This is a genomic window from Streptomyces sp. NPDC047880 (assembly GCF_040706515.1).
In the GTDB taxonomy this organism is placed as follows: Bacteria; Actinomycetota; Actinomycetes; order Streptomycetales; family Streptomycetaceae; genus Streptomyces.
The window spans coordinates 760236-816675 of the sequence record NZ_JBEZOK010000001.1 but is presented as its reverse complement, the minus strand read 5'-3'; the positions used below and the strand labels follow the sequence as shown (position 1 = coordinate 816675).

Below are 56440 nucleotides of genomic sequence, written 5' to 3'. Positions count from 1 at the left end.
GGACAGCTCCGGGTTGCGGGACAGCGGCAGCACCGCGACCTTCACCGGGGCGAGGCGGTGGTCGAGCCGCAGCACGGTCCGCTTCTCCATCTTGCCCTTGGCGTTGGGCGCCTCGTCCTCGATGTAGGCGTCCAGGAGGAACGCCAGCATCGCGCGGCCCACACCGGCCGCGGGCTCGATGACGTAGGGGGTCCAGCGCTCGCCGGCCTCCTGGTCGAAGTACGTGAGGTCCTGGCCGGAGGCCTTGGAGTGGGCGCCGAGGTCGTAGTCGGTGCGGTTGGCGACGCCCTCGAGCTCGCCCCACTCACTGCCGCCGAACTGGAAGCGGTACTCGATGTCGGCGGTGCGCTTGGAGTAGTGGGAGAGCTTCTCCTGCGGGTGCTCGTACCACCGCATGTTCTCCTCGCGCAGGCCGAGACCGGTGTACCAGTTCCAGCGCTGCTCCATCCAGTACTCCTGCCACTTCTCGTCCTCGCCCGGCTTGACGAAGAACTCCATCTCCATCTGCTCGAACTCGCGGGTGCGGAAGATGAAGTTGCCGGGCGTGATCTCGTTGCGGAAGGACTTGCCCATCTGGGCGATGCCGAACGGCGGCTTGCGGCGCGAGGTGGTCTGCACCTGCGAGAAGTTGGTGAAGATGCCCTGCGCGGTCTCGGGACGCAGGTAGGCGACGGAGCCGGAGTCCTGCGTCGGGCCGAGGTGGGTGGACAGCAGGCCCGAGAACTGCTTGGGCTCGGTGAACTGGCCCTTGTTGCCGCAGTTGGGGCAGTTGACGTCGAGGAGGCCGTTCTCCGGGGCGCGGCCCTTCTTCTCCTCGTAGGCCTCCTCCAGGTGGTCCGCGCGGAACCGCTTGTGGCAGGAGGTGCACTCGGTCAGCGGGTCCGTGAAGGTGGCGACGTGACCGGAGGCGACCCAGACCTCGGGGGCCAGGATCACGGACGAGTCGATGCCCACGACGTCCTCGCGCGACGTCACCATGTAGCGCCACCACTGGCGCTTGAGGTTCTCCTTGAGCTCGACACCCAGGGGGCCGTAGTCCCAAGCGGCGCGCTGACCGCCGTAGATCTCACTACAGGGGAATACGAAGCCACGGCGCTTGCTCAGGCTGACGATGGTGTCGATCTTGTCGGCGGCCACGGTGCTCTCTTCATTACGACGACGGGCGACGAAGCGAGTTGCTTCCAGCGAATGATTCAGGTTACCGGCGGGGGCGCCCCCTCAATCAAATCGCTCCCCCCGCGGCGGCCTCAAGGCCCCGCTCGGACCGTTTGTTGACAACGGTTTCCATATTTGTTGAAAATGAGTGTCATGAACGTACGACGACGCCTCATACCCGCCGCCGTGGCCTCCGCTCTCGGCCTCGGCGCCCTGACCGCCTGCTCCAGCGACAGCGCGGCGACGGGCAACACGGACAAGTTCGACGTCGTCGCGTCGTTCTACCCCATGGCGTTCCTCGCCCAGCAGATCGGCGGCGACCACGCGAACGTCACCAGCCTGACCGAGCCCGGCCAGGAACCGCACGACCTGGAGATCAGCACCCAGCAGCGCGCGCAGCTGGAGGAGGCCGACGCGGCGCTCTATCTCAAGGGTCTCCAGCCCGCCGTCGACGAGGCCGTCGGCCAGACCGGCATCAAGACCAAGATCGACGCGGCCACGCTGACCCACCTCGAGGACCACGGCACCGGCGGCCACAGCCACGAGGGTGAGGAAGCCCACTCCGAGGAGCACTCCGGCGAGGAGGAGCACGGCAGCGACCCGCACGTCTGGCTCGACCCGGTGAAGTACGCCGAGATCGCCCGGGGTGTCGGCAAGGCCTTCGAGAAGGCCGACCCGGACCACGCGGCCGACTACGAGAAGAACACCGAGGCCCTGGTCACCAAGCTGAAGGCCCTGGACAGCGACTTCGAGAGCGGCCTGAAGAACACGAAGACGAAGGTGTTCTTCACCAACCACGCCGCCTTCGGCTACCTCGCCGAGCGCTACGGCCTCACCCAGGAGGCCATCTCCGGCGTCGACCCCGACAGCGAGCCCAGCGGCGCCCGCGTCCGCGAGCTCCAGCAGGAGGCCAAGGCCGACGGCGTCACCACCGTCTTCTACGAGACACTGGTGTCCGACAAGACCGCGAAGACCCTGGCCCGGGACGCGAACCTGAAGACCGACGTCCTCGACCCGCTCGAGGGCATCACCGGCAAGTCCCGCGGCGACGACTACTTCCAGGTCATGGAATCCAACCTCAAGGCCCTGCAGACGGCCCTGGGAGCCAAGTGATCGACCCATCGGAGGACGGCATGAGCGAGTCCGTCGTATCCCTGCGCGGCGTCCGCGCGGACCTGGGCTCGCGCCCCGTGCTGCGTGGCATCGACCTCACCGTGCACCGCGGCGAGGTCGTCGCCCTGCTCGGCGCGAACGGCTCGGGCAAGTCCACGGCCGTGCGCAGCATCATCGGCCAGGTGCAGACCGGCGCCGGTGCCATCGAGCTGTTCGGCACGGAGCGCAGGCGGTTCCGCGACTGGCACCGCGTGGGTTACGTCCCGCAGCGCACCACGGCCGCCGGCGGGGTGCCCGCCACGGTCACCGAGGTGGTCTCCTCCGGCCGTCTGTCGCGGGCCCGCTTCGGCGTGCTGCGCAAGGCCGACCGCGCGGCCGTACGGCGCGCCCTGGACCTCGTCGGCATGGCCGACCGGGCCAAGGACCCGGTCGACGCCCTCTCCGGCGGCCAGCACCAGCGCGTCCTGATCGCCCGTGCGCTCGCCTCCGAACCCGAGCTGCTGATCATGGACGAGCCGATGGCCGGGGTCGACCTGGCCAGCCAGGAGGTCCTCGCGCACACCCTCACCGAGCAGGTCTCCCAGGGCGCCACCGTGCTGCTCGTGCTGCACGAACTGGGCCCGCTGGAGCCCCTGATCGACCGGGCGGTCGTGCTGCGCGACGGCTGCGTCGTCCACGACGGCCCGCCCCCCAAGGCCGTCGGACAGCACGCCCTGCCCGGCCACGACCACGTACACCCGCACGCACCCGCGGGCGCCGAACCGATCCGCACGGGACTGCTGAGCTGATGGACTTCCTCGACTACGCCTTCATGCAGCGCGCCCTGCTCGCCGCCGTCCTGGTCGGCATCACCGCGCCCGCGGTCGGCATCTACCTGGTCCAGCGCCGCCAGGCCCTGATGGGCGACGGCATCGGCCACGTCGCGATGACCGGCGTCGGCCTCGGCTTCCTGCTGACCTGGTCCCCGGTGTGGATGGCGACCCTGGTCTCCGTCCTCGGCGCGGTCCTCATGGAGCTGATCCGCTGGTACGGCAAGACCCGCGGCGACATCGCCCTCGCGATGCTGTTCTACGGCGGCATGGCCGGCGGTGTGATGTTCATCAACCTCGCGCCGACGGGCTCCAACGCCAATCTGACGTCGTACCTGTTCGGCTCCCTGTCGACGGTGTCCCAATCGGACGTCACGGCGATCTGCGCCCTGGCCGCCTTCGTCGTCCTGGTCACCCTCGGCCTGCGACGGCAGCTGTTCGCAGTCAGCCAGGACGAGGAGTTCGCCCGGGTGACGGGCCTGCCGGTGCGCGTGCTGAACCTGCTGACGGCCGTCACCGCGGCCGTCACCGTGACGGTGGCGATGCGGGTGGTCGGACTGCTGCTGGTCAGTGCGCTGATGGTGGTGCCCGTCGCGGCCGCCCAGCAGATCGCCCGCAGCTTCGCCGCGACCTTCGTGATCGCCGTGGCCATCGGCGTGAGCGTGACGATCGGCGGCACCGTCACCTCGTACTACCAGGACGTACCGCCCGGGGCGACCATCGTGCTGCTGACCATCGGCGCGTTCATCGCCCTGACGGTCCTCGCGGCCCCGCTGGCCCGCCGCCGCGCCCGGGCCCGGGCGGCCGCGGACGGTGCGGCCGATCCCGCCGAGTGCGCGATCCCGGGCAGCCGGAAGGCGTCCGACGAAGTCGGCGTCTGACCGCCCCCACCCGGGGCTGGCACAATGGCCCGGGCAAGGCAGACGTGAGGAGGCAACGGTGACGACCGCTGGACCGTCCGTGAAGGGCCGCGCCACCAAGCAGCGGGCCGCTGTGGCGGCGGCCCTGCAAGAGGTCGACGAGTTCCGCAGCGCGCAGGAACTGCACGACATGCTGAAGCACAAGGGCGACTCGGTCGGGCTCACCACGGTCTACCGCACCCTGCAGTCCCTCGCCGACGCCGGTGAGGTCGACGTCCTGCGCACGGCCGACGGCGAGTCGGTGTACCGGCGTTGCTCCACCGACGACCATCATCACCACCTGGTGTGCCGCGGCTGCGGCAAGGCCGTCGAGGTCGAGGGGCCGGCGGTGGAGAAGTGGGCCGAGTCCATCGCGGCGGAGCACGGGTATGTGAACGTGGCTCATACGGTGGAGATCTTCGGGACCTGCGCCGACTGTGCCGGGGCCTCCGGCGGTTGAGCGGTTGATCGCCGTGGGGGTGCGGGTTCGTTGCCGGGTGCGGGTGCGTGGGGGTTGTTCGCGCAGTTCCCCGCGCCCCTGAGGTCGGAAGCCTCCTGGCCCCCTACGCGCCCCGGGCGCCGAGTCGGCGGCGGACCAGCAGGGACAGGGCGGTGGAGGCCAGGATCACGGTGCCGCCGACGCGCAGGACGAGGTCGTAGGCGTCTTCCGGGCCGGCCTCGGGCGTGAGTGAGGTGATGGCAGCCGCCACCGCCGCGAGGCCGATCGCTCCGAGTGTGACGAGGGCCGTGAGGACGACGCCCGAGGCCTCTCCGGCGCGGGCGGGTGAGACGACCTGCTGGGTGGCCACGCTGGCGAAGGTCCAGCCCAGACCCAGCCCGAGCGCGCACCAGGTGAAGACGGGCAGGTAGACCCACCAGGACCAGGCCCAGCTCAGCCCGATCATGCCGGTGCCGGCGACGGTCCCGGCCAGGGCCATGACGCTGGTGGCGCGCATCCGGCCGGACAGCCAGGCGCCGATCGGGCCCGAGCAGGCGACCATGACGGCCGGGGCGAGGAACACCGTGCCGGACAGGACCGCCGACAGGCCCCGAACCTGCTGCAACTGCAGGGTGGCGAGGAACACGGTGACGGCGTAGCCCATGTTGGCGACCGACCCCATCACGGTGACGAGATCGAAGCGGACGTTGCGGAAGAGCCGGAAGTCGACCAGCGGATGCCGGCAGGTCCGCTCCCGCAGCGCGAAGAGGGCGCCGGCCACCGCGGCGACCCCGAGCAGGGCGAGCGTGCGGGCGTGGTCCCAGCCCCAGGCGCTCCCCCGCTCCACGGCCAGGGTCAGGGCGGCCAGGCCGGTGACGACGGCCAGGCAGCCCGGCAGGTCGACCTGGCGCGGAGCGCTCTCGTCCCGCGAGTCGGGGACGTAGCGCAGGGCGATCAGCAGGGAGAGGGCGCTGAGCGGGGCCAGCAGCCAGAAGATCCACCGCCAGCCGGGCCCGTCGGTGAAGCCGCCGCCGACGAACGGCCCGAGGGCGGTGCCGACGTTGGCGATGCCGAACATCGCGCCGAGCGCCCGGGCCCGGGTCTCCTCCGGGAAGGCGTTGGTGATGACGGAGACCGACACGGGGAAGATCAGCGCCGCGCCCGCGCCCTGCACGATCCGGGCCACGACGAGCACGCCGATGCTCGGCGCGAGGGCGCAGCCGACGGAGGCGGCGGCGAACAGCCCGGTCCCGGCCAGCAGGACCGGGCGCCGGCCGAGGAGGTCGCCCAGCCGCCCGCCGACGATGAACAGGCAGCCGACGGCGAGCATGTACGCGGACAGCGTCCACTGCGCGGCGGAGACGGTCGTGTCCAGCTCGTCGGCGATCCCGGGGATGGCCAGGTTGAGCGCGAAGAAGTCCAGCTGGATGCAGAACAGGGCCAGCGAGGCCGCGATGAAGGCCCCGGCCTGGCGCGCGGTCCGGCGAGGGGCGCGGAGGGCGGTGGAACCCATGCGACCAGGACACCGCCCCGGCGGCCCGGCTGCCACCGGAGGGGCTTCCGGGGCTTCCGGGGCTCGCGGGGCTGTCAGGGCCGCAGGGGCCGTCACGGGCTGACGGGGCCGTCAGGGGCTCCCGGGGCCGCCAAGGCTGACGGGCCTCCCGGAACTCTCGGGGCCGACGAGGCTTCCGGGGCCACCGGGGCTTCCGGGCCACCGGGGCTTCCGGGCCTCCCGGGGCCACCGGGCCTCCCGGGCCTCCCGGGACCGTCAGGGCCGCAGGGGCCGCAGGGGCCGTCAGGGGCCGTCAGGGGCTGACGGGCCTCCGGAACTCTCGGGGCCACCGGGCCTCCCGGGCCTCCCGGGACCGTCAGGGCCGCAGGGGCCGCAGGGGCCGCCGGGGCCGTCAGGGGCCGTCAGGGGCCGCCGGGGCCGTCAGGGGCTGACGGGCCTCCGGAACTCTCGGGGCCGCCGGGGCTCCCGGGCCTCCCAGGGATCCCGGGCCTCCCAGGGATCCCGGGTCTCCCAGGGCTTCCGGGGCCGCCGGGGCCACCAGGGGTTCCAGGGGCTGACGGGCCTTGAGGGCCTACGCCTGCTTGCCCTCCATGGCCAGCAGTTCCTCATTGGGGACGGCCCCGCCGAAGCGGCGGTCCCGCGAGGCGAACTCCAGGCAGGCCCGCCACAGGTCGCGCCGGTCGAAGTCCGGCCACAGCACGTCCTGGAAGACCATCTCGGCGTAGGCGCTCTGCCAGATCAGGTAGTTGGAGGTGCGCTGCTCGCCACTGGGCCGCAGGAACAGGTCCACGTCCGGCATGTCCGGGTAGTACATGTATTTCGCGAAGGTCTTCTCGTTGACCTTGGACGGGTCGAGCTTGCCGCTCTTCACGTCCTCCGCCAGCGCCTGGGCCGCGTCGGCGATCTCGGCCCGCCCGCCGTAGTTCATGCAGAAGTAGAGCGTGAGCTTGTCGTTGCCCTTGGTCTGCTCCTGGGCGACCTGGAGCTCCTTGGCCACGGACCGCCACAGCTTCGGCATCCGCCCCACCCAGCGCACCCGGATGCCCAGCTCGTCGAGCTGGTCCCGGGTCTTGCGGATGAAATCCCGGTTGAAGTTCATCAGGAAGCGCACCTCGTCGGGCGAGCGCTTCCAGTTCTCGGTGGAGAAGGCGTACAGGGAGATGGCGCCCACGCCCATCTCGATGGCCCCCTGGAGCACGTCCAGCACGCGCTCGGCGCCGACCTTGTGCCCCTCGGTGCGCGGCAGGCCCCGGTCCTTGGCCCAGCGGCCGTTGCCGTCCATGACGATCGCCACATGCTGCGGTACGAACTCCCCGGGGATCTTCGGGGGCCGCGCGCCGGACGGGTGCGGCTCCGGCGTCCTGTACTCCCGGCGCTGGCGCCCCAGGATCCCGCGTACGGCCATGTGTTTCTCGTCTCCTCGTGCTCGCTTGCTTCCGTGCTGCTCTGTTGTGCGCTGCTCGCGCTACTTCTCGACGTAGCGCAGGGAGCGCAGCCCGCGCTCCATGTGCCAGTGCAGATACGCGGACACCAGCCCACTGCCCTCGCGGACGTAGCGCGCCTCGCACGCGTCCGCGGTCTCCCAGTCTCCCGTAAGCAGGGCGCCGAGGAGTTCCAGGGCCTGCGGCGAGGGTACGACGCTGCCGGGGACGCGGCAGTCCACGCAGACGGAACCGCCCGAGGCGACCGAGAAGAACCGGTTGGGCCCGGGCATCCCGCACCTCGCGCAGTCGGTGAAGCTCGGGGCGTACCCGTTGACGGCGAGGGAGCGGAGCAGGAACGCGTCGAGCACGAGGTGGGGTGCGTGTTCCCCCCGGGCGAGGGTCCGCAGTCCGCCGACCAGCAGCAGGTACTGCTGCACGGCCGGCTCCCCCTCGTGGTCGGTGAAGCGCTCGGCGGTCTCCAGCATGACGGTCCCGGCCGTGTACCGGGCGTAATCGCTGACGATGCCGCCGCCGTAGGGCGCGATGGTCTCGCTCTGGGTGCACAGCGGGAGTCCGCGGCCGACCAGCTCGCTCCCCTTGGCGAAGAACTGCACATCGACGTGGGAGAACGGTTCGAGACGCGCACCGAACTTCGACTTCGTCCGGCGCACGCCCCGGGCCACCGCGCGTACCCGTCCGTGACCGCGCGTGAGCAGCGTGATGATCCGGTCCGCCTCACCCAGCTTCTGGGTGCGCAGCACGATGCCGTCGTCGCGGAACAGACTCATGGAGCCATTCTGGCAGGGTCGTCACGTCAAGGGACCTCGCCCCTGCTGCGGGCGTTGGCGTACGCGGTCGCCGCGCTCAGCCGCTCGGCCGGGGTGGCCTGCCGGACGGCTCCGGGGGCGGCGTCCCACTCCCTGCCGCCCCCGTACGGTCTCAGCTGCACATAGGGCCCCTCATGCCCCATGACGATGCCGATGCGGTCGCTGCGGGTGTCCACGACGTACGCGCCGACCGGCGGCTTCACCGCGACACCGCCGCGAGCCGACGGGTGCCCGGCAGGGCGCTACGACAGGTGCCCCGCACGGCGGACCGGCCCGGTGCGACGAGCGGACAGGGCGCTTTTCGCGCGAGACTCACCGGGTCAAGTTCCAGTGTGGGCAGGGTAATTCCGGCCCTGGCGAGTTCTGCCCGCAATTCCTTCACCGCGTCCTCCGTTTCTTCGGCGCAGGCGCGCCGAGTTCCGTACCTCCACCGTGCTCCCCCTTCCTGCGTGTTTTCACTCTTCGCATCCTGGTGATGACGCTCGGCGACTGCGCACGGGAGGGGTGTACGACCTGCAACTGCGCTGCGACGCGCAGGGGTTCGGCACGGGGCACTGCAGAACGGGTGTCTTTTTCGAAACAATCCGGCCGTGAGAGCAACGGAACGGCACCCGGATCCGGAGCGTTTGGGCCACTACGACGAACACCGGGTCAGGCAGCGCCTGCGGGACGGCTTCTCTCCCCGGTACACGCCGATGGGCAGCCCGGCCCGCCGCCTCTGCGCACGCTGTGGCCGGCCCCTCATGAGCCGCAAGGCCCCCTCATGAGCCGCATCGGGCACCCAGTGCCCCCCGGGGCGGACCTAGGGTAAACCCCCTGAAATATAAGGCAGTTGCCCGGATGTGGTCGCCCGTCCGGGTCGGTCAGGCTGCTGGGCATGAAGCGGATCACGAGATACGCGGCGCTCGTCGCCGCCGCCGGTGCGATGTTCGCGTTGGCCGGGCCGGGCGGAGCCTCCGCCACCGCGTCCGACCCCCTCGACTGGGGCAAGTGCAGTGGCCCCGCCCTCGACCCCAGACAGCAGTGCGCAACGGTCGACGTCCCCATGGACTACTCCGACCCGGACAGCCCGAAGATCCAGATCGCCGTCTCGCGGATCCCCAGTGAGAAGCCGTCCGCGCGGCGGGGCACCCTGCTGCTCATCCCGGGCGGTCCCGGTGGGGACAGTCTCGGCGACCCCTCCGGGAAGGGGCAGAAGCTGCCGCGGAAGGTGCGGGAGATGTACGACCTCGTCGGGTTCGCGCCGCGCGGCATGGCGCCTTCCACCGCCGTCGACTGCGCACTCGACCCCGCCGACATCAGCATGACAAAGCGTCTGCCCTGGCCCGCCCCGGACGGTTCCGTCGCCGAGAACATGGCCACCGCGCGACGCACGGCCGAGGCCTGCGTCCGTGACGGCGGCGAACTGATCCGGCACATCAGCACCGCCAACGAGGCCCGTGACCTGGACCGCGTCCGGGCCGCCCTGGGCGAGGAGAAGATCTCCGCGTGGGGCGTCTCGTACGGCACCTACGTCGGCGCCGTCTACAGCCAGTTGTTCCCGCACCGCACCGACCGCATCGTGCTGGACAGCAACGACGATCCCGACCACACCCGTGTGACCCGCGGCTGGCTCGCCGCCTTCGAGGTCGGTGTCGAGGACAACTTCCCCGAGTTCGCCAAGTGGGCCGCCCGGCCCGGAAATCCGCACCGGGTCGCCCGTACGCCCGCCGAGGTGCGGTCCGGCTTCCTGCGGCTCGCCGCCCGGCTGGATCGCGAACCGCTCCCCTGGCCCGGCGCCGACCCGTCACGCCTGGACGGCAACGCGCTCCGCCAGATCATGCTGTCCAGTCTCTACGACCCCGACGACTACCCGACACTGGCCAAGGCCATCCGGGCCGCCCGCGAGGGGGATGTGCCGCCCGTGCCCGAGGCCCCGCCCGAGTCGGTCCTCCAGAACATCGCCGCCGTCGGCGTCGGCACCATCTGCAACGACGTCGACTGGCCCGACTCGGCCGCCGCCTACCAGAAGGACGTCCACGAGAGCCGGGCCGCGTACCCGCTGACCGCGGGCATGCCGCGCGGGCCGATGGTGTGCGCCGCCTGGCCGTTCGCTCCGCGGGAGCCGGCCGTGCGGATCACCGGCCGCGGCCCCTCCAACATCCTGCTCGTGCAGAACGAGCGGGACGTCGCCACTCCGCTCGCCGGGGCCCGCAAGCTGCGCCGGGCCCTCGGCGACCGGGCCGTCATGGTCACCGTGAACTCCACCGGCCACGACGCCTATCTGGACAACGGCAACGCCTGCGGCGACCGGACCGTCTCCCGGTTCCTGGCCACCGGCACACGGCCCGCCGCCGACCTCTACTGCGACTGAGCGGTGCGGTGGCCCGCCGCCCCGTATCGGCGGGCCACCGCGTGGAACGCCTCCTTCGGCTCCCAGTGCCAGCCGGAGGCGGGGTCGTCCGGGCGGTCCTTGATCACTTTGGTGAGGGCGTACGCCGCCATGTCGAGGTCGTGTCGGGGCGCGTCCGGGCGGTGCGGTGCGTCGGCGGTGATGAATTCGAAGGCCATCGCCGCGTACAGGCCCAGTGACGCGAAGACGTCCAGCAACCCGCCCACGTAGTCGGCCTGGACGCGTTCGCTGCGGACCAGGTCGCCCTTGATCTCCGGCGGTTCCTTGTCGTGGTCGACGACGTCCCAGCCCATGCCGCCGGTCTCGGGCGCACCGACGTAGGCGCACGTCCCGAACTCGGTGATGGCGAGCGGCTTGCCCCACCTCAGGTACCGCTTCAGTTCACGGACGTGGTCGGAGGGCTTGTCGAAGTGCGCGTAGTAGTTGATGCCGACGATGTCGAAGAGGTTCCAGTCCGGGTCGTCGATGCTCTGGGCCGCGGCGTAGCTCAGGTTGCCCTTGAAGACGGAGCGGCCGGTCTTCGCGGCCTTCGCCGTGAACTGGGTGAGGCGGCGCAGCGTCCCCGGCCAGTCGACCGTGCCGCTCTGGAGGTGCCTGATGCGTTCCAGCACCGTCTCGCCCGGCAGGATGCCAGGGACGAACAGCCAGAACTCGCAGCCGACGCTGAAGTCGACGCTCGCGCCCTGTCTCCGCAGCCGTTCCGCGAACCGGCCGGTCTCGGCCATGTGCTCCAGGATGTCGCGCTGCGGAGCGTCCCCGAGGGTCGGTTGCAGCCAGACGTGGAGCCCGCGCTCGGCGGCCTCGGCGGCGGTCGCCGTGAGGCGTTCGACGCCGTCGCCCGTGACGTCGACGGTGTCGGCGCGCAACTCGTCCCGGATGGCCCGGATGTCGTGGCGCATCCGCCGGGCGCTCCACGCGGTTCCCGGCGTCTCCCCCGCCCCGACCGTGTAGACGACACCCCGCCGCCGCAGCCCGCGGCCATGCGAGGCGCCCACGGCCCGGGCCTGTCCCGCCACCCCGGTGATCCCCACCGCAGCGGCCCCCGCCAGGAACTGCGCCCGGCTGATTCCCTGCGTCCGCTCGGTCCCCTTGGTTTCATCCATGCCGCCCACTGTGCCGAGGGGGCGGCGGGCACGCCGTCGGCCGTCGGTCTACGGCATCGCGACCAAGGTATGAGGTGCCGTGCCGAAGGAGAGGCTCCTCCCTGGCCGAACTGGCGCCCGTACCGGCGAGACGGGATTCACCCCTCGCCGAACCGGCGCACGTACCGCCGCTGCCACGGCGTCTCCACCGCATGCCGGTCGTAGTGCCGCCGCACGTAAGCCACCGCCTCCTCCCCCGGCACCCCCTCCAGCACCGCCAGGCAGGCCAGTGCCGTGCCCGTGCGGCCCCGGCCGCCTCCGCAGGCGAGTTCCACCCGCTCCCCGGCGCTGCGTTCCCACGCGTCGGCCAGCACCGCTCGGGCGGCCGCCCGGTCCGCCGGGAGGCGGAAGTCGGGCCAGCGGATCCAGGCGGATTCCCAGGGGACCTCGGGCGGTTGCCGGCCCAGCAGGTAGACACCGTAGGAGGGCGGGGGCGCCCCGGGGTCCGGGGGGTGGCGCAGGCCCCGGCCCCGTACCAGCCGGCCGGACGGCAGCCTCAGGACGCCGGCGTCACTTTCGTTCCACAGTTCGCTCACGCCCTTCATCCTGGTCCGCTCCCGTCCGCCCGGTGACGGATTCGGCCCGGAAGCGGACGTCCGGCGTTCCGCCCCGGCCCCACATCCGGTGCCGCACCAGGGCTGATGCACCGTCAACCCCCCTGGTGGCGCAGTGCCATTGGTCCCACCTCTGGCGGCTACGCCATTCGTGTGCGAGACCTTGACCACCCCTACGGCCCCTCCTATGGTCACGCTGACCAACCGGACGTAGGACGTCGTATCTCCGCTGCCAGTCCCCTCCCCCCAGACCTCGCTGGAGGACCCGTGCGCGACGTGACCCCCGACGTGCCGGCGCCGCACCGCCGGGCGTTCCTGAAGTACACGGGCGCGCTGGGCGCGGCCGCCGCCGTCTCCGCGTCGCTGTCGGCCTGCTCGTCGGGGCCGGAGTCCACCAACGAGACCGGCAGCGGCGGCCGGGACCGGACCCTCACCGCCGTGATCGGCTACGGCAACGACGGCAGCTGGGATCCCACGCAGACGGCGTCGGCGTTCAGCATGGCCGCCAACCACCACATCTACGAGGGGCTGCTGGACACGGACCCGATCTCGCGCCAGCCGTACGCCGCGCTGGCGACCGAGGTGCCGAAGGACCCGGACGGCACCACGTGGAGATTCACACTGCGGGCGGGTGCGACGTTCCACGACGGCAAGCCCGTCACCGCCGACGATGTCGTCTTCGTCTTCGAGCGGATCCTCGACCCGGACACCCAGACCCTCGCCAAGGGCTTCTTCGCGAGCTGGCTGAAGGAGGTCCGGAAGGTCGACGCGCGGAACGTCGAGCTGGTGTTGAGATTCCCCTTCCCCGACGGGCTTTCGCGGCTGACGCTCGCCAAGATCATGCCCAGGCACGTGTTCTCCCGGCCGGGCGCCTGGGACGACGCCATCAGGGGCAAGGCGATCGGCTCGGGACCGTACCGGCAGACCGCGCACCATCCGAAGTCCAACACGACCTTCGAGGCGTTCGACGGCTACAACGGGCCCCGCAGGCCCGCCTTCCGGAAGATGAACTGGCTGACGATCGTGGACGCCGCCCCCCGCGTCGCGAAGATCTCGGGGTCGAGCGCGGGCGCGCAGATCGCCGACAACATCCCGTACGCCAACATCGGGCAGTTGGAGAGCGGGGGCATGACGGTCGCCGGCGGGGCCGGGATGAACAACCTGTTCCTGATGTTCAACACCGCCCACAAGCCGTTCGACGACGTGCGGGTGCGCCAGGCGCTGCACTACGCCATCGACAGCGAGAAGATGGTGGAGGTCGCGCTCAAGGGCCACGGCAGACCCTCCAGTTCGTTCCTCGACGAGGCCAACCCGTCCTACCGCCGGGCGAAGACGGTCTACGACCACGACCCCGGCAAGGCGAAGGCCCTGCTGGAGGAGGCCGGGGTCAAGGGGCTGAGCATCGACATCCTGGCCGTCAACGTCAGCTGGATCGTCGACTGCCTGCCCACCATCAAGGCGTCCTGGGACGCGATCGGGGTGAAGACGACCCTGTCCCCGCAGGAGACCACCGCCGTGTTCACGAAGCTGGACCAGAAGCAGGACTACCAGGTCGTCGCCGCCGCCTCGAACCCCAACCAGTTCGGCCTCGACGCCGACCTGATCATGCACTACAACTACGGCCCCGAGAACCTCTGGATGCAGTACACCCGCTGGGCCGCCGACCCCGTCGCCAGGCAGCTCTTCAGGGACATGGACCGGGCCACCCGGGAGCCCGACCCGGCGAGGAAGAAGGCGATCGTCCAGGACTGCATCGACGTCGTCGCCGAACAGGCCGTGCTGTACCCGGTCGTCCACAACGAGCTGATGACGGCCTGGGACCCGGCGCGGCTCAGCGGGATAAGGGCCCAGCCGTACCCGGGCATCAACCTGCTCCAGGCCAGGTGGGCCTAGCGGATGACGGCCGTCGCGCGCATCCTGCTCCGCCGTCTCGCCCTGCTCGTGCCCCTGACGCTCGGCATCGTGCTGTTCGTGTTCCTGGTGATGCGGTTCTCCGACGTCGACCCGGCGTCCGCGTTCTTCCAGGGCGCCAACCCCACACCGCAGCAGTTGCACGACTTCCGCGAGGAACACGGCCTGCTCGATCCCCTGCCGGTGCGCTACGCCGACTTCGTCGCCGATCTGCTCCACGGCGACCTGGGCACCAGCGCGCTGACCCGGGCGCCGGTGATCGACCAGGTCACCACCGCGCTGCCGCTCACCCTGCAGCTGACGTTCCTCGGTCTGGGCATCGCCGTCGTGCTGTCCCTCGTGGGCGGGGTGACCGCGGCGATCCACCGGGACCGGCTGCCCGACCAGATCATCCGTGTGGTGTCGCTGACCGGTGTCGCCGCGCCCGGCTTCTGGCTGGCGCTGCTGATGATCCAGTACCTGGCGGTCGACCTGGGCTGGTTCCCGACCGGCGGCTACATCAACCCGGCCGACTCCCTCACCGGCTGGCTGAGGACGATGACGCTCCCGGCGCTCGCCCTCTCCCTGCCGGTGGCGGCGCAGCTGACCCGGATCGTGCGGACGGCGGTCGTGGAGGAGCTCGACAAGGACTACGTCCGGACGGCGATCGGGAGCGGGCTGCCGCCCCGGGTGGTGGTGGGGCGCAACGTTCTGCGAAACGCCCTGATCAATCCCCTCACCGTGCTCGGGCTGCGGGTCGGCTACCTCCTCGGCGGCGCGGTCGTCATCGAGACGATCTTCTCGCTGCCCGGCATGGGCAAGCTGATGATCGACGCCGTGAAGAACGGCGATCCGGCCGTGGTCCAGGGCGTCGTACTGACCACGGCGGCCGGATTCGTCGTCGTGAACCTCGTCATCGACGTCCTGTACCTGCTGGTCAACCCGCGACTGAGGGATGCGACGCCATGATGACGCGGAAGAGCCTCACGGCGGCGCTGTCCCGGCCCGGCGTACGGCTGCGCGGCCTGCGCCGGCTACCGCCGCTGTCGAAGATCGCCGTCTGCTTCCTGGCCGTCGTCGCCCTGGTGGCGCTGCTGGCCCCGCTCCTCGCCCCGTACGACCCGCTCGACCAGCGGCCACCGGCCGACGGCACCGGCCATCCGTCCGCCGAGCACTGGATGGGCCAGGACAGCCTCGGCCGGGACATCCTCAGCCGGCTGATGTACGGGGCGCGCTGGTCGCTCGCGATCGGGCTCGGCGCCACGGGGACCGCCCTGGTGGCCGGTGCGCTGCTCGGGGCGGTCGCGGCGACCTCGCGCAAGGCGGTCGACGAGACGCTGATGCGCTGCCTGGACGTCGTGATGGCTTTCCCGGGCATCGCGCTGGCCGCGGTGCTGGTGGCGGTCTTCGGCGGTGGCATCACGGTGCTGATCTGCGCGATCGCGTTCCTGTTCACGCCGCCGGTGGCGCGGGTGGTCCGGGCGAACGTCCTCGACCAGTACGGCGAGGACTATGTGACGGCGGAACGGGTGATCGGCGCGCGGACGCCCTACATCGTGCTGCGGCACGTGGCGGTCAACTGTGCGGCGCCGGTGCTGGTGTTCTGCACGGTCCAGGTCGCCGAGGCGATCGTGTTCGAGGCGTCGCTGTCGTTCATCGGGGCGGGGGTGCGACCGCCGGACCCGTCCTGGGGCAGTGTCATCGCGGACGGCAAGAACATGGTGCTGACCGGCGGCTGGTGGGCGACGGTGTTCCCCGGGCTGCTGATGCTGGTGACGGTGCTGTCGCTGAACATCCTGTCCGAGGGGGTGTCGGACGCCTGGGCGGCGCCCTCGGCGCGGGAGGTGGACGCACCGCAGGACGACCGGCCGGCGGCCGCGGAGCCCGGCGGCGGGGAGGTCGTGCCGCTGCCCGGTCTGGCGGAGGCGGCCCGCAGGCTGCGGGCCCGGGCCCGGCACGTGGCCCGGGACGGGCAGCCGTTGCTCGCCGTGGAGAACCTGGTCATCGGCTTCGACCGACGGCACGGCGGCGTCGACGTCGTGGACGGCATCAGCTTCGAGGTGCACCCCGGGGAGGTGCTCGGGCTGGTCGGCGAGTCGGGCTGCGGCAAGTCCCTCACCGCGCTGGCGATCATGGGCTTGGAGCCGAAGGGGGCGCGGGTCGCCGGCCAGGTCCGATTCCTCCAGCGGGATCTGCTCGCCGAGCCGATGCGCGCGCGGCGCAGGCTGCTCGGCCACGACATGGCGATGATCTACCAGGACGCCCTGTCGTCGCTGAACCCGGCGATGACGATCCGCGCGCAGCTGAAGCAGGTCGTGCGGCGTGGCGGGCGCCGCGGTCCGGCGGAGCTGCTGACGATGGTCGGCCTCGACCCCGAGCGCACCCTGCGCAGCTACCCGCACGAGCTGTCCGGAGGCCAGCGCCAGCGCGTCCTGATCGCCATGGCCCTGTCCCGCGATCCACGGCTGATCGTCGCGGACGAGCCGACGACCGCCCTGGACGTGACCGTGCAGGCCCAGGTCGTGGAGCTGCTGCTGCGGCTGCGCGAGGAGCTCGGTTTCGCCCTGATCCTCGTCTCGCACGACCTGGCGCTGGTCGCGGACGTCACCGACCGGGTGGTGGTGATGTACGGCGGTCAGATCGTGGAGACGGGCGTGACCGCCGACCTGGTGGAGGCACCGGCCCACCACTACACGCGCGGCCTGCTCGGCAGCGTGCTGTCGCTGGAGTCGGCACAGGAGCGGATGACGCAGATCAGGGGCGTCGTGCCGTCCCCGGCGGACTTCCCCGCGGGGTGCCGCTTCGCCGGCCGGTGTCCGCGCGTGGCCGAGGTGTGCCGTACGACGGCTCCGGTCCTGGCCGGCCCTCCCGGGCACACGGTGGCCTGTCATCACCCGGCCGTGCGGCCGGCGGCCACGGAGACCGAGGCGGTGTCATGAACGCGCTGGTGGAGTTGGCGGACGCGCACGTCGTCCACAAGGCCCGCAGCGGGGGCCTGTTCACCCGGGACCGGGTCCACGCGCTGACCGGCGTCGATCTGGCCGTCGCGCCGGGCGAGACCGTGGGGGTGGTCGGCGAGTCCGGCTGCGGCAAGTCGACGCTGGCGAAGGTGCTGGTCGGGGCGGAGCGGCCGACGCGGGGGACGGTGTCGTTCCAGGGCCGCGACCTGTGGGCGATGCCGGCCGCCCAGCGCCGCAGGGCCGTCGGCGGCGGCATCGGCATGGTCTTCCAGGACCCGTCGACGGCCCTGAACCGCCGTCTGACCGTCCGGCAGATCCTGCGGGACCCGCTCGACGTGCACGAGCGCGGCACGAAAGGCCGACGTGAGGAGAGAGTGCGTGAGCTGATGTCCCTCGTGGGTCTCCCCGGGGCCCTCGCCGCCGCTCTGCCTGCCCAGCTGTCGGGCGGGCAGCGCCAGCGCGTCGCGATCGCCCGGGCGCTCGCGCTGGACCCGGGCCTGGTCGTGGCGGACGAACCGACCAGCGCCCTGGACGTGTCGGTCCGCGCGCAGATCCTCAACCTCCTGCTCGACCTGAAGGAACGCCTGGGCCTGGCCCTGGTGTTCGTCTCCCACGACATCCGCACGGTACGGCGGATGAGCGACCGGGTGATCACCATGTACCTGGGCCGGATCGTGGAGGACTCCCCGGCCGCCCTGGTCACCGGCCGGGCCCGGCACCCTTACACCCGCGCCCTGTTCTCCGCCACGCCCGGCCTGCTCGACCCGGTCGACCCCATCCCGCTGACCGGCCCGGTGCCGTCGGCGACCCGCCCGCCGAGCGGCTGCCCGTTCCGCACGCGCTGCTGGAAGGCGGACGGGGCCTGCGCGCAGGAGATGCCGGGCTTCTCCGCCGCGTCGGCGCCCGCACACCGCTACCGCTGCCACCATCCTGTCGGGGAGGACGAGCCGACCCGCGACCTCGTCCGCCGGCGCGACCCGATGGAGGCCCCATGACGTTCAGCCCGCTGACCGGTGTCATCCCGCCCGTCTGCACACCCCTGACACCGGACGGTGAGGTGGACGTCCCCTCGTTGCTCCGGCTGGTCGACCATCTGGTGGCCGGCGGGGTGCACGGACTGTTCGTCCTCGGCTCGACCTCGGAGGCGGCGTTCCTGCCGGACCGGCAGCGCAGGCTGGTCGTGGAGTCGGTCGGGGGCCATGTGGGCGGGCAACTCCCGGTGCTGGCCGGGGCGATCGACATGACGACGCCACGGGTCCTGGACCATGTCGCGTCGGTGACGGCGGCGGGCGCGGACGCGGTCGTCGTCACCGCCCCGTTCTACGCCCGCACCCACCCCGCGGAGATCGCCCGCCACTACCGCGCCATCGCGGCCGCGAGCCCGGTCCCGGTCATCGCCTACGACCTGCCGGTCGCCGTCCACACGAAGCTGCCGGCCGACGTGGTGCTGGAACTCGCCGCCGACGGGGTGGTGGCCGGGCTCAAGGACTCCAGCGGTGACCTGGCCGCCTTCCGCCAGGTCGTGACGGGCGTCCGGGAGCGCCGGGGCATCACCGGCTTCAGCGTGCTGACCGGGTCCGAGCTGATCGTCGACGCGGCCCTCGCGATCGGCGCGGACGGCACGGTGCCGGGCCTCGGCAACGTCGACCCGCACGGCTACGTACGCCTGGACCGGCTGTGCCGCGCCGGGGATCGGGACGGGGCGCGCGCCGAACAGGAGCGGTTGTGTGCCCTGTTCGGCATGGTGACGGTCGGCGACCCGGCCCGCATGGGCCCGAACTCCTCGGCGATCGGGGCGTTCAAGGCCGCGCTGCACCTGCGCGGCGTCATCGACTGCCCGGCGACGGCACAGCCGCAGATCCCGCTGGCACCGGACGAGGTGGAGCAGGTCGGGAAATACCTCGCGGCGGCCGGACTGCTCTAGTGGGCCGGTCCGTCAGACGCTGCCCGGCGTCACCATCCCCGACTCGTAGGCGACGATGACGAGCTGGGCCCGGTCCCGTGCCGCCAGCTTGCCCATGATGCGGCTGACGTGCGTCTTCGCGGTGAGCGGGCTCAGGCCGAGCGCGTCGCCGATCTCCGTGTTGTTGAGGCCGCGCGCGACGAGCGCGAGCACCTCCCGCTCCCGCCCGGACAGGCACTCGGGCCCGCCCGTCCCGGGTGCGCGGGGGCTGCGCAGGAACCGCTGGATCAGCCGTGCCGTGGGGCCGGGCGAGAGGAGGGCCTCGCCGGCGGCGACCGTGCGGATGGCGTCGAGGAGTTCGGCCGGCCGGGTGTCCTTCACCAGGAACCCGGAGGCACCGGCCCGCAGCGCCTCGACGATGTTCTCGTCGGTGTCGTAGGTGGTGAGGACCAGGACCCTTACGCCCGCGAGGTCCTCGTCGGCCGCGATGAGCCGGGTCGCCTCGATGCCGTCCAGGTCGGGCATGCGGATGTCCATCACCACGAGGTCGGGGCGTGCGCCGCGGGCCAGTTCGAGGGCCTGCCGGCCGGTGGCGGCCTGGCCGACGACCTCCATGTCCGGGGCCGACTCCACCAGCATCGCGAACGCCTCCCGCACCAGCGTCTGGTCGTCCGCGAGCAGCACCCGTACGGTCATCCGGCTCTCTCCCCCGTCATGGTCAGCGGCAGGACCGCCGTCACCTCGAATCCGCCCCCGGCACGCGGTCCGGCGTCGAGTGTGCCACCGACGCTGCGGGCCCGCTCCCGCATCCCGACGAGCCCGAATCCCGGGGTGCCGCCCGGGGCCGGGCCGGTGCCGTCGTCGCGGACCGACAGGTGCAGGGCGCCCTGCCGTTCGTCCAGTTCGACGTGGACGGCCGGTTCCGGCCCCGCGTGCCGCACGGCGTTCGTCAGTGCCTCCTGCACGATGCGGTAGGCGGCGGCGCCGACGGCGGGCGGTGCCTGCCCCACGCGTACGGTCTGCTCGACCCGGGCGCCGGCCAGCCGCGCCGCCTCCGCCAGGTCGGGCAGCCCGCCGAGGCCCGGCAGCGGGCCGCGGGCGTCCGGGGGGCCGTGCTCGCGCAGCACGTCCAGGGTCGTACGGAGTTCGCCGCGGGCGCTGCGGCAGGTCTCGGCGATGTCGTCGAGGGCCTTGGCCACCGTCTCCCGGTCGAGCCGCTCGGGGTCTGCGGACAGGACGTGGGCGGCGACGGAGGTCTGCACGCCGATGAGGGTGATGCTGTGGGCGAGCAGGTCGTGCAGGTCCCGGGCGATCCGCAGCCGCTCCTCGGCGACCCGCCGCCGGGCCTCCTCCTCCCGGGTCCGTTCGGCCCGTTCGGCCCGCTCCACGATCGAGGCGACGTACTGGCGGTAGACGCGCACGTCGACACCGCAGAACAGCACGGCCACGACCCAGCCCGAGATGCGGAGCACCTCCAGCGCCTCGTGCATGCTGACGGTGAGCATCACGCTGACCGAGAGGCCGATGACGCCGGCGCCGACCAGGACGGTGCGCAGGGGCCGGCCGGTCACGGCGACGGTGTAGAGGGCGATGTACGTCGCCGGGGTCGGCGCGGAGTGGGTGTTGTCGAGGGCGTGGTACGGGGCGACGCAGGCCACGACCGCGAGCAGCACGAGCAGCGGTTGCCGGCGCCGCCACGCGATCGGCACGTTGCAGGCGACCAGCAGCGTCCAGCCCAGCGCGTCGGGCCGGCGCCCGTCGTCGACGAGCAGGGCCAGGGCGACGGCGAGCACCGCGGCGACGACGGCGAGCAGCGCGTCGTTGCGGGCGGCGTGCGGGGCGTTCAGGGGGTCACGGTTGATCACGCCGATGATCCGCTCGGCGGACCGCGACCAGGTCGTCTGCGGGGTGGTGGGTGCCTGCACGGGCATCATCCTCGGCTGAACGGGCCCCCTGCGGGAGGGGGCCCTGCTTGGCTGCGGGAACTTCGCTCCGCCCTAGCTGCGGGCATGCGTGCCGCCAGTGGCGGCACGGGTGGGCGCGGCGGCACCCCGCTCCGCCGGGCTGCGCAACGCCCCGCCCTCAGCCTCAACGAGCGGTTCCGGTGCACGCGAGAGCCTCCCCGGCCACCACACCCACCGCCCCAGCAGCACACTCACCGTCGTCACCAGATACGTCCGCACCAGGAATGTGTCCAGCAACACCCCCACAGCGATGACGAATCCGAGCTCCACCAGCCCCACCATCGGCAGCGTGGTCAGCACCGCGAATGTCGCCGCCAACACCACACCCGCGGAGGCGATGACCCCGCCGGTCGTCCGCAGCGCGGTGAGCGCCGCGGCCTCCGGCTCTGCCCCGCGCACGGACTCCTCCCGCATCCGGTGCATCAGGAAGATGCCGTAATCGACGCCGAGGGCGACCAGGAACACGAAGGACAGCAGCCCGAGTCCGGGATCGGTCCCGGCGAATCCCAGCACCGGCTCGAACACCAGCCCACCGATGCCGAGCGCGGCGCCCCAGACCGCCACCACGGCGGCCAGCAACAGCAGCGGCGCGACCAGACTGCGCAACAGGCCGACCAGGATGACGAACACGGCGGCCAGCACCAGTGGCACGATCACCTTCCGGTCCCGTGACTCGCTGTCGGCCAGGTCGATCTGCTGGGCGCTGGGCCCGCCGGCATACGCACCCATGGGGTCGAGCGAGGCCCGCAGCGCCTCGATGGTCCGGGTCTCGGCCGGGGTCTCGGGGGCGGCGGTGGTGAAGACGGCGATCTCGCTCCAGCCCGAGCCGCTGCGGCCGGGAACCACTTCGGCGACGCCCTCAATCGTGCGGGCCCGGTCGGCGGCCGCCCCGGCCCGCTGTTCGGGCGCGATGACGGTCACGGGCCGGCTGCTGCGCTCGGGATACTCCCGCGCCAGGGTCTGCATGGCAGTGATGGATTCGGGCCGTTCGGTGAAGGAGTCCTCCTGCTTCAGGCTGCCGGACAGGTTGAGCGTGCCGAGCGCGAGGGCGCCGAGCAGCACGGCACCGCCGGCGAGCACGGTGGCGGGGCGCCGTGCCGCCGAGGAGCCCATCGCGGCGAACAGCGACCGCCGGGCCTTGGCCTCGCTGCCGAACGCGGGGATCAGCGGCCAGAAGACGCGCCGCCCCAGCAGCACCAGGACCGCCGGCAGCAGGGTCGTCATGGCGACCAGCGCGGCCAGCACCCCGACCATGCCGACCGGTCCCATGCCGCGGCTGCTGTTGAGGTCCGCGGCGAGCAGGCACAGCAGCCCGGCCGCGACGGTCCCCGAGGAGGCCAGGACGGCCGGTCCGCAGCCGCGCAGTGCGGCACGCATGGCGTCGTACGGCCGCTCGTGGCGCCGTAGTTCCTCGCGGTAGCGGGAGACGATCAGCAGCGCGTAGTCGGTGCCCGCACCGAGGACGAGCACGGTCATCACGCCGCCGCTCTGGCCGGTGACGGTGACGTCGAACAGCTCGTGCAGTCCGTACCCTGCGGCCATCGCCACGGCGGCGGCGACACCCGCCACGGCGAGCGGCACCAGCCAGAGGAAGGGGCTGCGGTAGATGAGGACGAGCAGCACGGTGACGACGCCGAGCGTGGCGAACAGCAGCGTGGCGTCGAGGGTCCCGAACACCTCGTTCATGTCGGTGTTCAGCGCGCCGGGCCCGCCGACCTCGACGCTCAGTCCGCCGCCGCCCTCGGCGATGTCCCGCACCCCGTCGACGAAGGCGTCCCGGGCCTCGTCGTCCTGGCCGGGCTGGGTGGTGGAGACCGGGTACATCAGGGTGGAGCCGTCCTTCGACGGGATGCCCTTCGGTTCCCCGGTCAGGTCGTAGGCCTCGCTCACCTCGGTGATCTGCTCGTCGGCGGTGCGCCGGTCGGCGCCGGTCAGTCCACCGCCGCGGTGGTAGACGAGCACCAGGTCGGTCGCCTCGCCGCCGGGCAGTTCGTCCTGGATCCTCGCCACCTGGGTGGAGTCGGCGCTGTCGGGCAGGTAGTCGACCGCGCGGTTCTGCTGGATGTCGGCGAACCTGCCCGCGAGCGGTCCGACCAGCACGAGCGCGGCCAGCCACAGCCCGACCACCACCCAGGGCACGGCCCGCCTCGGCCCGGTGCGCGTCCTTACGGCCCCCATGTGTCCGGCTCCCTCCGGTCGGGTGTCTGGATCGGTCTCCAGACTCCCGCCGGACGGGGGCCGGTTCGTCGGGCGTGAGGTCGAGTCGAGGGGTACTGCGGGGGGCGGTCCCGGCGGCGCGTTGCTCCCCGGGGAGTAACAGGGGGCGGCCCTACGAGGGGGTGCGCGCCGCCGCGGCGAGCAGGCGGGTCACGTCGTCGGAGCAGATGGTGAGCGCCGCCCCCACCGTCGCGAGCACGTCCCGCTCGGCCGGGGTGTACGGGCCGTCCGCCAGGGCGATGCGGGCGCCCTGCAGCAGGATCGATTCGCGGCCGACGGCGGCGAGGTGCGGAGTGAGCGGGTCCAGCGCCTCGTGGAGCTCTATGGCCAGCCCCGCACCGCAGGGTTCACCGGCGATCCGGCCGGTGTCGGCCTCCAGCGCCTCGACGAGGGCGGCCAGCTGCTCCTCCGTGCAGTCGTCGAAGCCGGCCGCTCGCACGGCGAGGACGGCCGCCTCCAGTGCCGTGCGGGATCCGGCGCCGCCCGCCGCCAGCACCGCGAGGGCGACGGTGTGCACGGCGTCGCGGAGCATCGCGGAGAAGCGGGTGGTGGTCGGATGATCGAGGACGTCGGTGCCGAAGTGGCGGCGGCAGGCCGCGCACTCCACGACCGGCCCGGTCTCGCCGCGCGGCAGCACGGGCAGGCCGAGCAAGGTGAAGCGGCGTTGTCCGGTCAGCCGCTGGTAGTTGCGGTCGCCGCCGCAGCCGGGGCAGAAGAACTCTCCGTCACCGGCGGCCGTCCACGCGGTTCGGGTGCCCAGGATGCGAGAAAGCCTGGCGGCATGGCCGTTTCGTCCCCGTCCTGGCAGCACGTCGCACCTCCGTCACGCCGCACGGCAACGTCGCCGCGCTTGCGTGATGTTAGCCACATCCAAGACGAGGAGTCAGCACCCCGGAGGAGACCTTTCCGTGACCTCCACAGCAAATGGCCGGTATGCGACGGGGCTCCGCCCGCCGGACAACGGCGGACGGAGCCCCTGCGGCATCCGTGGGCGGCCGGTGGCCGCAGACCCGTACGGCTGGTCAGCGAGCCGCGCGGTTGACGGCCGAGACCACGGCCTTCAGCGAGGCCCGGGTGGTGTTGGCGTCGATTCCGATGCCCCACAGGACCTTGTCGTCGATCGCGCACTCGATGTAGGAGGCGGCCTGCGCGGAGGCACCCTCGCTCATCGTGTGCTCCTGGTAGTCCAGCAGGCGTACGTCGATGCCGACGGACTGCAGGGCGTCGAAGAAGGCCGAGATCGGACCGTTGCCCGTTCCGGTCAGAACGGTGTCCTGGCCGTCGACCGTGGCCTCCACCTTCAGCGTGTCCACGCCGTCGGTGTCGGTCGTCGACTGGCCGTTGCGCACCTGGATCCGGCCCCACGGGTTGTCGGGGTTCGGCAGGTACTCGTCCTGGAAGACGGCCCAGATGTCCTTCGGCGTGACCTCGCCGCCCTCGGCGTCCGTCTTCGCCTGGATCAGCTTCGAGAACTCGATCTGCATCCGGCGCGGCAGTTCCAGCTTGTGGTCGTTCTTCAGGACGTAGGCGATACCGCCCTTGCCGGACTGCGAGTTGACCCGGATGACCGCCTCGTAGGAGCGGCCGACGTCCTTGGGGTCGATGGGCAGGTAGGGGACGGCCCACTCGATGTCGTCGACGGTGACGCCCTTGGCGGCGGCGTCGGCCTCCATGGCGTCGAAGCCCTTCTTGATGGCGTCCTGGTGGGAGCCGGAGAAGGACGTGTAGACCAGGTCGCCCACGTACGGGTGGCGCGGGTGGACCTCCATCTGGTTGCAGTACTCCCACGTGCGACGGATCTCGTCGATGTCGGAGAAGTCGATCTGCGGGTCGACGCCCTGCGAGAACAGGTTCATGCCCAGGGTGACCAGGTCGACGTTGCCGGTGCGCTCGCCCTGCCCGAACAGGCAGCCCTCGACACGGTCGGCGCCGGCCATCAGGGCCAGCTCGGCGGCGGCGACGGCGGTGCCGCGGTCGTTGTGCGGGTGGATCGACAGGCAGACGTGCTCGCGGCGGGAGAGGTTGCGGCCCATCCACTCGAACCGGTCGGCGTGCGTGGACGGCGTGGAACGCTCCACGGTGGCCGGCAGGTTCAGGATGATCTCGCGGCCCGGCCCGGGCTGCCAGACGTCCATGACCGCCTCGCAGACCTCCAGCGCGAAGTCCAGCTCGGTGTCGGTGAAGATCTCCGGGCTGTACTGGTAGCCGAACTCGGTCTCGGGACCCAGCAGCTTCTCGGCGTACTCCATGACCAGCCGGGTGCCGTCGACGGCGATCTGCTTGATGTCGTCCTTGGAGCCGCGGAAGACGACCCGGCGGAAGACCGGGGCGGTGGCGTTGTACAGGTGGACCGTGGCGCGCTTGGCGCCCTTCAGGGACTCCACCGTGCGCTCGATCAGGTCCTCGCGGGCCTGGGTCAGTACGGAGATGGTGACGTCGTCGGGGATGGCCCCGGGCTCCTCGATGATGGAGCGCACGAAGTCGAAGTCGGTCTGGCCGGAGGCCGGGAAGCCGACCTCGATCTCCTTGTAGCCCATCTTGACCAGCAGGTCGAACATGGCGCGCTTGCGGGCGGGCGACATGGGGTCGATCAGGGCCTGGTTGCCGTCGCGCAGGTCGGTGGAGAGCCAGCGGGGGGCGGTGGTGATGCGCTGCTCCGGCCAGGTGCGGTCCGGGATGTCGACCTGCTCGTAGCGGCCGTACTTGTGGATCGGCATGGAACTGGGCTGCTGGCGGTTCGCCATGATGCTTAGGGCTCCTCAGAGGGTGTCCGGAAGGACGGCCGACGACGCAGCACCAAGCTCCGCGGGGAGGGAGTCGGCCTCGACTACAGGCCCTCGCCGCGGCAGCTAAGGAGAAGCAGCCCGAAACGCATGATGCGCAGCATGCTAGCCGAGCCTCTCCCCGGCGCGTGGGGTCGTATCAGTATGCGGGACCGTACGCCCAAATGGGATAAAAAGTGCGCTATACCACTTCGCCATAGCACTCTGCACGGAGCGTGAGGGTCGTTGTCCCGGTATTTCACCAATCATGGTGGCGACTAGTGACAGCTTCGTCACGCAGTGCAAGGGTGCCGGGCATGACGACTCACGGGGGCTTCGAGCCCGTCTTCTGCACCATCGTTCCGCCCCACGTCCTCGACAAGCTCGCCCAGGCCGAGGACCCCGCACTCGCCGGACCCGCCCGCCGCACCCTGCAGCGTGACGCCTTCGAGCGCACCCAGCGCCGCCTCACCACGGTCATCGGCGCGACCGCCGTCGCCGCGGTCGCCGACGGCAAGCCGCAGCGCACGATCCACGACGCCCGGCACGGCACCGACCTGCCCGGCCACAAGGTCCGCGGCGAGGGCGACAAGCCCGGCAGGGACGCCACCGTCAACCGCGCCTACGCGGGCCTCGGCGCCACCTTCGAGCTGTTCCTCCAGGCCTACCGGCGCGACTCGATCGACGGCGACGGCCTCCCGCTGAACGCGACGGTGCACTACGACCGCGACTACAACAACGCCTTCTGGAACGGCGAGCAGATGGTCTTCGGCGACGGGGACGGGGACGGGGAAATCTTCCTCGACTTCACCATCCCGATCGACGTCATCGGCCACGAACTCGCGCACGGCGTCACGCAGTACACGGCCAACCTCACCTACTTCGGCCAGCCCGGCGCGCTCAACGAGTCCCTGTCGGACGTCTTCGGCGCCCTGATCAAGCAGTACACGCTCGGCCAGACCGCCGCCGAGGCCGACTGGCTGATCGGCGCGGGTCTGCTCGCCCCGCGGGTGACGGGCACGGCACTGCGCTCCATGAAGGCGCCGGGCACGGCGTACGACGACGACGTCCTCGGAAAGGACCCGCAGCCGGCGACCATGGACGACTTCGTGCGCACCGGCCGCGACAACGGCGGTGTACACATCAACTCGGGCATCCCGAACCACGCCTTCTACCTGGCCGCCACGGCCCTCGGCGGCCACGCCTGGGAGCGGGCCGGACAGGTCTGGTACGACGTCCTGACCGGCGGCGAGCTGGAGCAGCAGGCGATGTTCGCCGACTTCGCCGCCCTCACCGTGAAGGCCGCCCGGGAGCGTTTCGGCGACGGGGAGGAACTGGACGCCGTCTCGAAGGCCTGGGAGCAGGTCGGGGTGCGGACCCTGTAGTTCCGTACTAGACAGGTGCCATGCGGATTCAGGTGAGGCGCACGGGCGGGTTCGCGGGCATCGAGCGGTACGCCGAGGTGGACACCGCGGACCGGCCCGATGCCCCGGAATGGCACGCGCTGGCCGATCAGGCCCTGGCCGCCGGGCGGAGCACGCCTCCGGTCGGGGTCCCGGACGGGTTCGCCTACCAGCTCACGGTGGACGGCAAGACCGTGTACTGCGCGGACCCCCGGCTGACCGACGAGCAGCGCAGGCTGATCTCCCGGGTGCTGAAGGAAGGGGCATAGCGGCCGGGCGTGCCGGCGGGCGCGTCGCGACGGCCGCGTGCGCACAGCGGGTGGCGGCGGGCGCGTGACAGCAAGGCGCGGCAGCGGCGCGTGGCGACGGCCGTGCGCACAGCGGGTGACGGCGGGCGCATGCCGGCAGGGCGTGGCGACGGCCGCGTGCGTCACCGAGTGACGGCGGGCGCGCGACAGCAAGGCGTGACAGCGGGCACGTGGCGACGGCCGCGTGCGTCAGCGAGTGACGGCGGGCGCGCGACAGCAAGGCGCGGCAGCGGGCGCATGCCGGCAGCGGCACGTAACGGCGGGCAGGTGACAGCAGGGGCGCAACAGCTCCTTCCCGCCCGGGCGTTGACTTCCGTTACCGCCGGTACGGATGATCCAGCGCATGGCGACTGACGCAGGCAACCCGATCCCCCGCTTCCCGGCCGGCTTCCTCTGGGGCGTGTCCACCTCCGCGCACCAGATCGAGGGCGGCGCGGACGCACGCGAGCCGTCCGTGTGGGACGCCTTCACGGCCGTGCCGGGACGGGTGAAGGACGGCTCGACGGCCGCGGTCGCCTGCGACCACGTCCACCGCCACCGCGAGGACGTGGCCCTGCTGGCCGGCCTCGGCGTGGACGCCTACCGCTTCTCGATCTCGTGGCCGCGGGTGCGCTCCGAGAAGGGCCTGGACTTCTACGACCGGCTGGTCGACGACCTGTGCGCGGCGGGGATCCGCCCGGTGCCGACCCTGTTCCACTGGGACCTGCCGACCGACCTGGACTGGCTGGAGCGGGACACCGCCGAGCGCTTCGCCGCGTACGTGTCGACGGTCGCGGGCCGCCTCGGCGACCGGGTGACGAAGTGGATCACCCTGAACGAGCCCGCCGAGCACACCCTGCTGGGCCACGCCCTGGGCGTGCACGCACCGGGGAAGCAGCTGCTGTTCGACGCGCTGCCGGCCGCCCACCACCAGCTGCTCGCCCACGGCCTGGCCGTCCGCGCCCTGCGCGCCTCGGGCGCCACGGACATCGGCGTCGCCAACTCGCACGGCCCGACCTGGGCGGCGTCGGCCGAGGCGGCGGACGTGGACGCCGCGGACTTCTACGACCTGCTGCTGAACCGTCTGTTCGCGGACCCGTTGCTGCTGGGGCGGTATCCGGACGGCATCGGCGAGCTGATGCCGGGGGACGTGGAGGCGGACCTGAGGGTGATCGCCGAGCCGCTCGACTGGTACGGGATCAACTACTACGCCCCGACCAGGGTGGGTGCTCCGCAGGGCGCGGAGATCGAGTTCGGCGGGATCACCATGCCCGCCGAACTGCCCTTCTCCGTCCGCGAGATCGAGGGCCACCCGGTCACGGACTTCGGCTGGCCGGTCGTCCCCGAAGCGCTCACCGAGCTCCTCACCGCCTTCCGCGAACGCTACGGCGACCGGCTCCCGCCGGTGGTCATCACCGAGAACGGCTGCTCGTACCCGGGCGTCGACGACCAGGACCGCATCGCCTACCTGGACGGCCACGTCCGGGCCCTGCACCGGGCGGTGGAGGCGGGCGTCGATGTGCGCGGCTACTTCGTGTGGTCCCTGCTCGACAACTTCGAGTGGGCGGAGGGCTACGCACGCCGCTTCGGCCTGGTCCACGTCGACTTCGACACCCTGGAGCGGACCCCGAAGGCGTCCTACCACTGGTACCGGGAACTGCTGGAGGCGCAGCGCCCCACGGCCTGAGGGACGTCGCCCATCAGGTCTCATCGGACAGATGGTTGCAGCGTGAACTGCTCTGCGAGCATGATTACTTGTGTGACCAGGCTTCCGGAAGCAGCAACTCCCCCACCCGGCCGGTCCGTTGTCCGCTCATCCCTTCCTTGATTGCGCCCACCCCCCACGGAAGGCGATCGCCGTGTCCCCCCACACGACACCCACTCCCCGGTTCCTGGACGCGGTACGCCCGGACCGCACCGACTGGCTGGAGCTGCCACCGCAGCGGACCAGCGTCAGAGTCGCCCGCCACGCGATGCGCGCACGGCTGGACGCGTGGCACGTGCCCGACGAGCTGTCCGCGAACGCGGTGCTGCTCGTGTCCGAGCTGGTGACCAACGCCGTGCTGCACACGCTGAGCGAACGGATCCTGTGCGGCGTCCAGCTGATGACGGACGCGCGTTTCCGGCTGGAGGTGCACGACGGCGACCTCACGGGCCGCGGCATACCCGACCGCTGCCCCGGCCCCGACGACGAGGGGGGCCGCGGCCTGCTGCTCGTACGGGAGATAGCCGAGGTCTGGGGCATCACCCGCTCGACCCTCACCGGCGGCAACGCGGTATGGGCAAGCCTGCCCGCGACCCTCTGACGAGAGCCCCTCAGAACCCCAGCTTCCGCAACTGCCTGGGATCCCGCTGCCAGTCCTTCGCCACCTTCACATGCAGGTCGAGGAAGACGGGTGTGCCCAGCAGGGCCTCGATCTGCTTGCGGGACTTGATGCCGACCTCCTTCAGGCGCTTGCCCTTGGGGCCGATGATGATGCCCTTCTGGCTGGGACGCTCGATGTAGACGAAGGCGTGGATGTCGAGGAGGGGCTTGTCGGCGGGACGGTCCTCGCGCGGGAGCATCTCCTCGACGACGACGGCGATGGAGTGCGGCAGCTCGTCGCGCACGCCTTCCAGCGCGGCCTCGCGGATCAGCTCCGCGATCATGACCTGCTCGGGCTCGTCGGTGAGCTCCCCGTCGGGGTAGAGCGCCGGCCCCTCCGGCAGGAGCGGGACGATCAGGTCGGCCAGCAGACCCACCTGCTTGTCGCCGACCGCCGACACCGGGACGATCTCCGCCCACTCGAAGCCGAGCTCCTTGCCGAGCTGGTCGATCGCGATGAGCTGCTCGGCGAGCGTCTTGCCGTCCACCAGGTCGGTCTTCGTCACGATCGCGATCTTCGGCGTCTTCTTGATGGACGCCAGTTCCTTCGCGATGAAACGGTCGCCGGGGCCGAGCTTCTCGTTCGCCGGCAGACAGAAGCCGATCACGTCGACCTCGGCCCACGTCGTGCGCACCACGTCGTTGAGCCGCTCGCCCAGCAGCGTGCGCGGCTTGTGCAGCCCGGGGGTGTCCACCAGGATCAGCTGCGCGTCCGGGCGGTGCACGATGCCCCGCACGGTGTGCCGCGTCGTCTGCGGCTGGTTCGCCGTGATCGCCACCTTCTGGCCGACCAGAGCGTTCGTGAGGGTGGACTTGCCCGCGTTGGGGCGGCCCACGAAGCAGGCGAAGCCAGCCCTGTGGACAGCTCCGGCCGGCTCTTCGGATGACTGGGTACGAACGCTCATGGCGCCCATTGTCCCTGATCCCCGGAGTCGCCCCGCACCGGACGGGCGTGGTGAGCTTCCCGAAACCCTCACGCAACGAAACGTCACGGAAACACACCCGTACGCAACCGGAAACGCAGGCCGGTGAATCTCTGACGAGCCCCCGGAGCCCCCACCTGTTGGAGACACCGTGCCTCTGGCCGCCGCAAGCGCCGACACCGGCGACACCGCCTGGCTGCTCGCCGCCACCGCCCTCGTCCTGCTCATGACCCCGGGTCTGGCCCTCTTCTACGGCGGCATGGTCCGCACGAAGAGCGTCCTCAACATGCTGATGATGAGCTTCGTCTCGATCGCCCTGGTGACGGTGGTGTGGCTGGCGGCCGGCTACTCACTCACCTTCGGCGAGGACGCCGCCGGCGGTCTCATCGGCGGGCTGGAGCACGCCGGGATGAGCGGCCTCGGCCCGGACAGCGTCCAGGGCACCGTCCCCACGGTCCTCTTCGCCACCTTCCAGCTCACCTTCGCGATCATCACGGCCGCGCTGGTCAGCGGTGCCGTCGCGGACCGGGCGAAGTTCGGCGCCTGGCTGGTCTTCGTGCCGGTGTGGGCGCTGCTCGTATACGTTCCGGTCGCACACTGGGTGTGGGGGCCGGGCGGCTGGATCCTGGAGAAGCTGGGCGCCCTGGACTTCGCCGGCGGGCTGCCCGTGGAGATCGTCTCCGGTGCCTCGGGGCTGGCGCTGTGCCTGGTCCTGGGCCCGCGCATGGGCTTCAAGAAGGACGCCATGCGCCCGCACAACCTGCCCATGGTGATGCTGGGCGCCGGTCTGCTGTGGTTCGGCTGGTTCGGCTTCAACGCGGGCTCAGCGCTCGGCGCCAACGGCCTCGCGGCGGCCGCGTTCCTCAACACCCTCTCCGCGGGCTGCACGGGCCTGCTCGGCTGGCTCCTCGTGGAGCAGAAGCGCGACGGCCACCCCACGACCCTGGGCGCCGCGTCCGGCGCGGTCGCGGGCCTGGTCGCCATCACCCCGTCCTGCGGGTCCGTCTCCCTGCTCGGCGCGCTGGTCGTGGGCCTCGCCGCCGGTGTCGTCTGCTCGTACGCCGTGAGCTGGAAGTTCAAGCTGAACTATGACGACTCCCTGGACGTCGTCGGCGTCCATCTGGTCGGCGGTGTCATCGGAACGCTCCTCATCGGCGTGTTCGCCGTGGACTCGATGACCGGCGGCGCCGAGGGCCTCCTCCACGGCGGCGGGCTCGGTCAGCTCGGCAGGCAGCTGGTGGCGGTGGTCGTGGTGGCGGTGTACGCGTTCGCCGTGACATACGGGATCGGCAGGCTGCTCGACGCCACGATGGGCTTCCGCGCGAGCGAGGAACAGGAGCAGACCGGCCTGGACCTTACGGTGCACGCCGAGACGGCCTACGATCACGGGGTCCTGGGCCACGGCGCCCCGGTCTCCTCCTCCGTCCTCTCCCCCGCCCAGAAGGTCACCCCCCAGGCATGAAGCTCATCACCGCGATCGTCAAGCCGTACCGCCTCGACGAGGTCAAGAACGCCCTTCAGGAACTCGGCGTGCACGGTCTGACCGTGAGCGAGGCCAGCGGCTACGGCCGGCAGCGCGGCCACACCGAGGTGTACCGCGGCGCCGAGTACCAGGTCGACCTGGTGCCGAAGGTCCGGATCGAGGTCGTCGTCGAGGACGCGGACGCCGAGGCCGTCATCGACGCGGTCGTGAAGGCCGCGCACACCGGCAAGATCGGCGACGGCAAGGTGTGGGCGCTGCCCGTCGACACGGTCGTGCGGGTGCGTACCGGCGAGCGCGGCCCCGACGCGCTCTGACTCCGGGGCCGCGCTCGCGGTCGTTCTCAGTCGAACACGAACGGGCCGGGTGACTGCGGCCCGGTCGCCGTGCAGGTGATGGTGATGCCGAAGACGGTCATCCTGAGCGAGCCGCCGAAGGCCTCCAGGCTGTCGCCGGAGGCCACGGTGCCGCTGAGGGGGCCGACTTCGACGGGGGCGCCGGCGGCCATCGCCGGGTTCTCCGTGCCGGTGAAGTCGACGGTGCCGCCGCCGCTCTTCACCAGGGTCAGGGTGGACGTGATCGAGTCCTCTCCCAGCGCGATGGGCGCCGTGATCCCGGAGGACGTGAGGGTGAGGGTGGCGGCGGTGCCGTCCTGCCTGGCGGTGAGCGTGGCCTCGCCGCTGCCGAAGCCGCCGCAGTCCGCGTTGATCGTCGCCGTCTGGGGGGTGACGGCGAGGGCCGCCGGGGCGAAGGCGAGCCCGGTGACCGCGAGGGCTCCGGCCGCCAGTGCCGCACCTGCTCCGATTCGCTTGCATCTCATGGGATTCCGGCTCCCTTTCCATGTGGGGGGACCGCTCGGCAGGTGAGTGCGGACACGCTGCGCGAGAGCCGAACCTGACGGTCCGTCGGAACTTACGGTTCCATTGATGCGTGTGGGGCAGGCGACGGCAAGGTTGAAAACTGGCCTAATTACCGGCGGTTACAGCGAAGTTCAGCCGGCGGTGACGGTGGTACGGACCGTTCCATCGGGCCCCGCCACCAGTACCGGCGTCCCCGCGCCGCCGAGGTCCCGTACGGCGGCCCGGTCCGCGTCGGACGCGGTCTCCGCCTCCGTCACGACCGCCGCGGCCTCCAGGGACGTCGCACCCGAGGCCACCGCCATCGCCACCGCCGCCTGCAGGGCACTGAGCTTCAGGGAGTCGAGCGCCACGGTGGCCGCGACGTAGGTGCGTCCGGTCTCGTCGCGTACGGCCGCGCCCTCGGGCACGCCGTTGCGGGCCCGCGCGGAACGGGCCAGGGTGACGATCTTGCGGTCCTCGGGGTCGAGCGCGCTGCTGTCGGTCATGATCCGAGCATACGGAAGCGTCAGGGGCGGTCGAGGCGCAGGCGGTCCGCCCGGGGCAGGCCCGCGACGACCAGGTCGTACGAGTCCTCGATGAGCTCCCGGACCAGCCGGTCCGGGAGCCCGCCGTCGGCCGTGACGGTGTTCCAGTGGCGCTTGTTCATGTGCCAGCCGGGGACGATGAGGCCTTCGTGCTCGCCGCGGAGGCGGACCGCCTCGTCCGGGTCGCACTTGAGGTTGACCTTCAGGGGGCGCGCGTCCAGGAACGAGAGGGCGAAGAGCCTGCCCCGCACCTTGAACACCGAGATCTCCGGGCTGAACGGGAAGTCCTCCACCGCCGCGTTGAAGGACAGGCAGAACGCGCGCAGTTCCTGCGGGGTCACTCGGGCTTCGCCTCCTCGTCCGGGCCGGCCGGGGCCACCGGCTCCGCCAGCACCGTCACGATCTTGTTCCGGCGGCCGGCCGCGGCCTCCGCGGTCAGGCGCAGCTCCCGGCCGTCGGGCAGGTCCACGACCGACGAGGCACCCGCGATGGGGACGCGGCCCAGCGCCTTGGCCAGCAGCCCGCCGACCGTCTCGACGTCCTCGTCGTCGAACTCCTCCAGGCCGTACAGCTCGCCCAGGTCGCTGATGTCGAGGCGGGCCGTGACGCGGAAGCGGTCCTCGCCGAGCTCCTCGACGGGCGGCAGTTCACGGTCGTACTCGTCGGTGATCTCGCCGACGATCTCCTCGAGGATGTCCTCGATGGTGACGATTCCGGCCGTGCCGCCGTACTCGTCGATGACGACGGCGACGTGGTTGCGTTCCTTCTGCATCTCGCGCAGCAGGTCACCGGCGTTCTTGGTGTCGGGGACGAAGAACGCCGGGCGCATGGCCGTGGACACCTGCTCGGACTCGGCGTCGCGGCTGATGTGCGTCTTGCGGACCAGGTCCTTCAGATACACGATGCCGACGATGTCGTCCTCGCTCTCGCCGGTGACCGGGATGCGTGAGAACCCGGAGCGCAGGGCGAGGGTGAGGGCCTGGCGGATGGACTTGAAGCGTTCGATCACCACCAGGTCCGTGCGCGGGACCATGACCTCGCGCACGAGGGTGTCACCCAGCTCGAAGACGGAGTGCACCATGCGGCGCTCCTCGTCCTCGATGAGGGACTCCTTCTCGGCCAGGTCGACCAGGGCGCGCAGCTCCGCCTCGGAGGCGAAGGGACCGCGGCGGAAGCCCTTGCCGGGGGTGAGCGCGTTACCGATGAGGATCAGCAGCGACGGGATCGGGCCCATGATCCGGGCCAGCGGCACCAGGACGTACGCGGAGACCGTCGCGGTGTTCAGCGGGTGCTGGCGGCCGATGGTGCGCGGGGAGACGCCGACGGCGACGTACGACACGAGGACCATGACCGCGATGGCGACCAGAAGAGCCTCGGTGGTGCCGTCGAACTCCTTCAGGCAGCCGTAGGTGATCAGCGCGGCGGCGGCCATCTCGCTGGCGACGCGGACCAGCAGCGCCACGTTCAGGTAGCGGGTCGGGTCGGCGGCGACCTGGGAGAGCTTGGCGCTGCCGCGGCGGCCGGAGCGCACGGCCTCCTCGGCGCGGAAACTGGAGACGCGCGCGAGGCCCGCCTCCGCGCAGGCGGCGAGCCAGGCCACGACGACCAGGGCGATGGCGCCCAGGACGAGTTGAGGACTCATCGGCGAAACGTTACGAGACCGTCGGCGCCGGGGACGGACCGGTCAGGCCCCGCTCCGCGCGCCAGCCGTCCACGATGGCCGCCTGGAGGCCGAACATCTCGGCCTTCTCGTCCGGTTCCTCGTGGTCGTAGCCCAGCAGGTGCAGCACGCCGTGAACGGTGAGCAGCTGGAGCTCCTCGTCCATGGTGTGCTGCGTCTCCGCTTCCTTGCCCTGCTTCTCGGCGACCTCGGGGCACAGCACGATGTCGCCGAGCAGGCCCTGCGGCGGCTCGTCGTCGTCCTTGGACGGCGGGCGCAGCTCGTCCATGGGGAAGGACATGACATCCGTCGGGCCGGGGAGGTCCATCCACTGGATGTGGAGCTGCTCCATGGCGTCGGCGTCCACGACGATCACCGAGAGTTCGGAGAGCGGGTGGATGCGCATCCTGGCGAGCGCGTAGCGGGCGATGTCGAGGATCGCCTGCTCGTCGACCTCGGTGCCGGACTCGTTGTTGACGTCGATCGACATGGTGTTGTGCTTGTCTACTTCCCCTTGTGCCCGGACTTGCCGCGGCCCTTGTGCGTGCCGTTCTGGGTGCCGTGCGTGGTGTCGTACTTCTCGTACGCGTCGACGATACGGCCCACCAGCTTGTGCCGGACCACGTCCTGCGACGACAGCCGGGAGAAGTGCACGTCCTCGACGCCGTCCAGGATGTCCTGCACCTGCCGCAGGCCGCTCTTCGTCCCGTCGGGGAGGTCGACCTGCGTCACGTCACCCGTGATCACGATCTTCGAGTCGAAGCCGAGGCGGGTGAGGAACATCTTCATCTGTTCGGGGCTGGTGTTCTGGGCCTCGTCCAGGATGATGAAGGCGTCGTTGAGCGTGCGGCCGCGCATGTAGGCGAGCGGCGCGACCTCGATGGTGCCGGCCGCCATCAGGCGCGGGATCGAGTCCGGGTCGAGCATGTCGTGCAGCGCGTCGTAGAGGGGGCGCAGGTACGGGTCGATCTTCTCGTAGAGCGTGCCCGGGAGGAATCCGAGCCGCTCGCCGGCCTCGACCGCGGGGCGGGTCAGGATGATGCGGTTGACCTGCTTGGACTGCAGGGCCTGCACCGCCTTGGCCATCGCCAGGTACGTCTTGCCGGTGCCCGCGGGGCCGATGCCGAAGACGATCGTGTGCTTGTCGATGGCGTCGACGTAGCGCTTCTGGTTGAGCGTCTTGGGGCGGATGGTGCGGCCGCGCGAGGACAGGATGTTCTGCGTGAGCACCTGGGCCGGGGTCTCCTGGCCGTCGCTCTCGCCGTTGTCGCTCGCCTTGAGCATGGCGATCGAGCGTTCCACTGCGTCCTCCGTCATCGGCTGCCCGGTGCGGAGCACCAGCATCATCTCGTCGAACACGCGCGAAATGAGGGCGACGTCCGTCGGGTCGCCGGTCGCGCTGATCTCGTTGCCCCGGACGTGGATGTCGGCCGCCGGGAAGGCCTTCTCGATCACGCGCAGGAGGGAGTCGCCGGACCCGAGGACGGTCACCATGGGGTGCTGGGCGGGGACGGTGAGCTGTGCTCTCGCCTGCTCCTGCGCGGGGGTGTGAGCTGTCGATGATTGAGTCATGGGCCGGCGCTGAAGGCCTGCGGTTCCTCCTCGTCACGGCCGCGCAGCTGAGGGCGGCCTCGCGATTCCCAGGGTACGACGGGGGAGTGACAACGCCGTAGGGGTTTTGGGGGTGTGGTCGGAAACGGGAGGCGACGGCGGCTCGGTCACGCCGAGCGCCGGAAACCGATCGTGGGGACGGCACGCCGCAACGGCCAGGGCCTCACCAGCTCCTCCGACACCAGCCCGGCCAGGAACCCGTACCTCTCCAGCGCCACCGGCGACTGCTCCTCGACCGACTGCACCTTCCGCCACCACGCCGCGATCTCCGACCAGCCCGGCGCCGACAGCGACCCCCCGAACTCCTGCACCGACAGCGCCGCCGTCAGCCCGGCGAAGGCCAGCCGGTCGGCGAGCGGCCAGTCCGCCAGGGTCCCGGCGACGAACCCGGCGACGAACACGTCACCGGCCCCGGTCGGGTCGAGCGCCTCGACGGCGATGGCCGGCACCTCCGCCGTCTGGCCCGTCCGCCGGTCCACCGCGTAGGCCCCGTCCGCGCCGAGGGTGACCACCGCGAGCGGTACGTACTCGGTCAGGGCGTGCGCCGCCGCCCGGGGACAGTCCGCGCCCGTGTACCGCATGGCCTCCTCCGCGTTCGGCAGGAACGCCTCGCAGTGCCGCAGGTCGGGCAGCCCGGCCAGGTCCCATGCCCCGGTGTCGTCCCAGCCGACGTCACCGAAGACCCGGGTGCCCTTGCTCGCGGCCTGGGCGATCCAGGGCGCGCTCACGCCGGGCGCGAGGGAGGCGACGGCGGCCCGGGCGCGGGGCGGGCACTGCGGGGCCGGCTCCTCGGGGGGTGGCTCGTGGCCGTGCGAGACCATCGTGCGCTCCCCCTCGTAGGCCATGGAGACGGTCACCGGGGAGTGCCAGCCGGGCACGGTGCGCGACGGGGAGAGGTCGATGCCCTCGCCGTGCTCCAGGGCGTCCCAGCAGTAGTCGCCGTAGTGGTCGTCGCCGAAGGCCGCCGCGAGGGACGTGCGCAGGCCGAGGCGGGCCAGGGCGGTGGCCATGTTGGCGACGCCGCCGGGGCTCGACCCCATCCCGCGCGCCCACGACTCCGTCCCGCGCACCGGGGCGGAGTCGAGGCCGGTGAAGATGATGTCCAGGAAGACGGTGCCCGTGAGGTAGACGTCCCAGGGCGGGTCGTCCGGTGTGCGCAGCGGGGCGAGGGGATCGACCTGGCTCTGGCGGTGCGATCCCTTTCCGGCCGGGCCCTTTCCGGCCGGGGCGGTGGACGCGGTCACGATGCGCTCCCTGACGTGGTGCGGATCAGGCCAGTCTGCACCACATCACCGGTGGCGTGACGCCGGTCACGCCGTGCCCACCCGTCCCGTCAGCTCGCGCGTGGCCCTCGCGCGCCCCCTTACCGGCTTCGCGGGCGCCCTACCAGCGGGGCATCGCGGGTGTCACCCACTCCGGGTCGGCGATCCGCATCGCTGCCGCGTCGTCGCGGTCCCGCAGGGCTCCGTCGTCGTCCAGCCACCGCCGGTGCAGTACGGCCAGCCGCTCGCGGTCGAGCTCCACGCCGAGGCCGGGCGCGTCGGAGACGGTGACCCGGCCGCCGTCGAAGGCGAGCCGTTCGGTGAGGACGTCCTCGGACTGCCAGGGGTAGTGGGAGTCGCAGGCGTGGTGGAGGTTCGGGACGGTGGCCGCCACGTGGGTCATCGCGGCGAGCGAGATGCCGAGGTGGGTGTTGGAGTGCATCGACACGCCGACCCCGAAGGTGCGGCAGACCGCGGCGAGCTGCTGGGTGTTGCGCAGACCGCCCCAGTAGTGGTGGTCGGAGAGGACCACCTGGACGGCGCCCCTGGTGAACGCCTCCGGGATCTCGGCGAACGTCGTCACGCACATGTTGGTGGCGAGCGGCACCCCGGTGCGCTCGGCGACCTCGGCCATGGCGGGGGTGCCGAGCGCCGGGTCCTCCAGGTACTCCAGGACGTCCCCGAGCTCCCGGGCGACCTTCACGGACGTCTCGACGGACCAGGCGCCGTTGGGGTCGAGCCGCAGCGGATGCCCGGGGAAGGCCTCGGCGAGCGCCCGTACGGCCGCGATCTCCTCGTCGGGCGGGAAGACGCCGCCCTTGAGCTTGAACGAGGTGAAGCCGTAGCGCTCCGTGAAGCGCCGGGCCTGCTCCACCACCCCGGCGGGGTCGAGGGCGGCGCCCCAGTCGTCCTTCTCGGCCGGCACACCCTCGGGGTGGCCGGCCCACTTGTAGAAGAGGTAGGCGCTGTACTCGACGCGGTCGCGCACCTTGCCGCCGAGCAGCGCGTGCACGGGCAGCGCGAGCGCCTTGCCGAGGGCGTCCAGGCAGGCGACCTCGAAGCCGGAGACGACGGACAGCCGCAGCTTGTCGGCGGTCTGGACGCCACGCAGCCCGCCGACGTCGACGGCGTTCTCGACGCGGGAGGCGTCCACCGCGACCTGGTCCGCGATGGTGAACAGGCCGTTCAGATCGCTGACCTGGCGTCCCTTCAGCCGCTCGGCGAACGGCACGGCCAGTTCCAGGTACTTGGCGTCGCCGTAGGTCTCCCCCACGCCGGTGACGCCGTCGGCGGTGAGGACCTCGACGATCAGCCGGGGCGTGTACGGCTGGTGCACGCCCTGCGTGTTCAGCAGCGGCGGGTCGGCGACCAGGATCGGCGTCAGGCGTACGTCAGTGATGGCGAGGTTCACGAAGCCCGTCTCCTCATATAGATGTGATCCACGTATGAGAATGCGGGTCGTGTATGAGAACGTCAACCGCCCATGCGGCCCGATTGCTGCTCGCCGCACGCGGTGACCGTCCGGCCCGGCTCCGGGAGCCGGCCGCCGAACTCGGCGTGCCGCGCCACGCCCGCTCACCTGCCCGAGCTACCTGGATTCCGACCCGCGGGTCCGGGCCGTACGGCCGCCGGCCGTCCCGGCCATACGGCCGCCGGCTGGACGGCCGGGACGTGGCGTACCCGGCGACCCGGAGTCGCACGCGTACCTGCGCACGATCAGCCGGGTCGGACACCGCCTGCCCGCGCACGCCGGGGCCCTGGGCAAGGCGCGGCCGGCGGAACGTCCGGACGGCGAGCTGCCCGAGGGGCCCGACGAGGCGCTCACTCCGCACTCGCACACGAGCCGCGCGTCCCTGGCGGCCGACCTCGCACGGATCCGGTCGTGCGGCTGGTCCGAGGACCGCGAGGAGGGTGTGCCCGGGATCGTAGGCTTCGGGTTCGCGCTGTGCTACGACACCCCGGCACGGGACGTCATCAGCCGCTCGGTGCCGGTCGCCCGGCTCACGCCCGAGCACGAGGAGCGGATCGTCACCGTGATGCGGGAGGTCCGGGCGAAGGCCGAGGCGGCCGTTCCGCGGGGGGCCGGATCGGTGCACCGGCGCTGGCGAAGGCGCCACTGAGCGGCGGCGAAAGCACCCTCGCCACCTGGCGAAAGGCGCTCGTTTACCCGGGCTTCACCACCCCAAACGCAACGTGCTCCAGATCACACGCCCCGGGCTCCCGTGCGCGACTACGTGCTTGATACAAATTGCTCGCGCGTTCCTGTCCGTCGACGGTCGTCGCCCAACCCCCCTTTCCCCCGCTCCTTTCGCATGCCCTGGGAACGCCCGTGTTCGCCCCCCGCACCACTCCCTGGCCCCTCGTCGCCCTTTTCACGGCCGGGTACCTCGCTCCGTATCTGCTGCCCACCACCGTCGGCAGGCTCGACTCGGACCTTCCGCTCTCCGCCACGCAGGCCGGCGCCGTCGGCAGTGCCCTGCTGCTGAGTTCGGCCGCCGCCGGATTCGTCCTGGCCTCCCGGGTCGAACGGATCGGAGCCCGCACCCTCGCCCGGCTCGGCCTCGCCCTGGCCCTGCTCGGCTACGGCGGTGCCGCCCTGACCACCTCGGTCCCCGCCGTCGTCGCCGGCGCGATCGTCGGCGGGTTCGGCTCCGGCACGGCCACCACCGTCGCCGCAACCCTCATCGCCGGTCAGAAGGATCCGCACCGGGCCTCCACGGCCGGGCTGCTCAGCGTCTCCGCCCTCGCGGGCGCCGTGTATCTGACCGTGCCGCACCTCGGCCCGGGGCACGGTCTGCCGCTGGCCGCGATCGCCCTCACGGCCCTGGCGGTCTGGCCGCTCACCGGCAGCCTCCCCACCGGCACGCCCGTCGCGCCCGCCCGGCACGACAAGGCCCGGCTGCCGCACGCCCGTTCGGGGCTGCTGCTGGCCGCCGCCATGGTGTGCTGGTCGCTCGCCCAGAACTCCCTGTGGGGCGTGAGCGGACGCATCGGCCTGGAGCAGGCGCATCTCGGCGAGGCCACCGTCGGCGTCGTCTTCGCCGTCGCCCTCGGCGCCGGCCTGACCGGGGTCCTCGCGGCGGGCGCCCTCGGGGCCCGGCTCGGACGCGCGATACCCATCGGCGGCGGCACCGTCCTCATCGCCGCCTGCATCGCGCTCAGCGCCTCCGCGACCGATCTGGGGAGCTTCGCGGCGGGCGAGATCGCCTGGAACACGCTCTACCCGGTGGTGCTGTCGTACCTCATCGGGCTCGCCGCCTCGCTCGACCCGCGCGGCCGCTGGGCGGTGCTGGTCGGCTCGGCGTCCTCGCTGGGCACCGCCGCCGGGCCGCTGACCGGCAGCGTGCTGTCGGCGCAGGCCGGGTTCCCGGTCATGGGCGCGGTCCTCGGCGCCGGGCTGCTGGTGATCGCCCTGCCGATGACCGCCGTCGCCCTGCACACCGGCGGACGCCCGCTGCTGCCCGGCGCGATCCGCCGCCGCGGTGGGCACCCGGCCGCCCTGGTCGCCGCCGCCACGGGCACGCCCACCGGCGCGATCCCCGAGATCGGCGCCCCGGAGCAGCCGGTGGTGGAGATCCCCGTCGAGACCCCGGCCGTCCCCGCCCAGCGTGCCTACGGCAAGGCGGGGTCGGAGGTCTTCTGAGACCCGCCCGGAGCTACCCGAAGGTGTAGGCGTCCACCTCGGCGAGATACCGCGCCCGCAGCTCCTCGTCGTCCTCCAGGAAGGAGGCGAGGAAGGAGTTGCGGGCGAGCTCGCGCAGCCGCTCCTCGGTGAGGCCGAGGGTGGCGCGCACCGCGTCGAAGTTGTCGCCGGCGTAGCCGCCGAAGTAGGCCGGGTCGTCGGAGTTGACCGTGCACATCAGGCCGGCGTCCAGCATGGCGGGCAACGGGTGCTCGGCGAGGGTGTCGACGGTGCGCAGCCGGACGTTGGACAGCGGGCACAGCGTCAGCGGCACCCGGTCGCGCACCAGCCGCTCCACCAGCGCCGGGTCCTCCACGCAGCGCAGCCCGTGGTCGACCCGCTCCACGCCGAGGACGTCCAGCGCCTCGGTGATGTACTCCGGCGGGCCCTCCTCACCGGCGTGGGCGACCCTGCGCAGGCCGAGTGCGGCGGCGGCCTCGTAGACCTCGCGGAACTTCACCGGCGGGTGCCCGACCTCGGCGGAGTCGAGGCCGACGCCGGTGATCCGGTCCAGGTACGGCTTGGCCGCGTCCAGCGTGGCCAGGGCCGACTCGGCGGACTCGTCGCGCAGGAAGCACAGGATCAGCCGGGTCGAGACGCCGTGGTTGGCCTCGCTGCTCCCCAGCGCGCGCCACAGCCCCTCGACGACCGTGCCGATCTCCAGGCCGCGGCCGGTGTGGGCCTGGGGGTCGAAGAAGATCTCCGCGTGCCGCACGCCCTGCGCGGCGGCCCGGGCGAGATAGGCGTTCGCCAGGTCCTCGAAGTCCCGCTCGGTGCGCAGGACGGCCATGAGCTCGTAGTACAGGTTCAGGAAGGACTGCAGGTCCTCGAACCGGTAGGCCTCGCGCAGCTCGTCGGTGTCGGCGTAGGGGAGGGTGACGCCGTTGCGCGCGGCGAGCTCGAAGGCGAGCTCCGGTTCCAGGGTGCCTTCGATGTGAAGGTGCAGTTCGGCTTTGGGGAGGGACATCAATTCATCGTACGGCCGTTTCACCGACGCTTCGGAACCGGCACTCTCAGTAGGTCGTGGGCCACGGTCAGCTCACCCTCGTACCCGGCGGCCCGGGCCTGGCGCTCGAACTCGTCCGGGTCCGGGTAGCGCTGGCTGAAGTGGGTCAGCACGAGGTGCCGCACACCGGCGTCCCGGGCCACCCGAGCCGCCTGACCTGCCGTCAGATGCCCGTGCTCGACGGCGAGTTCCTCGTCCTCGTCGAGGAACGTCGACTCGATGACGAGCAGGTCGCAGCCCTCGGCGAGCGCGTGCACGCCGTCGCAGAGCCGGGTGTCCATGACGAACGCGAACCGCTGTCCGCGCCGCACCTCGCTGACGTCCTCCAGCGAGACCCCGCGAAGCGCTCCCTCGCGCTGGATCCGGCCCACGTCGGGGCCCTTGATGCCGTGCGCGGCGAGCCGCTCGGGCAGCATGCGGCGGCCGTCGGGCTCGACGATCCGGTAGCCGTACGACTCGACCGGGTGCGACAGCTTCCGGGCTTCGAGGGTGTACCCGTCCGTGCGGGCGAGGGGCCCGTCCGCGGCGACCGGGGCCTCGGTGATGCCGACGGTCTCGCGGTAGGCGGTGGCGTACCGGAGCCGGTCGAAGAAGCGCTGCCCGGAGCGGGGGTAGTGGGCGGTGATCTCGTGCGGGACCTTGTCGAGGTTGATGCGCTGGATCACACCGGCGAGGCCGAGGGAGTGGTCGCCGTGGAAGTGCGTGACGCAGATCCGGTTCAGGTCGTGCGCGGCGACCCCGGCGCGCAGCATCTGGCGCTGCGTGCCCTCGCCGGGGTCGAACAGGATGCCCTCGCCGTCCCACCGCAGCAGGTAGCCGTTGTGGTTGCGGTGCCGGGTCGGGACCTGGCTGGCGGTGCCGAGGACCACGAGTTCGCGTACGGACAAGGCGGACTACCCCGGAGGCCAGTCGAGGCCGCGGCCGCCGAGCACGTGGGCGTGCACGTGCCACACCGTCTGGCCTGCGCCGCTGCCGGTGTTGAAGACGAGACGGAAGCTGTCGAGCTTCTCCTCGTCCGCGACGGCCTGGGCCTCGCGCAGCACGTCGGCGGTGAGGGCCGGGTCGGCGGTGGCGAGGGCGGCGGCGTTCTTGTAGTGCGCCTTGGGGATGACCAGGACGTGCGTGGGGGCCTGGGGGTTGATGTCGCGGAACGCGACCGTCGTCTCCGTCTGGCGGACGATGGTCGCCGGGATGGTGCCTGCGACGATCTTGCAGAACAGGCAGTCTTCCTGGGGCTCCCCTGCCATTTTCCCTCCGGGGGTCGGCCGAGATCGGTTTTGCCGAGAATCCTATCGTCGTCGGGTGCGGGTGCGTTGTGGCTGGTCGCGCCGTTCCCCGCGCCCCTTAGGTGGGCAGGCCTGGGGGCGTTTTCGCCGGTACTGCCTCCAGCGCTTCCAGTGCCAGTCGGATGGCCTCGTCCAGCTGGGTGTCCCTCCCCGCCGCGTGGTCCTGCGGGCGTTGCAGGACCTCCACGTCCGGATCCACGCCGTGGTTCTCCACTCCCCACTCGTAGCCCTCCAGCCAGAAGGCGTACTTGGGTTGGGTGACCAGGGTGCCGTCGATCAGGCGGTAGCGGCTGTCGATGCCGATGACGCCGCCCCAGGTACGGGTGCCGACGACCGGGCCGAGGCCCAGGGCCTTGATCGCGGCGTTGACGATGTCGCCGTCGGAGCCGGAGAACTCGTTGGCGACCGCTACGACGGGGCCGCGCGGGGCGTCCTCCGGGTAGCTGTAGGGGCGCATGCCGCGCGGGACGGCCCAGCCGACGATGCGGCGGGCCAGTTTCTCGACGACCAGCTGGGAGGTGTGGCCGCCGCGGTTCTCTCGGACGTCGACGACCAGGCCCTCGCGGGCGACCTCGACGCGCAGGTCGCGGTGGATCTGGGCCCAGCCGGGGGCCTGCATGTCCGGGACGTGGAGGTAGCCGAGGCGGCCGCCGGACTTCTCGTGGACGTAGGCGCGGCGGTCGGCGACCCAGGCGTGGTAGCGCAGGGGTTCCTCGTCGGCGAGCGGGACGACGACGGCGTGCCGGGGCTCGCCGCCGCCCGACGGGGAGACGGTCAGCTCCACCGGCTTGTTCGCGGTGCCGACCAGCAGCGGGCCGGGGCCGGCCACCGGGTCGACCGGCTGCCCCGCGACGGCCACGATGGCGTCCCCGGGGCGCACCGCGACGCCCGGCGCGGCCAGCGGGCTGCGGGCGTCCGGGTCGGAGGTCTCGGAGGGCAGGATGCGGTCCACGCGCCAACTGCCGTCCTCGTGACGGGAGATGTCGGCGCCGAGCAGGCCCTGGCGGGGGCCGCCGCCGTGTCCGCCGCGCGGGATGACGTAGGCGTGCGAGGTGCCCAGTTCGCCCTGGACCTCCCACAGCAGGTCGACCAGGTCGTCGTGGGTGGCGAGCCGCTCCACGACGGGGCGGTAGCGGTCGAGGACGCCGTCCCAGTCGACGCCGCTCATGTCGGGCCGCCAGAAGTGGTCCCGCATGATGCGGCCGTTCTCGTCGAACATCTGGCGCCACTCGGCCGCCGGGTCGACGAACTGGCGCACGCGGCCCAGGTCGACGGTGATGTTGGAGTCGCTGTCGTCGTCGCCGGAGGCGCGCCGGTCGCTGGGGACGACCTTCAGCCGCCCGTCGGTCCACAGCAGCACCCGCTTGCCGTCGCCGCTGACCGCGAAGTGGTCGGCGTCGACGGCGAGGTGCTCGAGACGCTGCTGGGCGAGGTCGTAGCGCTCCAGCTCGGACTTCGGGTCGGGGTCGTCCGGGGTGGCCCGGGACGCGCCGAGCACCCCGGCGACCGGGTGGCGCAGCCACAGGACGCCGTCCTTGGCGGCGCGCAGGTTGGTGTAGCGGGCGGCCTCGACCGGGAAGGGCACGATGCGGTCGGCGAGACCTTCGAGGTCGATGCGGGTGGTGGGGGTGCCCTCGCTGTCGGGGGTCTCCTCCCGGTCGGGCGTCTCGAAGGAGCGGCCGTGCCGCTGCGGCCCGAACGGGGAGGGCGTGGTGGCCGCGAGGGTGATCAGGTGCGGCCGGGCGCCCACCACGAAGGCCAGGTCGAAGACGTGCTCGTCGTAGACCGGGTCGAAGGAGCGGGTCGACAGGAACGCGAGGTGCTTGCCGTCCATCGTGAAGGCGGGCGCGTAGTCCTGGAAGCGCAGCGGGGTGGCCTCGGTGACCGACAGGTCGGTGGTGTTGGCGAGTTTCAGCTGGCACAGCGGCCGGGGGCCGGGGTGGGACCAGGCCAGCCAGGTCGAGTCGGGTGAGAAGACGAGGCCCGACACGTCGCCGTCCTCGCTGCGGTCGACCTCGCGCACCTCGCCCGTCTCCCGCTCCACCAGCAGCAGGCGCCCGTCGTGGCAGGACACGGCGGCACGGCTGCCGTCGGGCGCCATGGCGAGGTCCAGCACCCGGCCGAGCTGCCCGGCGGCGATGCGGCGGGGTGTCGCCCCCGGGGCGAGTCCGGTGGCGGGCGCGAACTCCAGGGCGTCGTCGCCCTCGGCGTCCGTCACCCACACCACCCACTGCTCGCCGTCCGCGCGGAACGTCCGCGGCAGCCGGGCCCGTACGCCCGGGGTCGCGGCCAGCGCGCGGGCCGGGCCGGCGCGGTGGGTGACCCAGTGCACGGAGCCGCGCACGGCGACCGCGCTGCCGCGTGCGGTGTGGTCCGGGGACGCCGAGCCGAACCAGCGGGAGGCGTTCACCGGGAAGGGCTGGAGATCGGCGCGCTGTCCGCCCAGCCGCACGTCCAGCCGCCGCGGCTCGGTGCCCTCCAGGTCGTCCAGGATCCACAGCTCACCGGCGCTGGAGTAGACGACGCGGGTGCCGTCGGTCGCGGCGTGCCGGGCGTAGAAGCCGTCGAGCGGCGTGTGCCGGCGCAGGTCGGAGCCGTCGGCGAGGGAGGAGTAGAGCGCTCCGGTGCCCTCGTGGTCGGAGAGGAAGCCGATCCGGTCCCCCACCCACAGCGGGTATTCGAGGTTGCCGTCGAGATCCTCGTGCAGCCGCACGAACTCCCCGTCGTCCTCGCGGTCGATCCACAACTTGCCCGCCGTGCCGCCGCGGTACCGCTTCCACCAGGCCGCCTCACGCCCCATGGGCGCGGACAGCAGAACGGTGTGCGGGCCGCGGGCGACGTCTCCCACGGGCCCGTACGGCAGGGTGGTGGCCGGGCCGCCGTCCAGCGGGACGGCACGCGCCCAGGTGCGGCGCAGGCTCGCCTCTCCATGGGTGCTGATCGCCAGGACCTCGCCGTCCGGGGTCCAGCCGCGCACCTGCGTCTTGGGACTTCCCCAGTACGTCAGCCGCTTGGCGGGGCCGCCGTCGACCGGGGCGATGAACACCTCGGGGGCGCCGTCCCGGCTGGAGGTCCAGGCGACGGTGGTGCCGTCGGGCGAGATCCGGGGCTGGGTCACCGGCATGTTGTCGGCGCTGACCCGCCAGGCCCGGCCGCCGTCGAGTGGAGCGAGCCACACGTCGTCCTCGGCGGTGAAGGCGACCAGGTCGCCGTGCACATGGGGGAACCGGAGGTAAGCAGGCGATGTCACCCGATCACCCTATGCAGGGACGACGCCGGACGGACAGGGTTCGGATCACTTGCCCTCGACGGGGCGGCAGTCCGGGTACCGCTCGCACCAGATGGTCTGGGTGACGGTCACCGTGACGGTCGGTCCGGGCTGCCCGTTCGGCGGCCCCCCGACGGGAGGCGGGGTGCTGGAGTTGCAGTCGCCGAGGCCGTCGACCTGGAACCACACCTTGCCGTCCACCTTGGCGGTGATGTTCCCGCGCACACAGGCGCCGTCCACCGCGTGGGTGACCTTGCCGTCGACGGTGATGTCCTTGCCGTCGTCGGTCTCCCCCTCGCAGTCGACGGTGGCGACGGTCCGCTCACGCGCCGAGGGTGACGCCTTCCCGCCGTTCTCCCCGTAGGAGGCGGTGCAGGTGAGCCACCGCACGCCCGCCTTCTGCCGGTTGAGTTCCTTGGTCACGGTCTCGTCGGTGGTGTACGCGACGGACGCGGCGCTGACGCTGCCCGGTTCGCAGGCGGCGGCGCCGCCCACGGCCACCACGGCGAAGGTCGCCGCGATCGCGACGCGCCGCCCGCGCGGCACCGGCCGATGACTTCCTGAAGCCCCCATGGAGGGGAGCCTGCCACTGTCGGGGGCCGCGCGGTAGGGCGCAAAGGCGTCAGCCGCGCAGCAGCAGCCACTCCTGAAGCTCCACCAAGTTGCCCTCGGGGTCCTTGAGATGGGCCACACGCATGCGGTCCGTCATGGGCGCCGGGCCGTGCAGGACCGTGGCGCCGCGCATCGTGATCTCCTCGCAGTACGCATCCAGCCCGTCCACCCGCAGCACGACCAGGGAGCGGTGCCCCTCGGCCGTTTCGCCCAGTTCGTCGAGCACCTCGGCCATCATCGACCGGTCCTGAAGCGCGATCCCCGCGGAGCCGACCGCGGGGCTGAACTTCTCGTACGGCCCGTTCGCCGCCCCCGACTGCGGTTTGAGGCCGAGGACCTCGCCGTAGAAGCGGTAACAGGCGGCGAAGTCGGTCACGAGCAGACGTACCTGTGCGAGTTCCACGATGCCTCCGAGGGGGTCAGGACCAGCGTCCGGTGCGTGCCAGGAGTACGGCCGCGGCGGCCGTCCCGGCGGTCGATGTGCGCAGCACACTGCGCCCGAGGCGGTACGCCTTGGCCCCCGCCTCCTCGAACAGCGCCAGTTCCTCCGGCGCCACGCCCCCCTCGGGCCCCACGACCAGCACGATCTCGCCGGTGGCCGGCAGGTCGGCGGTGGCCAGGGGCGCGTCCCCGCTCTCGTGCAGCACGGCGGCGAACTCCGCTCCGGCCAGCAGGGCGGCGACCTGCCTGCTCGTGGCCGCCTCCGCGACCTCGGGGAAGCGCACCCGGCGGGACTGCTTGCCGGCCTCCCGGGCCGTCGCCCGCCACTTGCCCAGCGCCTTCGCCCCTCGTTCGCCCTTCCACTGCGTGATGCAGCGTGCCGCCGCCCAGGGCACGATCGCGTCGACCCCGACCTCGGTCATCGTCTCGACGGCGAGCTCTCCCCGGTCGCCCTTGGGCAGCGCCTGGACGACGGTGACCCGGGGCTGTTCCGCCGGCTCCTCGTGCACCGACTCCAGCCGGAGGATCAGCCGGTCCTTCCCCTCCGTGTCGAGCACGACGCAGTCCGCCCAGCGGCCGGCCCCGTCCGTGAGGACGACGTCCTCACCGGCGCGCAGCCGCTTCACGGAGACGGCGTGCCGCCCCTCGGGCCCGTCGAGGACGTACCGGCCGTCACCGCCCGCGGCGAAGCCCTCGGCCACGAACACCGGCGCGGTCACAGCGCACCTCCGCTCGTCAACGACGCCCGGGCGGCGGCCAGTTCCCCGGCCAGCACCTCCACCAGCTGCCCGGCGGGCAGCTCCCGCGCCATCCGGTGCCCCTGTCCGGCCCACAGCGCCATGCCCTGCGCGTCACCGGCCTTGGCGGCGGCCTTGCGCAGGGGCGCGGTGAGGTGGTGGATCTCGGGGTAGGCGGCGGGCGCGTACGGGCCGTGCTCGCGCAGGAACCGGTTGACGAGGCCGCGCGCGGGCCGCCCGGAGAACGCCCGGGTCAACTCCGTACGCACGAACAGGGGGTTGGTCAGTGCCTGCTTGTGCAGGGCGTGCGCCCCCGACTCGGCCGTGGCGAGGAAGGCGGTGCCCAGCTGGGCCGCGCTCGCGCCCGCGGCGAGGACACCGGCGATCTGGCTGCCGCGCATGATGCCGCCGGCGGCGACGATCGGGATGCTCACGGCCTCGCGGACCTGGGCGATCAGCGACAGCAGTCCGAGGCCGGAGCCGTCCGTCTCGGGGATGTCCCGGTGGGTGCCCTGGTGGCCGCCGGCCTCGACGCCCTGGGCGATGACCCCGTCCGCGCCCGCCCGCTCCACGGCCCGGGCCTCGTCGGGGGTGGTCGCGGCGGCCAGGACGAAGGTGCCGACGCGGTGCAGGGCGTCGACGACCTCCCGGCCCGGGACGCCGAAGTGGAACGACACGACCGGTACGGGGTTGTCGCGCAGCACCACGAGCTTGGCCTCGAAGCCGTCGTCCCGTCCGCTGTCCGGGTCGCCGAGCTCGGCCTCGTACCAGGTGGCCTCGCCGGCCAGCTGGTGGGCGTAGACGTCGACGGCGGCGGGGTCGGCGTACTCCGGCTGCGGCATGAAGACGTTGACACCGAAGGGCCTGCCGGTGAGGCTCCGGAGCTGCTTGATCTCCTGGTACATCCCGTCGGCGGTCTTGTAGCCGGCGGCGAGGAATCCCAGCCCGCCCGCTTCGCACACGGCGGCGGCGAGCTTCGGTACGGAGACGCCGCCCGCCATGGGGGCCTGCACGATCGGGTGGGGGAAGAGATCGGTCAGTGCGGAGGACATGACGGCATGTTGTCACGTCCTCCGGACAACCCCTAAACCGGCCTGCCGACTGGCATAGACCAGAGGAACAAGCACCTCCCGTCTCCCGGGAGGTGCCCCGTCAGCACCCGTTGCAGGCGCCCGGTCAACGCCCGTTGAACGCATCCTTCAACCGCGAGAACAACCCCTGCTGCCCCGGCTGGAACTGCCCCGTGGGGCGTTCCTCTCCGCGGAGTTTGGAGAGTTCGCGCAGGAGGCGCTCCTGCTCGGGGTCGAGCTTGGTCGGGGTCTGGACCTCGACGTGGACGATGAGGTCGCCGCGTCCGCCGCCGCGCAGGTGCGTGACGCCCCGGCCGTGCAGCGGGATCGACTGGCCGGACTGGGTGCCCGGGCGGATGTCGACCTCCTCCATGCCGTCGAGCGTCTCCAGCGGCACCTTCGTGCCGAGGGCCGCCGCCGTCATGGGGATCGTCACCGTGCAGTGCAGGTCGTCGCCGCGCCGCTGGAACGTGCTGTGCGGCAGCTCGTGGATCTCGACGTAGAGGTCACCGGCCGGACCGCCGCCGGGGCCGACCTCGCCCTCGCCGGCGAGCTGGATGCGCGTGCCGTTGTCGACACCGGCCGGGATCTTGACCGTGAGCGTGCGGCGGGACCGGACGCGGCCGTCGCCCGCGCACTCCGGGCACGGGGTCGGGACGACCGTGCCGAAGCCCTGGCACTGCGGGCACGGGCGGGACGTCATGACCTGGCCCAGGAAGGACCGGGTCACCTGCGAGACCTCACCGCGGCCGCGGCACATGTCACACGTCTGGGCGGAGGTGCCCGGCGCCGCGCCCTCACCGCTGCAGGTGTTGCAGACGACGGCCGTGTCGACCTGGATGTCCTTGGTCGTGCCGAAGGCCGCCTCGTCGAGCTCGACCTCGATACGGATCATGGCGTCCTGGCCGCGGCGGGTGCGCGAGCGCGGTCCGCGCTGCGACGCCGTGCCGAAGAACGCGTCCATGATGTCCGAGAAGTTCCCGAAGCCACCGGCCCCGAAGCCGCCGGCGCCACCGCCGCCGGCCTGCGAGAGCGGGTCGCCGCCGAGGTCGTAGACCTGCTTCTTCTGCGGGTCCGACAGCACCTCGTAAGCGGCGTTGATCTCCTTGAACCGCTCCTGGGTCTTCGGATCGGGGTTGACGTCCGGGTGCAGCTCGCGTGCGAGCCGCCGGAAGGCCTTCTTGATCTCTTCCTGCGACGCGTCGCGGCGCACGCCGAGTACGGCGTAGTAGTCCGTGGCCACTACGACTCCGCCAGGATCTGTCCGACGTACCGTGCCACTGCGCGTACCGCTCCCATCGTTCCCGGGTAGTCCATGCGGGTCGGTCCGACCACGCCGAGCTTGGCGACTGCCTCGCCGCCCGAACCGTAGCCGACCGACACGACGGACGTGGAGTTGAGTCCTTCGTGGGCGTTCTCGTGACCGATCCGTACGGTCACGCCCGGATCCTTCGCCTCGCCGAGCAGCTTGAGGAGCACGACCTGCTCCTCGAGCGCCTCCAGCACCGGCCGGATCGTGAGGGGGAAGTCATGACCGAAGCGGGTCAGATTGGCGGTGCCGCCGATCATCAGCCGCTCCTCGTTCTCCTCGACGAGCGTCTCCAGAAGCGCGGAGAGCACCGTGGAGACCGTACCCCGGTCCTCGAGCTCGAACGCCTCGGGGAGATCCTCCACCAGACTCGGCACATCCGCGAAACGGCGGTTCGCCACGCGGCTGTTGAGGCGGGCGCGCAGATCCGCGAGCGAGGCGTCGCCGAAGGGCGCCGGGCAGTCGACCACGCGCTGCTCGACCCGCCCGGTGTCCGTGATCAGCACGAGCATCACCCGCGCGGGCGCGAGGGAGAGCAGCTCCACGTGCCGCACGGTCGAACGGGTCAGCGACGGGTACTGCACGACGGCGACCTGTCGCGTGAGCTGGGCGAGCAGCCGTACCGTACGCGCCACGACGTCGTCGAGGTCGACGGCGCCCTCGAGGAAGTTCTGGATCGCGCGCCGCTCGGGCGCGGTCATCGGCTTGACGCCGGCGAGCTTGTCGACGAACAGCCGGTAGCCCTTGTCGGTGGGGATGCGCCCGGCGCTGGTGTGCGGCTGGGCGATGTACCCCTCGTCCTCGAGGGCCGCCATGTCGTTGCGGACGGTGGCCGGGGAGACGCCGAGGTTGTGCCGCTCGGTGAGGGCCTTGGAGCCCACCGGCTCCTCGGTGCCGACGTAGTCCTGGACGATGGCGCGCAGCACCTGAAGCCTGCGTTCACTGAGCATCGCGCACACCTCCAGATGTCTCCGCCTGTTTGCCCTGCCGGTCCGGCCTGGCACTCTGCGCGTGCGAGTGCCAGCATTCCCCGGCCCAGTGTACGGCGGTGGGGTACACCCCCGGCAAGGCTGGTCGTGCGGCGCCGTGCCCCGAGCAGGGCGCACCCGCTAGCGTCGCCGTATGACGGTGACTTGGGAAGACCTCGGATGGGAGCGCGTGGCCGCCGGGGTGGGACGGTGCCGGCTGCCGGTATGGGACTGCACGATCGGGCTGGTCGCCGGGGAGGGGGCGGCCCTCATGATCGACGCGGGGTCGAGCCTCGCCGAGGGCGCGAAGCTGGGCGCGCAGGCGCGGGCACTCACCGGTCACCGTGTGACACATCTCGCGCTGACCCACCCGCACTTCGACCATGTCTTCGGCGCAGCGGCCCTCCCGGACACCGAGGTGTTCGGCGCGGTGGGGGTGGATGCGCTGCTGACGCGGGTGCGGGACCGCGAGGAACTGCGCGAGGACGGGGTGCGCCAGGGCCTGGCGGCGCCCGCGGCCGAGGAGGCGGCGGAGCGGCTGGTCGCGCCCGGCCACCTGGTCTCCGGGGAGTGGACGCTCGACCTGGGCGGCGGCCGGCAGGTGCTGCTGGCGAACGTCGGGCCGGGGCACACCGCGCACGACCTTGCGGTGCTGGTGCCCGGCGATCCGGAGGTGGTGTTCTGCGGCGACCTGGTCGAGGAGTCCGGGGAGCCGCAGGCGGGCCCGGACGCGGTGCCGTCGCAGTGGCCGGCCGCCCTGGACCGGCTGCTCGGCCTGGGCGGTGAGGACGCGGTGTACGTGCCCGGTCACGGAGCGGTGGTGGACGCGGCGTTCGTGCGGGCGCAACGGGACGCCCTGGCGGCGCGTTTCGGCGTGTCGCGGTGATCGCCGACCGCCTTCTCCTATCGTCATCCGAATGCGCCAGTACTCCGCCGATCTGACCCCGCCGTGGAAGAAGCCGAAACCGGTGCCCGAGGTGGCGGCGGAGCCGGGCCTGGTGGTGGAGGAGCCGGGGACCGGCTTCTGCGGCGCGGTGATCCGCTGCGAGGCCGGCACGGTGACGCTGGAGGACCGCTTCGGCAAGCACCGGGTGTTCCCGATGGAACCGCGCGGCTTCCTGCTGGAGGGCAGGGTGGTGACCCTGGTCCGGCCGTCGGCGGGCGGCCCCGCGCGTCCCACCCGCACGGCCTCGGGATCGGTCGCCGTCCCCGGCGCACGCGCCCGGGTGGCCCGCGCCGGCCGCATCTACGTCGAGGGCCGCCACGACGCCGAGCTGGTCGAGAAGGTGTGGGGCGACGACCTGCGCATCGAGGGCGTGGTCGTGGAGTACCTGGAGGGCGTCGACGACCTGCCGGCGATCGTCTCCGAGTTCGCCCCCGGCCCGGACGCACGGCTGGGCGTCCTGGTGGACCACCTCGTACCGGGCTCGAAGGAGTGGCGCATCGCCCGGTCGGTGACGAGCGAACACGCCCTGGTCGTCGGCCATCCGTACATCGACGTCTGGGAGGCGGTGAAACCGTCGTCCCTGGGCATCGAGGCGTGGCCCCGGGTGCCGCGGGGCCAGGACTGGAAGACGGGCGTGTGCCGGGCACTGGGCTGGCCGGACAACACGGGGGCGGCCTGGCAGCGCGTCCTGTCGGGGGTCCACTCGTACAAGGACCTGGAGCCGGAACTGCTGGGGCGGGTGGAAGAACTGATCGACTTCGTGACGGCGCCCTGACAGCGGCACGCGCAGCAGCCACCCGGCCGCGCAGCTGCTTAGCGGCGGGCGCGCGCAGCCGCCCGGCTGCGGGAGCGCGCAGCCACCCAGCAGCAGACGCCCGCAGCCGCCCGGCTGCGGGCATGCGTGCCGCTGGGGCGGCACGGGTGGGCGCAGCGGCACCTCGTCGCGCCGGGCTGCGCATCGCCCCGCCCCCGGCACCCACCCCGAGCACCTCAGTCCACGAGGTCCCGGACAACCCCGTCCGCCAGCAACCGCCCGCGCAGGGTGAGTACAGCCCGCCCCTGCTCATACGGACCCTCCTGGAGCAGCCCATCCGCCAACGCCCGACGTGAAGCGGCCAGCCCCTCCTGCCTGAGCAAGGAAAGCGGCACCCCCTCCCGCAGCCGCAACTCCAGCAGAATCCGCTCGACCCGCCGGTCCTCCTCGCTCAGCACCTCACGCCCGGCCCCCGGCGACCGCCCCGAAGCCAACGCAGCCGCATACGCACCCGGGTGCTTGACGTTCCACCACCGCACCCCGCCCACGTGACTGTGCGCCCCGGGCCCGGCTCCCCACCAGTCGGACCCCCGCCAGTACAGCTCGTTGTGCAGACACCGCCCGGCCGCCGAGGTCGCCCAGTTCGACACCTCGTACCACTCGAAGCCCGCGCCGGAGAGAACCTCGTCCGCGATCAGGTACCGGTCGGCATGCACGTCGTCGTCGGTCATCGGCACCTCGCCCCGGCGGATCCGACGGGCCAGCTGCGTCCCCTCCTCGACGATCAACGCGTACGCACTGACGTGATCCGGCCCGGCCCCCAGCACCGCGTCGAGCGAGGCCCGCCAGTCGTCGTCGGACTCCCCCGGCGTGCCGTAGATCAGGTCGAGGTTCACATGCTCGAAGCCGGCGTCCCGGGCCTCCGCGACGCAGGCCTCGGGCCGACCGGGCGTGTGCGTACGGTCCAGCACCTTCAGCACGTGCTGCCGCGCGCTCTGCATTCCGAAGGAGATCCGGTTGAACCCGCCCTCGCGCAGGGTCGCCAGGTACGCCGGGTCCACCGACTCCGGGTTCGCCTCCGTCGTGACCTCGGCGTCCTCCGCCAGCCCGAACTCGTCCCGCACGGCCCGCAGCATCCGTACCAGGTCACCGGCGTCCAGCAGGGTGGGCGTACCACCGCCCACGAACACCGTCCGCACCGGCCGCGGGTCGTCCCCCAGCACCTTGCGCGCCAGCCGGATCTCGTCGACGAGCGTCTCGGCGTAGTTGTCCCGGGAGGCCAGCACGCCGCCGCTGGAGCGCAGCTCCGTCGCGGTGTACGTGTTGAAGTCGCAGTAGCCGCAGCGGGTCGCGCAGTACGGGACGTGCAGGTAGAACCCGAGCGGACGGTCGGCGGCCCCGGCGAGGGCGGACGCGGGCAGCGCCCCGTCGTCGGGGACGGGCTCGCCGTCGGGGAGTGCGGAAGGCATGTCCTCCATTGTCCAGCACCCGGGCGGTCAGTCCGCCTGGAGCACCAGCAGCGCCAGATCGTCCGCCGGGGGCCGCGCCCCGAACTCGTGCACGAGCCGTTTGATCCGCTCGGCTATCAGCTCCGCGTCCAGGCCGGCGCACCCGGCCAGCGCCGTCGCGAGCCCGTCCCCGTCGTCGAACTGGCGGGATCCCGAGCGGCGCTCGGTCACTCCGTCGGTGACGCACAGCAGGGTGTCGCCGGACCGCAGCTCGAAGGTGTCGCTGGTGTAGGTGGCGTCCTCGACGACGCCGAGGAGGGTCTGGGGCTGCGCGGCCGCGTGGACCTCGCCGCCCGCCCCCAGCAGCAGGGGCAGCGGGTGCCCGGCGGAGGCGACGGTGCAGCGGACGCCACCGTCGAAGGGGACGAGCTCGCCGTAGAGCAGGGACAGGAAGCGGGTCTGGGGGCCGTCGCCCGGCGGGGTCGGTCGCGCGCCCGCGGCGACCAGCGCCCGCGCCGCGGCGTCGGCGGCCTCCGTGGCGTCGTCGAGCAGGAGCTGGTTGAGGCGGTCGAGGA

General features: G+C 72.1%; 53 protein-coding genes and 1 pseudogene (2 of these 54 only partly in view). 20 read left to right on the top strand and 34 right to left on the bottom strand.

Annotation, left to right across the window (positions count from 1 at the left end):
• Positions 1-1137 carry the 5' portion of a glycine--tRNA ligase gene (locus AB0937_RS03860; RefSeq protein WP_234848362.1) on the bottom strand. The gene continues 246 nt to the left of window position 1, outside the view, so only the first 1137 of its 1383 coding nucleotides appear in the window; its start codon is at positions 1135-1137; the stop codon falls past the left edge of the window.
• Between the two features lie 171 nt (positions 1138-1308).
• Here AB0937_RS03860 and AB0937_RS03855 point away from each other — a divergent pair, with 171 nt between their 5' ends.
• Genes AB0937_RS03855 through AB0937_RS03840 form a run of 4 tightly spaced genes read left to right on the top strand, consistent with a single transcriptional unit; the run spans position 1309 to position 4436 of the window.
• Positions 1309-2268: a metal ABC transporter substrate-binding protein gene (locus AB0937_RS03855; RefSeq protein ID WP_366709318.1), complete on the top strand. Its 960-nt coding sequence runs from the start codon at positions 1309-1311 to the stop codon at positions 2266-2268.
• Positions 2269-2288: 20 nt separating this feature from the next.
• Positions 2289-3056, top strand: coding sequence for a metal ABC transporter ATP-binding protein (locus AB0937_RS03850; protein WP_366709317.1), 768 nt, complete (start codon positions 2289-2291; stop codon positions 3054-3056).
• Complete coding sequence (locus AB0937_RS03845; protein WP_366709316.1) at positions 3056-3958, top strand: metal ABC transporter permease; 903 nt, start codon at positions 3056-3058, stop codon at positions 3956-3958. Before AB0937_RS03850 ends, AB0937_RS03845 begins: the two co-directional genes overlap by 1 nt.
• 58 nt (positions 3959-4016) lie before the next feature.
• On the top strand, positions 4017-4436 hold the full coding sequence (locus AB0937_RS03840) for a Fur family transcriptional regulator (RefSeq protein WP_030836532.1): 420 nt from the start codon (positions 4017-4019) through the stop codon (positions 4434-4436).
• A 103-nt stretch (positions 4437-4539) separates the two neighbouring features.
• Here the strand turns inward: AB0937_RS03840 and AB0937_RS03835 are convergent, their stop codons facing one another.
• The 5 genes from AB0937_RS03835 to AB0937_RS03815 all read right to left on the bottom strand — a co-directional run bounded on the left by AB0937_RS03835 (position 4540) and on the right by AB0937_RS03815 (position 8561).
• A complete protein-coding gene (locus AB0937_RS03835) occupies positions 4540-5928 on the bottom strand; it encodes an MFS transporter (protein ID WP_366709315.1) in 1389 nt (462 codons plus the stop codon).
• Positions 5929-6499: 571 nt separating this feature from the next.
• The gene (locus tag AB0937_RS03830) at positions 6500-7333 is read right to left on the bottom strand and encodes an isoprenyl transferase (RefSeq protein ID WP_366709314.1); all 834 of its coding nucleotides are present in this window, start codon (positions 7331-7333) and stop codon (positions 6500-6502) included.
• A 60-nt stretch (positions 7334-7393) separates the two neighbouring features.
• Complete coding sequence (gene recO, locus AB0937_RS03825; protein ID WP_366709313.1) at positions 7394-8140, bottom strand: DNA repair protein RecO; 747 nt, start codon at positions 8138-8140, stop codon at positions 7394-7396.
• A gap of 26 nt (positions 8141-8166) precedes the next feature.
• Positions 8167-8382 carry a hypothetical protein gene (locus AB0937_RS03820; protein WP_366709312.1) on the bottom strand — a complete coding sequence of 72 codons (216 nt, stop codon included), beginning with the start codon at positions 8380-8382 and terminating at the stop codon, positions 8167-8169.
• Positions 8379-8561, bottom strand: a complete 183-nt coding sequence (locus tag AB0937_RS03815; RefSeq protein WP_366709311.1) for a hypothetical protein — start codon at positions 8559-8561, stop codon at positions 8379-8381. Before AB0937_RS03815 ends, AB0937_RS03820 begins: the two co-directional genes overlap by 4 nt.
• A 495-nt stretch (positions 8562-9056) precedes the next feature.
• On the opposite strand from AB0937_RS03815, the gene AB0937_RS03810 reads away from it, so the two are divergent.
• Positions 9057-10532, top strand: coding sequence for an alpha/beta hydrolase (locus tag AB0937_RS03810; protein ID WP_366709310.1), 1476 nt, complete (start codon positions 9057-9059; stop codon positions 10530-10532).
• Here the strand turns inward: AB0937_RS03810 and AB0937_RS03805 are convergent.
• Both AB0937_RS03805 and AB0937_RS03800 read right to left on the bottom strand, forming a co-directional pair.
• Positions 10520-11674: an abortive phage infection protein gene (locus tag AB0937_RS03805; protein WP_366709309.1), complete on the bottom strand. Its 1155-nt coding sequence runs from the start codon at positions 11672-11674 to the stop codon at positions 10520-10522. The two genes, AB0937_RS03810 and AB0937_RS03805, sit on opposite strands and share 13 nt — an antisense overlap.
• 137 nt (positions 11675-11811) lie before the next feature.
• Positions 11812-12258, bottom strand: a complete 447-nt coding sequence (locus AB0937_RS03800) for a protein phosphatase (RefSeq protein ID WP_366709308.1) — start codon at positions 12256-12258, stop codon at positions 11812-11814.
• A gap of 276 nt (positions 12259-12534) precedes the next feature.
• On the opposite strand from AB0937_RS03800, the gene AB0937_RS03795 reads away from it, so the two are divergent.
• The 5 genes from AB0937_RS03795 to AB0937_RS03775 are packed head-to-tail and all read left to right on the top strand — an operon-like array spanning position 12535 to position 19041.
• On the top strand, positions 12535-14160 hold the full coding sequence (locus AB0937_RS03795; RefSeq protein WP_366709307.1) for an ABC transporter substrate-binding protein: 1626 nt from the start codon (positions 12535-12537) through the stop codon (positions 14158-14160).
• A 3-nt stretch (positions 14161-14163) separates the two neighbouring features.
• Entirely contained in the window at positions 14164-15126 is a 963-nt protein-coding gene (locus AB0937_RS03790) for an ABC transporter permease (protein ID WP_366709306.1), read from the top strand.
• Positions 15123-17096 (top strand): dipeptide/oligopeptide/nickel ABC transporter permease/ATP-binding protein, encoded by a 1974-nt coding sequence (locus AB0937_RS03785; protein WP_366709305.1) that lies wholly within the window; start codon positions 15123-15125, stop codon positions 17094-17096. The genes AB0937_RS03790 and AB0937_RS03785 overlap by 4 nt, the downstream gene beginning before the upstream one ends.
• Positions 17093-18112, top strand: coding sequence for an ABC transporter ATP-binding protein (locus tag AB0937_RS03780; RefSeq protein ID WP_366709304.1), 1020 nt, complete (start codon positions 17093-17095; stop codon positions 18110-18112). The genes AB0937_RS03785 and AB0937_RS03780 overlap by 4 nt, the downstream gene beginning before the upstream one ends.
• The gene (locus AB0937_RS03775) at positions 18109-19041 is read left to right on the top strand and encodes a dihydrodipicolinate synthase family protein (RefSeq protein WP_366709303.1); all 933 of its coding nucleotides are present in this window, start codon (positions 18109-18111) and stop codon (positions 19039-19041) included. The genes AB0937_RS03780 and AB0937_RS03775 overlap by 4 nt, the downstream gene beginning before the upstream one ends.
• 12 nt (positions 19042-19053) lie before the next feature.
• On the opposite strand, the gene AB0937_RS03770 is transcribed toward AB0937_RS03775, so the two are convergent.
• The 5 genes from AB0937_RS03770 to leuA form a co-directional block, all read right to left on the bottom strand.
• On the bottom strand, positions 19054-19716 hold the full coding sequence (locus tag AB0937_RS03770) for a response regulator transcription factor (RefSeq protein ID WP_366709302.1): 663 nt from the start codon (positions 19714-19716) through the stop codon (positions 19054-19056).
• Positions 19713-20945 carry a sensor histidine kinase gene (locus tag AB0937_RS03765; protein WP_366709301.1) on the bottom strand — a complete coding sequence of 411 codons (1233 nt, stop codon included), beginning with the start codon at positions 20943-20945 and terminating at the stop codon, positions 19713-19715. Before AB0937_RS03765 ends, AB0937_RS03770 begins: the two co-directional genes overlap by 4 nt.
• 72 nt (positions 20946-21017) lie before the next feature.
• The gene (locus AB0937_RS03760; protein WP_366709300.1) at positions 21018-23162 is read right to left on the bottom strand and encodes an MMPL family transporter; all 2145 of its coding nucleotides are present in this window, start codon (positions 23160-23162) and stop codon (positions 21018-21020) included.
• A 151-nt stretch (positions 23163-23313) separates the two neighbouring features.
• Positions 23314-24012, bottom strand: coding sequence for a TerB family tellurite resistance protein (locus AB0937_RS03755; RefSeq protein WP_366709299.1), 699 nt, complete (start codon positions 24010-24012; stop codon positions 23314-23316).
• 211 nt (positions 24013-24223) lie between these two features.
• Complete coding sequence (leuA, locus tag AB0937_RS03750) at positions 24224-25945, bottom strand: 2-isopropylmalate synthase (RefSeq protein ID WP_366709298.1); 1722 nt, start codon at positions 25943-25945, stop codon at positions 24224-24226.
• Between the two features lie 335 nt (positions 25946-26280).
• On the opposite strand from leuA, the gene AB0937_RS03745 reads away from it, so the two are divergent.
• The 4 genes from AB0937_RS03745 (at position 26281) to AB0937_RS03730 (ending at position 29959) form a co-directional block, all read left to right on the top strand.
• Positions 26281-27348 (top strand): M4 family metallopeptidase, encoded by a 1068-nt coding sequence (locus AB0937_RS03745; RefSeq protein WP_366709297.1) that lies wholly within the window; start codon positions 26281-26283, stop codon positions 27346-27348.
• A gap of 20 nt (positions 27349-27368) precedes the next feature.
• Positions 27369-27635, top strand: a complete 267-nt coding sequence (locus AB0937_RS03740) for a protealysin inhibitor emfourin (RefSeq protein WP_366709296.1) — start codon at positions 27369-27371, stop codon at positions 27633-27635.
• A 382-nt stretch (positions 27636-28017) separates the two neighbouring features.
• Positions 28018-29340, top strand: coding sequence for a GH1 family beta-glucosidase (locus AB0937_RS03735; RefSeq protein ID WP_366709295.1), 1323 nt, complete (start codon positions 28018-28020; stop codon positions 29338-29340).
• Positions 29341-29512: 172 nt separating this feature from the next.
• Complete coding sequence (locus tag AB0937_RS03730; RefSeq protein ID WP_366709294.1) at positions 29513-29959, top strand: ATP-binding protein; 447 nt, start codon at positions 29513-29515, stop codon at positions 29957-29959.
• A gap of 10 nt (positions 29960-29969) precedes the next feature.
• Here the strand turns inward: AB0937_RS03730 and era are convergent, their stop codons facing one another.
• Positions 29970-30932 (bottom strand): GTPase Era, encoded by a 963-nt coding sequence (era, locus tag AB0937_RS03725; protein WP_366709293.1) that lies wholly within the window; start codon positions 30930-30932, stop codon positions 29970-29972.
• A 160-nt stretch (positions 30933-31092) separates the two neighbouring features.
• On the opposite strand from era, the gene AB0937_RS03720 reads away from it, so the two are divergent.
• Together AB0937_RS03720 and AB0937_RS03715 are read left to right on the top strand one after the other, a co-directional pair.
• A complete protein-coding gene (locus AB0937_RS03720) occupies positions 31093-32403 on the top strand; it encodes an ammonium transporter (protein ID WP_366709292.1) in 1311 nt (436 codons plus the stop codon).
• Entirely contained in the window at positions 32400-32738 is a 339-nt protein-coding gene (locus tag AB0937_RS03715) for a P-II family nitrogen regulator (protein ID WP_053669183.1), read from the top strand. The genes AB0937_RS03720 and AB0937_RS03715 overlap by 4 nt, the downstream gene beginning before the upstream one ends.
• Positions 32739-32764: 26 nt before the next feature.
• Here AB0937_RS03715 and AB0937_RS03710 read toward each other — a convergent pair whose 3' ends face one another.
• The 8 genes from AB0937_RS03710 to AB0937_RS03675 all read right to left on the bottom strand — a co-directional run bounded on the left by AB0937_RS03710 (position 32765) and on the right by AB0937_RS03675 (position 39749).
• Positions 32765-33241 carry a hypothetical protein gene (locus AB0937_RS03710; protein ID WP_366709291.1) on the bottom strand — a complete coding sequence of 159 codons (477 nt, stop codon included), beginning with the start codon at positions 33239-33241 and terminating at the stop codon, positions 32765-32767.
• A 171-nt stretch (positions 33242-33412) separates the two neighbouring features.
• Positions 33413-33766, bottom strand: a complete 354-nt coding sequence (locus AB0937_RS03705; RefSeq protein WP_366709290.1) for a cytidine deaminase — start codon at positions 33764-33766, stop codon at positions 33413-33415.
• 20 nt (positions 33767-33786) lie between these two features.
• Positions 33787-34146: an MmcQ/YjbR family DNA-binding protein gene (locus AB0937_RS03700; RefSeq protein ID WP_366709289.1), complete on the bottom strand. Its 360-nt coding sequence runs from the start codon at positions 34144-34146 to the stop codon at positions 33787-33789.
• Positions 34143-35447 carry a hemolysin family protein gene (locus AB0937_RS03695; RefSeq protein ID WP_366709288.1) on the bottom strand — a complete coding sequence of 435 codons (1305 nt, stop codon included), beginning with the start codon at positions 35445-35447 and terminating at the stop codon, positions 34143-34145. The genes AB0937_RS03700 and AB0937_RS03695 overlap by 4 nt, the downstream gene beginning before the upstream one ends.
• A gap of 10 nt (positions 35448-35457) precedes the next feature.
• Positions 35458-35955 (bottom strand): rRNA maturation RNase YbeY, encoded by a 498-nt coding sequence (ybeY, locus tag AB0937_RS03690; RefSeq protein ID WP_366709287.1) that lies wholly within the window; start codon positions 35953-35955, stop codon positions 35458-35460.
• Between the two features lie 14 nt (positions 35956-35969).
• Positions 35970-37037, bottom strand: coding sequence for a PhoH family protein (locus AB0937_RS03685; protein WP_366709286.1), 1068 nt, complete (start codon positions 37035-37037; stop codon positions 35970-35972).
• A 146-nt stretch (positions 37038-37183) separates the two neighbouring features.
• Positions 37184-38320, bottom strand: coding sequence for a PfkB family carbohydrate kinase (locus AB0937_RS03680; RefSeq protein WP_366709285.1), 1137 nt, complete (start codon positions 38318-38320; stop codon positions 37184-37186).
• 139 nt (positions 38321-38459) lie between these two features.
• Positions 38460-39749 carry a glucarate dehydratase family protein gene (locus AB0937_RS03675; protein ID WP_366709284.1) on the bottom strand — a complete coding sequence of 430 codons (1290 nt, stop codon included), beginning with the start codon at positions 39747-39749 and terminating at the stop codon, positions 38460-38462.
• A gap of 53 nt (positions 39750-39802) precedes the next feature.
• On the opposite strand from AB0937_RS03675, the pseudogene AB0937_RS03670 reads away from it, so the two are divergent.
• Both AB0937_RS03670 and AB0937_RS03665 read left to right on the top strand, forming a co-directional pair.
• Positions 39803-40458 (top strand): annotated as a pseudogene (locus AB0937_RS03670) (IclR family transcriptional regulator C-terminal domain-containing protein).
• Positions 40459-40667: 209 nt separating this feature from the next.
• Positions 40668-41981: an MFS transporter gene (locus AB0937_RS03665; RefSeq protein WP_366709283.1), complete on the top strand. Its 1314-nt coding sequence runs from the start codon at positions 40668-40670 to the stop codon at positions 41979-41981.
• Positions 41982-41994: 13 nt separating this feature from the next.
• Here AB0937_RS03665 and AB0937_RS03660 read toward each other — a convergent pair whose 3' ends face one another.
• The 10 genes from AB0937_RS03660 to hrcA form a co-directional block, all read right to left on the bottom strand.
• Positions 41995-42987 (bottom strand): adenosine deaminase, encoded by a 993-nt coding sequence (locus AB0937_RS03660; RefSeq protein ID WP_366709282.1) that lies wholly within the window; start codon positions 42985-42987, stop codon positions 41995-41997.
• Positions 42988-43007: 20 nt separating this feature from the next.
• The gene (locus tag AB0937_RS03655) at positions 43008-43913 is read right to left on the bottom strand and encodes a ribonuclease Z (protein WP_366709281.1); all 906 of its coding nucleotides are present in this window, start codon (positions 43911-43913) and stop codon (positions 43008-43010) included.
• A 6-nt stretch (positions 43914-43919) separates the two neighbouring features.
• Positions 43920-44273, bottom strand: a complete 354-nt coding sequence (locus AB0937_RS03650) for a histidine triad nucleotide-binding protein (RefSeq protein ID WP_366709280.1) — start codon at positions 44271-44273, stop codon at positions 43920-43922.
• 97 nt (positions 44274-44370) lie between these two features.
• Complete coding sequence (locus AB0937_RS03645) at positions 44371-47562, bottom strand: S41 family peptidase (protein ID WP_366709279.1); 3192 nt, start codon at positions 47560-47562, stop codon at positions 44371-44373.
• A gap of 45 nt (positions 47563-47607) precedes the next feature.
• Entirely contained in the window at positions 47608-48153 is a 546-nt protein-coding gene (locus AB0937_RS03640; protein ID WP_366709278.1) for a hypothetical protein, read from the bottom strand.
• Positions 48154-48202: 49 nt separating this feature from the next.
• Positions 48203-48595: a VOC family protein gene (locus tag AB0937_RS03635; protein WP_366709277.1), complete on the bottom strand. Its 393-nt coding sequence runs from the start codon at positions 48593-48595 to the stop codon at positions 48203-48205.
• A gap of 16 nt (positions 48596-48611) precedes the next feature.
• A complete protein-coding gene (locus AB0937_RS03630) occupies positions 48612-49352 on the bottom strand; it encodes a 16S rRNA (uracil(1498)-N(3))-methyltransferase (RefSeq protein ID WP_366709276.1) in 741 nt (246 codons plus the stop codon).
• Positions 49349-50422, bottom strand: coding sequence for a nitronate monooxygenase (locus tag AB0937_RS03625; RefSeq protein ID WP_366709275.1), 1074 nt, complete (start codon positions 50420-50422; stop codon positions 49349-49351). Before AB0937_RS03625 ends, AB0937_RS03630 begins: the two co-directional genes overlap by 4 nt.
• A 124-nt stretch (positions 50423-50546) precedes the next feature.
• Positions 50547-51683 (bottom strand): molecular chaperone DnaJ, encoded by a 1137-nt coding sequence (gene dnaJ, locus AB0937_RS03620; RefSeq protein ID WP_033306348.1) that lies wholly within the window; start codon positions 51681-51683, stop codon positions 50547-50549.
• On the bottom strand, positions 51683-52699 hold the full coding sequence (gene hrcA / locus AB0937_RS03615; RefSeq protein ID WP_366709274.1) for a heat-inducible transcriptional repressor HrcA: 1017 nt from the start codon (positions 52697-52699) through the stop codon (positions 51683-51685). Before hrcA ends, dnaJ begins: the two co-directional genes overlap by 1 nt.
• Positions 52700-52871: 172 nt before the next feature.
• Between hrcA and AB0937_RS03610 the strand changes: the two genes are divergently transcribed.
• The gene (locus tag AB0937_RS03610; RefSeq protein WP_366709273.1) at positions 52872-53603 is read left to right on the top strand and encodes an MBL fold metallo-hydrolase; all 732 of its coding nucleotides are present in this window, start codon (positions 52872-52874) and stop codon (positions 53601-53603) included.
• Between the two features lie 31 nt (positions 53604-53634).
• Entirely contained in the window at positions 53635-54438 is an 804-nt protein-coding gene (locus AB0937_RS03605; RefSeq protein WP_366709272.1) for a DUF3097 domain-containing protein, read from the top strand.
• A 215-nt stretch (positions 54439-54653) separates the two neighbouring features.
• Here the strand turns inward: AB0937_RS03605 and hemW are convergent, their stop codons facing one another.
• Together hemW and AB0937_RS03595 are read right to left on the bottom strand one after the other, a co-directional pair.
• Positions 54654-55886, bottom strand: coding sequence for a radical SAM family heme chaperone HemW (gene hemW / locus AB0937_RS03600; RefSeq protein ID WP_366709271.1), 1233 nt, complete (start codon positions 55884-55886; stop codon positions 54654-54656).
• 27 nt (positions 55887-55913) lie between these two features.
• On the bottom strand, positions 55914-56440 hold the final stretch of the coding sequence (locus AB0937_RS03595) for a SpoIIE family protein phosphatase (RefSeq protein ID WP_366709270.1). The gene runs 1834 nt beyond the window's last position; the window shows 527 of its 2361 coding nt (coding positions 1835-2361); its start codon lies off the right edge, out of view; its stop codon occupies positions 55914-55916.

Excerpts from the sequence above, each read along its gene's own strand:
- ybeY (WP_366709287.1), bottom strand. The coding sequence starts at position 35,955 with ATGTCGATCGACGTCAACAACGAGTCCGGCACCGAGGTCGACGAGCAG.
- AB0937_RS03695 (WP_366709288.1), bottom strand. The coding sequence starts at position 35,447 with ATGAGTCCTCAACTCGTCCTGGGCGCCATCGCCCTGGTCGTCGTGGCC.
- AB0937_RS03715 (WP_053669183.1), top strand. The coding sequence starts at position 32,400 with ATGAAGCTCATCACCGCGATCGTCAAGCCGTACCGCCTCGACGAGGTC.
- AB0937_RS03830 (WP_366709314.1), bottom strand. The coding sequence starts at position 7,333 with ATGGCCGTACGCGGGATCCTGGGGCGCCAGCGCCGGGAGTACAGGACG.
- AB0937_RS03845 (WP_366709316.1), top strand. The coding sequence starts at position 3,056 with ATGGACTTCCTCGACTACGCCTTCATGCAGCGCGCCCTGCTCGCCGCC.
- AB0937_RS03800 (WP_366709308.1), bottom strand. The coding sequence starts at position 12,258 with ATGAAGGGCGTGAGCGAACTGTGGAACGAAAGTGACGCCGGCGTCCTG.
- AB0937_RS03785 (WP_366709305.1), top strand. The coding sequence starts at position 15,123 with ATGATGACGCGGAAGAGCCTCACGGCGGCGCTGTCCCGGCCCGGCGTA.
- AB0937_RS03855 (WP_366709318.1), top strand. The coding sequence starts at position 1,309 with ATGAACGTACGACGACGCCTCATACCCGCCGCCGTGGCCTCCGCTCTC.
- AB0937_RS03745 (WP_366709297.1), top strand. The coding sequence starts at position 26,281 with ATGACGACTCACGGGGGCTTCGAGCCCGTCTTCTGCACCATCGTTCCG.
- AB0937_RS03775 (WP_366709303.1), top strand. The coding sequence starts at position 18,109 with ATGACGTTCAGCCCGCTGACCGGTGTCATCCCGCCCGTCTGCACACCC.
- hemW (WP_366709271.1), bottom strand. The coding sequence starts at position 55,886 with ATGCCTTCCGCACTCCCCGACGGCGAGCCCGTCCCCGACGACGGGGCG.
- leuA (WP_366709298.1), bottom strand. The coding sequence starts at position 25,945 with ATGGCGAACCGCCAGCAGCCCAGTTCCATGCCGATCCACAAGTACGGC.
- era (WP_366709293.1), bottom strand. The coding sequence starts at position 30,932 with ATGGGCGCCATGAGCGTTCGTACCCAGTCATCCGAAGAGCCGGCCGGA.
- AB0937_RS03740 (WP_366709296.1), top strand. The coding sequence starts at position 27,369 with ATGCGGATTCAGGTGAGGCGCACGGGCGGGTTCGCGGGCATCGAGCGG.
- AB0937_RS03770 (WP_366709302.1), bottom strand. The coding sequence starts at position 19,716 with ATGACCGTACGGGTGCTGCTCGCGGACGACCAGACGCTGGTGCGGGAG.
- AB0937_RS03650 (WP_366709280.1), bottom strand. The coding sequence starts at position 44,273 with ATGGCAGGGGAGCCCCAGGAAGACTGCCTGTTCTGCAAGATCGTCGCA.
- AB0937_RS03710 (WP_366709291.1), bottom strand. The coding sequence starts at position 33,241 with ATGAGATGCAAGCGAATCGGAGCAGGTGCGGCACTGGCGGCCGGAGCC.
- AB0937_RS03805 (WP_366709309.1), bottom strand. The coding sequence starts at position 11,674 with ATGGATGAAACCAAGGGGACCGAGCGGACGCAGGGAATCAGCCGGGCG.
- AB0937_RS03660 (WP_366709282.1), bottom strand. The coding sequence starts at position 42,987 with ATGTCCCTCCCCAAAGCCGAACTGCACCTTCACATCGAAGGCACCCTG.
- recO (WP_366709313.1), bottom strand. The coding sequence starts at position 8,140 with ATGAGTCTGTTCCGCGACGACGGCATCGTGCTGCGCACCCAGAAGCTG.
- AB0937_RS03625 (WP_366709275.1), bottom strand. The coding sequence starts at position 50,422 with ATGTCCTCCGCACTGACCGATCTCTTCCCCCACCCGATCGTGCAGGCC.
- hrcA (WP_366709274.1), bottom strand. The coding sequence starts at position 52,699 with ATGCTCAGTGAACGCAGGCTTCAGGTGCTGCGCGCCATCGTCCAGGAC.
- AB0937_RS03790 (WP_366709306.1), top strand. The coding sequence starts at position 14,164 with ATGACGGCCGTCGCGCGCATCCTGCTCCGCCGTCTCGCCCTGCTCGTG.
- AB0937_RS03735 (WP_366709295.1), top strand. The coding sequence starts at position 28,018 with ATGGCGACTGACGCAGGCAACCCGATCCCCCGCTTCCCGGCCGGCTTC.
- AB0937_RS03605 (WP_366709272.1), top strand. The coding sequence starts at position 53,635 with ATGCGCCAGTACTCCGCCGATCTGACCCCGCCGTGGAAGAAGCCGAAA.
- AB0937_RS03640 (WP_366709278.1), bottom strand. The coding sequence starts at position 48,153 with ATGGGGGCTTCAGGAAGTCATCGGCCGGTGCCGCGCGGGCGGCGCGTC.
- AB0937_RS03760 (WP_366709300.1), bottom strand. The coding sequence starts at position 23,162 with ATGGGGGCCGTAAGGACGCGCACCGGGCCGAGGCGGGCCGTGCCCTGG.
- AB0937_RS03610 (WP_366709273.1), top strand. The coding sequence starts at position 52,872 with ATGACGGTGACTTGGGAAGACCTCGGATGGGAGCGCGTGGCCGCCGGG.
- AB0937_RS03810 (WP_366709310.1), top strand. The coding sequence starts at position 9,057 with ATGAAGCGGATCACGAGATACGCGGCGCTCGTCGCCGCCGCCGGTGCG.
- AB0937_RS03685 (WP_366709286.1), bottom strand. The coding sequence starts at position 37,037 with ATGACTCAATCATCGACAGCTCACACCCCCGCGCAGGAGCAGGCGAGA.
- AB0937_RS03705 (WP_366709290.1), bottom strand. The coding sequence starts at position 33,766 with ATGACCGACAGCAGCGCGCTCGACCCCGAGGACCGCAAGATCGTCACC.
- AB0937_RS03780 (WP_366709304.1), top strand. The coding sequence starts at position 17,093 with ATGAACGCGCTGGTGGAGTTGGCGGACGCGCACGTCGTCCACAAGGCC.
- AB0937_RS03850 (WP_366709317.1), top strand. The coding sequence starts at position 2,289 with ATGAGCGAGTCCGTCGTATCCCTGCGCGGCGTCCGCGCGGACCTGGGC.
- AB0937_RS03835 (WP_366709315.1), bottom strand. The coding sequence starts at position 5,928 with ATGGGTTCCACCGCCCTCCGCGCCCCTCGCCGGACCGCGCGCCAGGCC.